We start from the raw sequence: 55,163 nt of genomic DNA on the forward strand, positions 1-55,163 counted from the left end.
GCCACCGGAGCCGCCAACCCCTGCGCTGGCGCCGCCGCCACCGGAGCCACCGCCCGAGCCGCCGCCGCCCACGCCGGAACCTCCACCGGAGCCCGAACCGCCGCCGCTACCGCCGGCTGAAGCGCCAGCGCCCACGCCAGCCCCAGCGCCGCCACCGGCTCCAGCGCCGCCGCCAGCACCTTGTGCATATGTCAGGCCGATAGCCCCTGCGAGCGCGAGCGCAAGAAGAGTCGGGGCGAATTTGTTGAGTCGCTTGGTCATGGTTACATCCTTGTTTGTGAAATCTGGGTTACCCGTCTCCGGGGTCGTGTTTCATGATGTGACCATGTGTGTGCGCCCCGGGTCGGTGCGGGCGCACACGTTTTGTGAGCCAACTCCGACTCAGCCGTTTTGGGCTGCACCGCGCACGGATGGGTCGCGAACGAGCGATCAACCTCGCCTGCTTTATCTGTGAGCGACGCCCATCACCCTTGCGGCATCAACTCGGAAAGTGCTTTCGATGTCGCCGCATCGGCGGGGAAGAATGTCTCCAGTGCCAGCTCCTGCAATGTGATGTCTGCAGGTGTACCGAACACGGTCGTCGTGCTGATGAAATTCAGCACACCGCCCGCACGGCTACGAAACTGAAAAGGCATCGCCACCCCCAGATGCTCGCCTTCGATGTGAATGTCCTGCACACCCCCCGGCAAGGGCAATGCGCGCAGTTCTTCCAGCAGCGCAGCCAGCGCCATGTCGCCAGTCGCCTGCACCTGCTGGCGCAGCCGCTCGAAGATGTGGTTTCGCCATTGCACGATGTTCACGATGCGCGGTGCGAGTCCCTTGGGATGCAGGCTCAGGCGCAACACGTTGATCTGCCCCTGGAGCAGTGACGGGTCCGCGCCTTCCAGCAAGTGAGGCACCACGCTGTTGGCTGCGAGCAGGTTCCAGTGCCGGTCCACTGCGAGTGCGGGATAGGGCTCGTGGCTCTTGAGGATCAGGTCAACCGCCTGCCTTGCTGAGGCGAGCGCCGGATCGTCCAGCGGGCGCTCGCGGTACATGGGTGCGTATCCCGCCGCCACCAGCAGCGCATTGCGTTCGCGCAGCGGCACATCGAGTCGCTCGGCAAGCCGCAGCACCATCTCGCGGCTGGGCACCGAGCGGCCCGTCTCGACAAAGCTCAGGTGACGCGTGGAGATCTCTGCTTCATGTGCGAGATCGAGCTGGCTCAGGCGCCGGTGCTGGCGCCAGTGCTTCAGGTGCTCGCCGAAGGGCCGGGGGGCGGACCGCTGTGCGGATGCGAACGGGGCAAGGGGTGGCGAAGTGTTCATGACGCCATCCTAGAGAGGTCCTTGCGCTTCTTGTATGCTGGCGCACACACAGCCTTGCAAGAGAAAGCCCCGAAAGCCCCTATGACCCGCGTCTTCAATTTCAGCCCCGGACCCGCCACCCTTCCCGAACCCGTGCTGCGCCAGGCAGCTGCCGAAATGCTCGACTGGAACGGCTCGGGCATGTCGGTGATGGAGATGAGCCACCGCGGCAAGGAATTCATCTCGATCTACGACGAAGCGCAGGCGCTGGTGCGCGAACTGCTCGGCGTGCCGGCCAACTACAAGGTGCTTTTCATGCAGGGCGGCGCCATCGGCGAAAACGCGATCGTGCCGATGAACCTGCTCGGCAAATCCGGCAAGGCCGATTACGTCGTTACCGGCGACTGGTCGAAGAAGTCGCTGAAAGAAGCCAGGCTGTACGGCACGATCAACACGGCGGCAACCGGCCCCGGCACATCGGTGCCCAGGCAATCCGAGTGGAAGCTCGATCCGCAAGCGTCTTACGTGCACATCTGCTCGAACGAAACCATTGGCGGGGTCGAGTTCCACTGGACACCCGACACCGGCGGCGTGCCGCTCGTCGCGGACATGTCGTCCAACATCATGTCGCGGCCGATGGACGTCAGCAAATACGGCCTGATCTACGCCGGTGCGCAAAAGAACATGGGGCCTTCGGGCCTGACCATCGTGATCGTTCGCGACGACCTGCTCGGGCATGCGCTGCCCATCACGCCGTCGGCTTTCAACTACCAGTTGCAGGCAGACAACGATTCGATGTTCAACACGCCGCCGACCTACGCGATCTACATCGCCGGCCTGGTGCTCAAGCACATCAAGGCGCTCGGCGGGCTCACTGCGATGGAAGCGCACAACAAGGCCAAGGCCGCGGTGCTCTACGACTTTCTAGACGAGAGCGCGTTCTATACCAACCCGGTGGCCAGGGAGGACCGGTCGCTGATGAATGTGCCGTTCTGGCTCAAGGACCCCTCGCTCGACGACGCCTTCCTCAAGGGCGCGCAGGCCAGGGGAATGATCCAGCTCAAGGGCCATCGTTCGGTGGGCGGCATGCGCGCCTCCATCTACAACGCGATGCCGATCGAAGGCGTCCGGGCACTCGTGCAGTACATGAAAGAGTTCGAGGCACAACATGCCTGAGCGGCCCGGCATGGCGGCCGCCCGTTTCAAGGTGCTGGTCCTGAACCAGATCGCTGCGAACGGGCTCGCGCGCCTGCCGGGCGATAGCTATTCGGTCGGCAAGGATGTGGCCGATCCTGATGCAGTGCTGGTGCGGTCTGCCGACATGCACGCGCTGCAGATTGCCACTAGCGTGCAGGCGATTGGCCGCTGCGGTGCGGGCACCAACAATATCCCCGTCAAGGCGATGAGCGCGCGCGGCGTGCCGGTGTTCAACGCACCCGGCGCCAATGCCAACGCGGTGAAAGAGCTGGTGCTGGCGGCGATGTTCATGGCTGCGCGCAACCTCGTGCCTGCACAGCGCTTCGTCGCATCGCTCGATCCTGCATCTGCGGACCTCGACAAGATCGTGGAAGACGGCAAGAAAAACTTCGCAGGCTTCGAGATTGCCGGGCAGACGCTGGGCATCGTGGGCCTGGGAAAGATCGGCTGCCTGGTTGCCGACGCAGCGATCAAGCTGGGCATGAACGTGCTGGGCTACGACCCCGAGATCACGGTCGATGCGGCCTGGAGTCTTCCTGCGCAGGTGAAGAAGGCAGCAAGCGTTGCCGAGGTGCTGCGAAACGCCAACTTCATCTCGCTGCATGTGCCGCTGGTCGATGCCACGCGTGACCTGGTCAATGCGCAAAACCTGTCGCTGGTGAAGCCGGGCACGGTGCTGCTGAATTTCTCGCGTGAAGGCGTCGTGAATGACGCGGCCGTGATCGCTGCGCTCGATGCAAGGCAGCTGGGCTGGTACATGTGCGATTTTCCGGGTGGCGCCATCCTGCATCACGACCGCATCGTCGCGCTGCCGCACCTGGGTGCCTCGACCCGCGAGGCCGAAGAGAACTGCGCGATCATGGTTGCTGATCAGCTGCGTGACTATCTGGAAAACGGCAACATCGTCAATGCCGTGAACTTCCCGAACGTGAGCATGGAGCGTGAGTCGCGATATCGCGTGGCGATCGCCAATGCCAACGTGCCCAACATGCTCGGGCAGATCTCCACTGCGATGGCCCATGCGGGCCTGAACATCCACACCATGGTCAACAAGTCGCGGGGTGACATGGCCTACACGCTGGTGGATGTGGACAGCGCCGTTGGCGAGGGCGTGTTGTCGGCGCTCAGGACCATAGAAGGCGTGCTCGCTGTCCGTTACCTGCCGCAAGCGCCCTGAACACAAAGGCAACCGCATCGACCCCGCGGACACTGCTGTCGCTGCACAATGGCAGCGAGAGTAATTAACCGGGGTCCACATGTCGCACGCGTTCGCCAATACGCTTAAAACCTTCAAGACCGCTTCCGGTAAATCCGGGCGTTTCTTCTCGCTACCGGCGCTGGCCCGGGAGTTTCCCAAGGTCAGCCGTCTCCCGGTGTGCATGCGCATCGTGCTGGAGTCGGTGCTTCGCAACTGCGACGGCAACAAGGTCCATGCGGACCATGTGCGCCAGGTTGCCAACTGGTTTCCCAATGCCGACCGCACCGATGAGATTCCGTTCGTCGTGGCGCGTGTGGTGCTGCAGGATTTCACCGGTGTGCCGCTCCTGGCCGACCTCGCGGCGATGCGCAGCGTTGCGGCCCGCCTGGGCCTGAAGGCCGGCGCGATCGAGCCGCTGGTGCCGGTCGACCTGGTGGTGGACCACTCCATCATGGTGGATCACTACGGCAAGAAGAACTCCATCGACCTGAACATGAAGCTCGAATTCCAGCGCAACCGTGAGCGCTATGAGTTCATGAAATGGGGCATGCAGGCCTTCGACACCTTCGGCGTGGTGCCTCCGGGTTTCGGCATCGTGCACCAGGTCAATCTGGAGTACCTCGCACGCGGCGTCTTCAAGGGCGCTGATGGCACCTACTACCCCGACACACTCGTGGGCACAGACAGCCACACGACCATGATCAACGGCATTGGCGTCGTCGGCTGGGGTGTTGGCGGTATCGAGGCCGAAGCGGCCATGCTGGGCCAGCCGGTCTACATGCTGACGCCGGACGTGGTGGGCTTTGAACTCACTGGCCGCTTGCGTGAAGGCTGTACGGCCACGGACCTGGTGCTCACCGTCACCGAAATCCTGCGCAAGGAAAAAGTCGTCGGCAAGTTTGTCGAGTTCTTCGGCCCCGGCACCCGCACACTCGCTTTGCCCGACCGCGCGACCATTGCCAACATGGCCCCGGAATACGGCGCGACGATGGGGTTCTTTCCTGTGGATGAGCGCACGATCGAGTACTTCCGTGGCACGGGCCGAACCACCGATGAGATCGAAGCGTTCGAAGCCTACTTCCGCGCGCAAGGCATGTTTGGCGTGCCGATGGCGGGCGACATCGAATACTCGCAAATCGTCAAGCTCGACCTGGGCCAGGTCACACCCAGTCTTGCAGGCCCCAAGCGCCCGCAGGATCGCATCGAGCTGGGCAAGGTCGCCAGCCAGTTTGCGACGCTGTTCTCACGGCCGTCGTCCGAGAACGGATTCAACCTGCCCGCCGATGTGCTGCTGACGCGGCATCTGGTGCGCCAAAGCGGCGAGACGCCCGATGCGAAGCTGCCTTCCAATCCACCGACACCGCCAGCGGCGCCGCGCTCGGTGATGGAGATGGAGGGCAACAAGCCCACTTTGGCCTCGGCCCACTCCGAAGCGCCGCCGCCAAGCGTCAAGGTGGAGGACATCACGATCGGCAATGGCGATGTGCTCATCGCGGCCATCACCAGCTGCACCAATACATCCAATCCGGGTGTGATGCTGGCGGCAGGGTTGCTGGCGAAGAAGGCCGTGGAAGCGGGGCTTCGCGTCCAGCCTCACGTCAAGACATCGCTCGCGCCCGGCTCGCGCATCGTCACCGAGTACCTCACCGAAACCGGCCTCTTGCCTTACCTTGAAAAGCTGGGTTTCGCGCTCGCAGGCTACGGTTGCACCACCTGCATCGGCAACGCGGGCGACCTGACGCCGGAGATCAACGAAGCCATCAGCAAGAGCGACCTGGTGTGCGCCGCCGTGCTGTCGGGCAACCGCAATTTCGAGGCGCGCATCCATCCCAACCTGAAGGCGAACTTTCTCGCGAGTCCGCCGCTGGTGGTCGCCTACGCGATTGCCGGGACCGTGCTGCGTGACCTGATGACAGAGCCGGTGGGCAAGGGGCACAAGGGACGTGACGTGTTCCTGGGCGACATCTGGCCCACCAGCGACGAGATTCATGCGCTGATGGGCACCGCGATGAAGGGCAAGGCGTTTCGCGAGAACTACGCCAAGGTCAAGACCGAACCCGGCGCGCTCTGGAAAAAGATTCGCGGCGTGACCGGCGAGGCGTACTCGTGGCCTGCCAGCACCTACATCGCCGAACCGCCGTTCTTCCAGGACTTCCGCATGGAGCCACCATCGGACACGGCGGCCGAGCCGGTGATGGGGGCGCGGATCATGGCGCTGTTCGGCGACTCGATCACCACCGACCACATCTCGCCGGCCGGCTCCATCAAGGAGAGTTCACCCGCTGGCAAATGGCTGCTTGCCCACGGCGTGGGCAAGGCTGACTTCAACAGCTACGGCGCAAGGCGCGGCAATCACGAGGTGATGATGCGCGGCACGTTTGCCAACGTGCGCATCAAGAACCTGATGATTCCGCAATTGCCTGACGGATCGCGCGAGGAGGGCGGCGTCACCTTGTTTCGGGATGCAGATGGCAGCGAGGAAAAGATGTTCATCTACGACGCCGCGATGAAGTACCAGGCGCAGGGCAGGCCGACGGTCGTTTTCGCGGGCGAGGAATACGGCACCGGGTCGTCGCGCGACTGGGCTGCCAAGGGCACGCAACTGCTGGGCATCAAGGCCGTGATTGCGCGCAGTTTCGAGCGCATTCACCGCAGCAACCTGGTGGGCATGGGCGTCTTGCCGCTGCAGTTTTTGGGCAGCGACACCTGGCAATCGCTCTGGCTGGACGGCAGCGAAACGGTGGACGTGATTCCTGCGCCGGACCTGAAGCCGCAAAGCATTGCCCGGGTGGTCATTCACCGCCGCGACGGCACGATCAAGGAGATCTCGTGCCGCCTGCGGATCGACACGCCTATCGAGGTGGATTACTACCGCCATGGCGGCATCCTGCCGTTTGTGTTGAGGCAGTTGCTGGCCTAGTGGACTGCGGCTTCAACTGGTAACTGCCTGTTCCTGCGCATCCTTGACCAGCGCCGCCAACTGCTTGATCGCGTGCAAAGCCAGCGGCGAATGGCTGCGTCCGTTCAACGCGACAACCCCGAGGTCGGTATAGGCGGGGGGGAAGTCGGCAATCGTGAGGCGCTTGATCGCCCCAGACGCAAGCTCGTCCACCAGGATGTCGTTCGAGGCCACCATGACGGTGTCGGTGGACATGACGACGCGGCGCACCAGGTGCGTGTCGTCGCATTCCAGGGCGACACGCAGTTGTCCATCGGCGGGCACGCCCAGGGCTTTCTGCAGGGCGCTGCGGACCTGGCGGGGCAGGCGGCCCGTTGCCAGGCCGAAGGACTCGATGTCGCGCATCTTCAGCCTGGGTTTTGCCAGCAGCGGGTGGCCGGCGCGAACATAAAAGCCTGCGCGTTGCCCGCCCAGGGCCGTGATGTCGAAGGTCCCGTCGCGTGGCACGTCGCGCGTTTCGCCCACGAAAAAATCCAGCTCCTCGCGTCGCACGCAATCGATCAGGACAGGCGGATTGTTCACCTGGACCTGCACTTCGGCCTCGGGGTAACGAAGGCGAATCCCGGTCAGCATGGCGGGCAGCAGCGACGCCGCCACAAAGGGGCCCGCGCCGATGCACACCGCGCCGATCATGCCGCTGCGAAACAGTTCGATATCGCGTTCGAGTGACCGGCTTTCGTGCAGGATGCGGCGCGCCCGATCGACCACGAATGCGCCCGACGGCGTGCACTTGACCTCGGTGCCGCCGCCACGCCCGAAGAGCTTCATTTCGAGTTCGGCCTCGGCGGCCTGGATGCTGCGGCTGAATGCCGGCTGGCTCAGATGCACTCGCTCGGCGGCTCGGACGAAGCTGCCCTGGTCGGCAAGGGCCACGATGTGCTGGAGGCGTTTGATATCCATGACCGGCTTTTAGGGTAGTTGCAGGAAACGCATGGACTTTATACAAAAAATGCAATTGACGCATTTACTTGAAACATAAACAATCTTGCTCTGAATAGTTCAGTTCGTTTTTATTTAAGGCCCCATGACGACCGACCGCAATCACGCAGCCGCTTTCGCCAGCCATGAGGCTCATGTTCACCGGGTGATGATTGCCAGCGTGACGCATGTGGCCGGTTCGGCCGTCGATGAGTTGCTGGCACTGCGGCCCTGGCTGGTGAAGTTCAATGGAGCGCGTGGACTGCGCTCGGCCATCCTGCACGCCGGCGGCTGGTTCGTGCAGTGGCACGAAGGCAGCGCTGAGGCGGTCGAGCAAGGCATCGCCCGGGCCGCAGCCCTCACCGGGCATCGCCACTCGCGCATCGTGCACCGCAGCGTCGGTGCCCCGGTGCTGTTGGAGACGCTGAACATCGCGGCCCTGAGCAACGGCGACAAGGCCACGACGATGGCGCGGCGCATCTACCGCATCGAGCGCGAGGAACTGCTCGGCCATGCGATGGAGCCCCTGGAAATCTGGCGCTCGCTGATGGCCCCCTGTCGCAAGGACGAAAGCAGTCCCCTTGCGCCTTCGTCTCGTCGTCATGTCCTGGCGGTCACTTCCGGGGCCAACGAGTCGACCGACCTCGTGCGCTCGCTCGCCCTGCGCTACGGCGTGCCCGTGAGCTACCAGCGCTTTGCAGCGGGCGACCGGCGCGCGGCCGATGCGGGCGCGGCCTTCACGGATCTCCCCGGCCCGGACGCGGGCACGCGGGTGCACTCGCTGTCGCGCGGAGCCCTGCTCAACACGATGTGCCGGCTGTCCTTTCCGCACATGCAGTCGCTGGTGCTGCTGCTGGGCGAGCGGCCCGGCGCCGCAGCGTCGCTTGCCGATGGCGTGGTCGAAATGCTGCGGGTCACCCGCCTGCGTCCATCGGTGCGGTTGATCGTCAAGTGCCGCCACACATCGCGCGTCGCGCAGGAGGCGCTAGCACGCCTGCCGGGGCTGGCGATCGATGTCCTTCCCGGAATGGGGGCGGCAGCCAACGCGTCGGTTTTCGCGCAACAATGCATCGGACGTTATTGACTCCCCCATCGACCTTTGGTGCCTGATATTGAATCTCCTGCTCCTGCGGAACCTGCCGCGGCAGTCGTGCGCCTGGTCCTGGCGAGCGAGTCGCGCATAGCGGGCTCGGTGATGGAGGAGCTCTTCGCCGTGCGGGCGCGTTTTCTGGCGGCCCAGGATTCGAAGGATGTGCATGCCGCCGTGCTGCACTCCAGCGGCTGGTTCGTGATCTGGATCGAGGGCCCAGAGCAGGGCGTGGAGGCCGTGATGCGCCGTTCCATGCGCGATCCGCGCCATGCCCAGCAGCGAATCATTCATCGCAGCCGTGGCCGCCGCAACCTGACCGACCGGCTCACGCTGGCGACGACCCATGGCGCAGACCGGCCGGTTGACTTTGCGCTGCGTATCCGCGCGGTCGAACTCGCCGCGCCGCAGCTGTCCGCCACCGAAATCTGGGAGCGGCTGAGTGCACCCTGGACGCTGGGCGCCGCCGATGCTTCGGTCGAGGGTGCATTCGGTGCCATCGCCCTGATGGGTTCGGACGAAAACAGCTCGATCGAGGTGCTGCGGCGTCTGGCCGACCGTTTTTCGAGCCGGGTGGTGTATCAGCGGTTTGCCAGCGACAAACCCAACAGCCGCGATGTGGGCGCCGCGTATGTGGACATCGCCATGATGGGCGGCCTGTCGACGCGGGTGCTCGCGCTGTCGCGCAAGGCGCTGGCGTACCGGATGGTGCGGGAGTCGCTGGCCCGCGTGCAAAGCGTGGTGCTGATGCTGGGCTCGCGTCCGGCCCCTGCGGTCGAGATGGCCAGCAGCGTGGTCGTGCTGGCCAACGCGGGCATGCCGCTGCGCTCGGTTCAGCTCGTCGCCGACGATTCGGTGGCTGTGGCGAGCGTCTGTGAGTACCTGCGCACAGGCTTGCGGCAACCGGTGCCGGTCGAAGCGGTCTCGATGCCGCAGCCCTTTCTGGTCGATTTCATCGCCGAAGTCGCGAGCCGGCACCAGGCCTGACCGACTTGCCCGTTCGGGCACGAGCCCGGCGGGGCACAATCGGCCGCGATGGCACAACAACTGTTCATTGCCGGGGGTGGCATCGGCGGCCTTGCCGCAGCGCTGGCCTGCGCCCGTGCAGGCTGGGAGCCGCTCGTGTTCGAGCAGGCCCATGAGCTGAGCGAAGTCGGCGCGGGCATACAGCTGGGCCCGAACGCGACCCGCCTGCTGCACGCGTGGGGCCTGGCCGATGCGCTGTCGAGCGTGGCATCTTTTCCGATGCGGCTCGATGTTCGCAGTGCGTCATCCGGCGCGCAGCTGGCGTCCATGGATCTGGCGGGTTTCAGCGCCCGCTACGGCGCGCCGTATGCCGCGATTCACCGCGCCGACCTGCAATCCATGCTGCTGCGGCAAGTCTCTGAATTGGGCGTGCAGCCCCAAACCGACATGCGAGTCACAGCTGCACACGACGGCGCCCATGCGGTCATGGCGAGCGTCAGGGGCATCGATGCGGTGGTGCGCAACATCGAGTGCGATGCATTGGTCGGCGCCGATGGACTCTGGAGCGCGGTACGCGGCGCGGTGAATGCCGACGGCCCGCCGCTTGCGACGGGCCATGTCGCCTGGCGCGCGCTTGCGGTGCAGTCGCAGCTGCCGGTGAAATTGCGGACTTCCGAGGTCAACGTGTGGCTGGGTCCGCGCCTGCACTTCGTGGCCTATCCCGTTCGGGGCGGCCAGATGCTCAATGCGGTGGCGATCGTGCATGGCCAGGGCAGCGGCGCGGCCAGCGACTGGGACCAGGCGGGCGCAGTGAGTGATTTGCACCGCGCGATGGGTTCGATGTGCGCGCCGCTCAATGAGCTGGTTCACGCGCTGGACAACTGGCGCCTTTGGACCTTGCATGACCGTGATCCCATGCGGGGGCCGCAGAGCATGGCGAAGGGGCGCATCGCGCTTGTGGGTGACGCTGCGCACCCGATGCGCCCTTACCTCGCACAAGGCGCGGCCATGGCGATAGAAGATGCGGCGGAGTTGGGCCGCTGCCTGGCGATGGTGGAGGGCGCCGATATCGAAGTGCCGCTGGCGCTTGCGCGCTACGCGCTGAACCGGTGGGAGCGCGCGGCGCGCGTGCAGTCCAGGGCGCGCCGCAATGGCCGCATTTTTCATGCGACGGGTGTTGTGCGTTGGGGGCGCGATCTGTCGATGCGCCTCCTGGGCGAGCGGCTGCTCGACCAGCCGTGGCTCTACGCGGGGTAGCCTTCGGCCGCGGGCCTACAGGCTGGTGCGCAGCCGCCAGATTTCGGGAAACAGCACCACGTCCAGCATCTTGCGCAGGTAGCTCACGCCGCCCGTGCCACCGGTGCCGCGCTTGAACCCGATGATGCGTTCCACCGTCGTGACATGGCGGAATCGCCACAGGCGAAACGCGTCTTCGAGGTCGGTGAGTTCTTCACCGAGCTGGTAGAGGTCCCAGTGGTGTTTCGGGTCGCGATAGACGACGAGCCAGGCCTGTTCGACTTCGTCATTAGCAACGTACGGCTGCGTCCAGTCGCGCTGCGTGTGCGAGGCGGGTACCGCAAGGCCGCGTGATGACAACAGGCGCAGTGCTTCGTCGTACAGCGATGGCGACTCATGCGCCTGCTGTACCTGCGCCAGCAATTCGGGGCGATGCGCGTGCGGCTTGAGCATCGCGGCATTCTTGTTGCCGAGCGCGAACTCGATGCATCGGTATTGCGCGCTCTGGAATCCGCTCGATGCGCCAAGATAAGGCCGGATCGCGCTGTACTCGGGCGGTGTCATGGTGGCCAGCACGTCCCAGGCATGCACCAGCTGCTCCATGATCCGCGAGACGCGCGCGAGCATCTTGAACGCCGAGCCGAGTTCGTCACGCGCGACGGCCGACATGGCGGCCTTCAGTTCGTGCAGCATCAGCTTCATCCACAGCTCGCTCGTCTGGTGCTGGATGATGAAGAGCATCTCGTTGTGGTCGGGCGACAGGGGCTTTTGCGCCGAGAGAATCGCATCGAGCTGCAGGTAGTCGCCATAACTCATCGACTGGCTGAAGTCGAGTTGCGCGCCCTCCTGGTGGACGATGGATTCTGGCGTGTCTGGTTTCGATTCCATGTTCAGGTCACCGCGTTGCGCTGGTTGAATTCGGGACGCTCCCATTCGCGCTCGACCAGCACCTGTCGCAGGTGCTCGACAGCGTGCCAGGTGTCTTCATAGCCGATGTACAGCGGCGTGAATCCGAAACGCAGGATGTCGCCCTTGATGCCGCTGGCCGTATCGGCCGCGCGGTAGTCGCCGATCACGCCGCGCGCGATGAGCGCCTGCACGATGGCGAATGCGCCGTCCTCGCGCGAGATGCAGACCTGCGAGCCGCGATGGGCGTGGTCCCGCGGCGTGACCAGCGACAGACCGTGGCCCGCGCAACGCTCTTCGACGAGCTTGATGAACAGGTCGGTGAGGGCGAGCGATTTGGTGCGCAGCGCTGCCATGCCGCCCATGGGTTCGGCAGCCAGCAGCGTGTCCAGGCCGCAATCGAGCGCCGTCATGCTCAGGATGGGCTGCGTGCCGCAGAGGTAGCGCGAGATGCCTGATGCAGGCCTGTAACCCGGCGTGAATTCGAATGGCGCAGCATGGCCCCACCAGCCCGAAAGCGGCTGCTCGAAACTGTCCACATGGCGTGGATGCACCCACGCAAACGCCGGCGCGCCAGGTCCGCCATTGAGGTATTTGTAGCCGCAACCGATCGCGAAATCGGCGTCCGCTTCATGCAGGTCGACGGGAACCGCGCCTGCGCTGTGCGCAAGGTCCCACACCGTGAGAATGCCGGCGGCATGTGCTGCCGATGTGATCGCTTTCATGTCGTGCATCGCGCCGGTGCGGTAGTTCACATGCGTGAGCATGAGCACCGCCACATCGCTTTGCAATGCGCTTGAGATCTCATCGGCGTCCACCAGGCGCAGCGTGAGTCCGCGCTCCTTGCAAAGTCCCTGCGCGATGTAGAGGTCGGTGGGGAAGTTGGTGCGTTCGCTCACCACGACCTTGCGTGAGCCGTCCCTGGCGGCCGCGATGGCGAGCGCCGCATGCAGCACCTTGTAGAGATTGACGGAGGTGCTGTCGGTGGCGACCACTTCTTCCGGTTGGGCGCCGACGATTCGTGCGATCTTGTCGCCGGCTCGCTGCGGCAGCGTGAACCATCCTGCCGAGTTCCAGGAGCGGATCAAGCCCTGGCCCCATTCTTCGGTCACGGCTTTTGCCACGCGCGCGGGCGTCGCGGCGGGCATCACGCCCAGCGAGTTGCCATCGAGGTAGATCAGGCCCTGGTCAATCGTGAACAGGCTGCGCAAGGATCGCAGCGGGTCTTGCGCATCGAGTGCGCGGCAGTCATGCAGTGTGGTCATAGTTCGCGCAGCACGGCTCGCACTGGCGAGGCGTCCGCAGTCATGAGTTTGAGGGGAAGGGCGATGAGTTCGTAGTCGCCCTCGGGTACGTCGTCGAGCACCAGGTTTTCCAGCACGCGCAGGCCCAGGCGGCGGATGACCTGGTGACTTTCGAGCGCCTTGCTGTCGGCCGGGTCGATGCTGGCGGTATCGATGCCGACGAGTTTCACGCCGCGCGCGGCCAGGGCTTCGATGGTGGAAGGCGCATACGCCGACAACTGCGAGTCCCAGTGCGTCACTGGCATTTTTGCGTAGGTGCGCAGCAGTACGCGCGGTGGCAGGTCTTGTACCGCGTGCGCAATGTGAGCCCATTCAACCAGCGGACCGCAGCCGATGGCGTGAATCACACGGCAAGGGCCGAGGTAAGCGGCGAGGTCTACTTCGCCGATAGCAGCGCCTTCGGGGTCGTAGTGCAGCGGCGCGTCAGCGTGCGCGCCGACATGGGGGGAGAGGTTGATGCGGCTGACGTTCACCGGGCAGCCCGGTGCAAGCGTTGCCGTCCACTCCTGCGAGTAGGGCGTGTCGCCGGGGAACACGGGCGAGGTGGCCGACACGGGCGGGGAAATATCCCAGAGGCGTTTCATGCCAAAAGTGTGCGCCGGGCCGCGCTTGCGTGGTGTCGGTTTATTCCAACGAAGCCCGAAATAGTTGAGGCTTAAAGCAAAAGGCGCGCAGGCCCTAGCGGACCGTGGCGAACTGCAGGTTGTTGTCGACAACCGTGACCTGCGCCAGGGTCGGGTCGTCCCTGTGGATCGCCAGCATGTTCATCCCCATCTGGAAGACCTTGTAGCCCATGGCCATCACCAGGGTCTCCAGCCCTGCCTTGTCGGACTTGATGACCTCCACCAGCAGGATGGGCCGGAGCTTGCGAAGCGTGTCGAGCGCGCCGTGCAGCACTTCGAGTTCCATGCCTTCCACATCGAGCTTGAAGAAGTCCAGGCGCTTGAATGGCAGCGAGTCGATGTTGACCATCGGCACGGTGGTGCCCGCGTCTGGCTGGTAGGAGATCTCTTGTCCGATGTACTCGGTGCCCGGTCGTTTCTTGAGTTCGAGGCTGCCGAAGCTGGCCGGCACGAACGGGTCGGCCCAGGGGATGGACAGCTCGCCCTGCGCCTTGCCCAGTGCCGCCATCCGGGCGTGTGCATTGAGGCAGTTGTTGATCGCGATGTTGCCGGCCAGCGCATAGAACACGGGCTCTTGCGCCTCGAACGACATGACCTCGCCCCAGCCGAACATGTGCCGCGCCCATTCGATGGTGTGCACGCCGATGTTGGCGCCGCCATCGATGGCCATCACGCCATCGCCAAAGTGCTTGCGGCGGCTGTCCAGCAGCGCGAGCGCCAGGTTCACTTCGCCTTCGTCGAAGGCAGACTTGGTGAGGATCTGGAAGCCGACGCCGTAACCGGAGTTGGCGTCGATCATCCGGTAGTCGTTGCGATTGACGATCATGCTGCCGTGGTTGCTGGCAGCCAGGACGAATGCGATTGGGCGCAGGGGATAGCTCATGGACCGCAGTCTAAACGCGGCCCAGCAGCAGGTACTCCATCAGCGCCTTCTGTGCGTGCATGCGGTTTTCGGCTTCTTCCCACACCACCGATTGCGGGCCGTCAATGACATCGGCCTCCACCTCCTCGCCGCGATGGGCGGGCAGGCAATGCATGAACAGCGCGTCAGGCCTGGCGACCGCCATCATCTCGGTGTCCACGCACCAGTCGACAAAGGCCTTGCGGCGCGCCTCGTTCTCGGCTTCATAGCCCATGCTGGTCCACACGTCGGTCGTGACGAGGTCGGCGCCGCGGCAGGCGTCCATCGGGTCGGCGAAGACCTTGTAGCTGTCGCTGCTGCGAAGCCCCGCGATGGCCTGGTCGACCTCGTAGCCGCTGGGTGTGCTCACGTGCACCTTGAAGCCCAGCAGCTCGGCTGCCTGCAGCCAGGTGTTGGCCATGTTGTTGCCGTCGCCCACCCACGCCACCGTCTTGCCGGCGATGGAGCCGCGCTGCTCGATGTAGGTGAAGATGTCCGCCAGGATCTGGCACGGATGGAATTCGTTGGTGAGGCCGTTGATCACCGGCACACGCGAATGCTCGGCAAACCGCACGATCTTGTCCTGCCCAAAGGTGCGGATCATCACCAGGTCCACCATGCGGCTGATGACCTTGGCGCTGTCTTCGATCGGCTCGGCGCGGCCCAGCTGGCTGTCGCCGGTTGTCAGGTGCACGACGCTTCCGCCCAGCTGGTACATACCTGCTTCAAAGCTCACACGCGTGCGAGTCGAGGCCTTCTCGAAGATCATCGCCAGCGTGCGGTCGGCCAGCGGGTGGTACTTTTCGTAGGCCTTGAACTTCTTCTTGATGATGGCCGCGCGCTCGAAAATCCACGCGTACTCATCGGCCGTGAGGTCGCTGAATTGCAGGTAGTGCTTGATGGAGGCGGTCATTGCGCAAGAAACTCCCGCACCAGCGGCGCCAGTATCGACACCAGTTCATCGGCTTCGGCCTCGGTCATGATGAGCGGCGGCACCAGCCGGATCACGCTGTCTGCGGTGACGCTGATGAGCAGGCCCTTGTCGGCTGCCCGCTGCGTGAGCACGCCGCAGGGCGTTGCGAGCTCGATGCCGATCATCAGGCCCTGGCCGCGGATTTCGGTCACACCCTTCAGGCCGCCAATCTCGCGGGCCAGCGCGCCCTTGAGGTGAGCGCCGACGCGCGCCGCGTTTTCCATCAGCCCGTCTTCTTCCATGATGGTGATGGTCTCGATGCCCGCGCGCATCGCCAGCGGATTGCCACCGAAGGTCGTGCCGTGATTGCCCGGCTGAAAGATGTTGGCGGCCTTGGGGCCAGCCACGACCGCACCGATGGGCACACCCGAACCCAGGCCCTTGGCCAGCGGCATGACATCAGGAACGATGCCGGCCCACTGGTGCGCAAACCATTTGCCGGTGCGGCCCATGCCGCACTGCACCTCGTCGATCATCAGCAGCCAGTCGCGGTCGTCGCACAGCTTGCGCACCTGCTGCAGATACTCGATGCGCATCGGGTTGACGCCGCCTTCGCCCTGGATGGTTTCGAAGAACACGGCCACCACGTTCTTGTTGCCTTCGGTCGCGGCCTTGAGTGCCTCGATGTCGTTGAGCGGCACCCGGATGAATCCCTCGACCAGCGGCCCGAAGCCCTGCTGCACCTTGGTGTTGCCCGTGGCCGACAGCGTGGCGATGCTGCGCCCATGAAACGCCTTTTCGTAGACAACGATTTCCGGACGCTCGATGCCCTTGTCATGGCCGAACTTGCGGGCGAGCTTGATGGCCGCCTCGTTCGCTTCCAGGCCGGTGCAGCAGAAAAACACGTTGGTCATGCCGGACAGTTCGACCAGCTTGGCGGCCAGCCTTTCCTGGTTGGGGACGTGGTAGTAGTTGCTGGAGTGGATGATCTTGGCGATCTGGTCCTGCAGGGCGGGCACCAGCTTGGGGTGGTTGTGCCCCAGGGTGTTGACGGCGATGCCGCCCAGCCCATCGAGGTAGGACTTGCCGTTCACATCCCAGACTCGCACGCCCTGGCCGTGCGACAGGGCGATCGGCACGCGGCCGTAGGTGTTCATGGTGTGGGGCGACGCTGCCTCGATGAATGCCATCTGTGTTCTCCGGATTTCTCATATCCCAAAATGAATCGGCTCAACGAATTGAGCCGCCCAGGTTCGATTTTAGGCACAGGGCTTGCTGCGAGTGGATGACAATTCCGCATCACAGCCATGCAGGCCGGGTTGTCCGCGGGCCCTTCAAGAGAAGTTCCAAGTCTTATATAAGATACAATACTTGTGCACTGCAGCAGAGGGCGATCCCCCGGCGCGGTCGCCACCCCCATCCGACCTTTACCCATGGTTTCGAGCAGCGCCAAAGAAGTCTTCATCATGGGCCGTACCCTTGACGGCAAGACATTCCGACCCAGTGACTGGGCCGAGCGTCTGGCCGGTGTGATGAGCTCGTTTCGCCCCGGCGGCGCGACGCCGGGCAGCCACCTGAGCTATTCCCCCTGGTGCATTCCCACATTGATTGGTGGCGTGAAGGCTGTGGTGGTCAACAGCGAACTGCGCAGCGTCGAACCCATGGCCTGGGACTTCGTGCTGAATTTCGCCAAGGACAACAATCTGGAAGTGAGCGAGGCCTGCCTGCTGCCGGACGTGCCACCGCGCCAATAGATCCGTTCGCCCTGAGCTTGTCGAAGGGCTGGTGTCCAAACGCAAAAAAGCCGTCTTTCGACGGCTTTTTGCTTTGCTGGCAGCGCACCCGTTTCAAACGGCAGAGTCCTGATGAGTTCAGGACTCCGGGCTGTTTACCTGAGGCGTCAGGCGGCGGCGGTGACCAGGGCCTTGACCCGGGCCGAGAGGCGGCTCTTGTCGCGAGCTGCCTTGTTTTTGTGGAAGATCTGCTTGTCGGCGACGATGTCAACGATGCTTTGCGCCTTGGCGAAAGCTTCGGTTGCCTTGGCCTTGTCACCAGAGGCGACGGCCTTTTCGACGTTCTTGACGGCAGTGCGGTATTTGGAACGCAGCGACGTGTTCGCTGCGTTGAGCTTCACGTCCTGGCGGGCGCGTTTACGGCCCGACGCGAGGCGGGGGTTCTTTTTCTTGGGTTTGGCTGATGCCATGATGAGTTTCCTTGGTGTCTGAGGATGTTGCCAGCAAAGCCCACCATTATAGTCCGGCAGCTTAAACTCGGAAGTTGCCCGCAGTTCCATGTCCCTTTTCAAAGCCGCTTCCACCGTCTCCGTCCTCACACTCGCCTCACGCGTGACGGGCCTCGTGCGCGACCTGCTCATGGCGGCGACCTTCGGTGCGAATGCGATGACCGACGCATTCAACGTCGCTTTCCGCATCCCCAACCTGTTCCGGCGCCTGTTTGCCGAAGGGGCGTTCAGCCAGGCTTTCGTGCCCGCGCTGGCTCAATCCAAGGAAGTCGACGGCGACGAAGTCACCCGCAAGCTCATCGATAGCGTGGCGACCGTGCTGGCGTGGGTGCTGCTCCTGACCTGCGTCATCGGCGTAGCGGCGGCGCCGTTGCTGGTGCTGGCGCTGGCCAGCGGTTTCAAGCAAAGCCCCCAAAGCTTCGAAGCGGCGGTTTTCATGACCCGCTGGATGTTCCCCTACATCGGGTTCATGTCGCTGGTTGCACTGTCCGCCGGCATCCTCAACACGTGGAAAAAGTTCGCCGTGCCTGCGGTGACGCCGGTGCTGCTGAACCTGGCCATGATCACGGCCGCCTGGCTGGGCGCCCCCTGGTTCAAGCGCATGGGCATCGAGCCGATCTACGCCATGGCCGCCGGTGTCATGGTGGGTGGTTTCCTGCAACTGGCCGTGCAGATCCCGGTGCTCAAGCGCCTGGGCCTGCTGCCGCGCATCGGCGTGGGCTGGAGCCGGCTGCGCGAAGCCTGGACCGACCCGGGCGTTCGAAAGGTCGCCGGCATGATGGCCCCGGCGCTGCTGGGCGTGGGCGTCGCCCAGATCTCGCTGATGATCAACACCCAGATCGCTTCCTGGCTCGGCCCCGGCAACGTCACCTGGCTGGACTACGCCGGTCGGCTGATGGAGTTTCCAACCGCGATGCTGGGTGTGGCGCTGGGCGTGGTGCTGATGCCCCAACTGGCAGGCGCCAAGGCCGCAGACGATCCGCAGCGGTATTCGGCCATGCTCGATTGGGGGCTGCGGCTGGTCGTTCTGCTCGCAGTGCCAAGCTCGGTGGCGTTGCTCCTGTTCAACGTGCCCCTGATCGCGACCTTGTTTCACTACGGCGCATTCAAGGTCAGCGATGTGCAGCAGGTCGCGCTTGCGCTGGCGGGATACGGTGTGGGCCTGGTGGGCCTGGTCGCGATCAAGGTGCTCGCGCCCGGCTTCTATGCCAGCCAGGACATGCGCACCCCGGTGCGAATCGCGATCGTGGTGCTCGTCGTGACCCAGCTGCTCAACATCGCGCTTGTGCCCTGGTTGCGACACACGGGCCTGGCCCTGTCGATCAGCATCGGTGCCCTGATCAATGCGACCTGGCTGCTGGCCGGATTGAAAAAGCGTGGCAGCTACACGCCGTCGCCCGGCTGGGTCAGGTTTACCTTGCAGGTGCTGGGCGCAACCGCACTGCTTGGTGTGTTTCTCTGGTGGGGTTCGGGGGCCTTCGCATGGACAGGTGAGGGTGTCAATCGCTGGTACCGCGCTGGACTGATGGCGGCCATGCTTGCGGGTTCGGCGGTGATTTATTTCGTCGCGCTTTGGGTGACCGGCCTGAAGCTCAGGCAATTCATCACCCGATAAGGGCAGCAACCTCGCTTGACGCGTGGTTGCCGGTCCATTACAAAGAAACATGCTTCTCAACCTGACTGCGCCAACGCCGCTCGAGTACTTCGGCGCGCTGGTGCAAAGCGATGAAGATTTTCCGCTGCTCGAAACGGCAGTGAGCCTTGCGCAGGACGAATATCCCGACCTCGACGTGCAACAGGTGCTGGGCGACGTCGACCAGTTGCTCGCACGGCTCAAGCGCCGCCTGCCGGCAGACGCCGCGCCCCTGCACCGCTTGCGCATGCTCAACCAGTTCTTCTTCCAGGACCTGAGTTTCGGCGGCAACGTCAACGACTATTGCGATCCGGACAACAGCTACATCAACGTGGTGCTGCGCACGCGCCGCGGTATCCAGATCTCGCTGGCCGTGCTCTGGATTGAACTGGCAACCGGGCTTGGCCTGAATGCGCGTGGTGTGTGCTTCCCCGGTCACTTCATGGTCAAGGTGAACCTGCCCAAGGGACAGGTGGTGATCGACCCGTTCAGCGGCCAGTCGCTTTCGCGCGAGGAACTGGCCGAGCGGCTGGAACCCTACCAGCGCCGCAGCGGCCTCGTCGACGAGTTCGAAGTGCCGCTGGGCCTGTACCTGCAGGCGGCACCGGCGCGCGACATCATCGCCCGCATGCTGCGCAACCTCAAGGAAATACACAAGGCGCAGGAAGACTGGCAGCGGCTCATCGCCGTGCAGGACCGCCTGCTCGTGCTGCTGCCGGATGCGTGGGCCGAGTTTCGCGACCGCGGCCTCGCACACGCTGAACAGGGCCATGCGGCGCTTGCAGTGACTGACCTGGAAACCTATCTCATCCATGCGCAGGATGCGCTTGATATCGATGTGGTGGCCGAGCGGGTTGCGCAGCTTCGGCGAGAAAAATACCAGTGACCCTAGCGCTTGAGGAACCGGGGCACGCCCAGGCTCTCAGCCACGCGGGTCAGCGTCGGAACGCCGGGGTTCGACTGCGTCGCCGCAGGCCTGCTCGCTGACAGCACGCTCAGGCGCGAGCCATGAATCAGTGACTCCTGCGCGGGCATCAGGCTGTCCGGCCGCGAGTTGCCAATGCGCGTGGCTGCGACGGCATCGGTGTCGCCATCGTTGGCCGCTTGCGCAGGCTGCAATATGGGACGCATCCAATCCAGAATCGGTTCCCATTGAGCCAGGTCTATTTGCGACTGGCCGGGCGGCAGGTCAAAGATCGTCAGGCCGCGTTCGAGGCTTCGCACATAGAGCTGAGTTTCGCGCAACGCGCCGGCAAACGGGATGCCAAGACCGGCGGACCAGTCGCGCAGAACCTCGGCTGCACGCGTGCGTCCATCGATTCGCATCCCCACGACAGCAAGACGGCAGCGTCCATTGGCGATACGCGGCAGGGCCATGAGTTCTGCGTGGCAGGCAGCGGCCGATTCACGATCGAACAGCGATGAACACACGGGCATCACGATCGCATCTGCAAACATCACGATGCGCGCGAGCTCGAAGCCGTGAATGCCGCCGGGTGTGTCCAGCACCACATGCGAGATGCCGGTAGGCACCCGCAGCATGTTCTTCTGGTCCAGCGCCCAAGGTGCGATGTGGGGAAGGTCAGCGTGGCGTCGACGAAGCCAGTTGCGGCTCGATTGCTGGCGGTCCACATCCCCCAGCATGACCTTGTGCCCCTGCAGCGCGCACCAGGCCGCCACATGCGCTGCAAAGGTGCTCTTGCCGCTGCCACCCTTGCGGTTGACGACTGCGATGACGGGCATGTGAACTGGCCTTCCAGGAGATTCCGGAAGACACAGTCTGGTACAGAAGCGCGCCGCCGTCCAGCCTTCAAGCGCTGGCGCGGGTCAGGCGCTAGGGGTTTTGTAGCAACTACGCGTCAGCGGCTTAAATGACTTCGACCGGGGCGCCTTGCCCGCGAGGCGCGATGACGCCGATCTCATACACCGTCTCGCCGCCATCGCGCAAGCTCGCTGCCACGGCGGATGCGTGCTGTGCGTCGACAACGACCACCATGCCGATGCCGTTGTTGAACGTGCGATTCATCTCGAAATCGGAAATCGCTGCCGTGCGTTGCAGCCACGCGAACAGTTCCGATTGGGGCCAGCTGCCTTTTTTCAGGTGAGCGGCCATGCCGTCCGGCAGCACGCGCGGGATGTTTTCGAGCAAGCCGCCACCGGTGATGTGCGCCAGCGCCTTGATGGGATGCTGGGCCATCGCAGCGAGCACGCTCTTGACGTAAAGGCGCGTGGGCTCCATCACGGCTTCCCGGAACGGACGTCCATCCAGCGTGGCCGGCAGGTCGGAGCCGCCGCGTTCGATGCACTTGCGTACGAGCGAAAAACCGTTGGAATGCACCCCGCTGGAGGCAAGACCCAGCACCACGTCGCCGGGTTTGACATCGTTGCCTGTCAGGATCTTGGACTTTTCAACAGCGCCGACGGCAAAGCCTGCGAGGTCGTACTCGCCTGCGGGATACATGCCGGGCATCTCGGCGGTCTCGCCGCCGATCAACGCACAGCCAGACAGTTCGCAACCCCGCGCGATGCCGCCGACCACTGCAGCAGCCGTGTCGACGTCCAGCTTGCCGCACGCGAAATAGTCAAGAAAAAAGAGCGGTTCGGCACCCTGCACGAGCACGTCGTTGACGCTCATGGCCACCAGGTCGATGCCCACGGTGTCATGCATGCTCCACTCGAAAGCGAGTTTGAGCTTGGTGCCGACGCCATCGGTGCCGCTGACCAGCACCGGCTCCTTGTAGCGCTTGGGTACTTCGAAAAGCGCACCGAAACCGCCGATGCCTGCCAGCACGCCGTCGCGCATGGTTTTTTTGGCCAGGGGCTTGATACGCTCGACGAGTGCATCGCCTGCGTCGATGTCCACGCCGGCGTCTTTGTACGAGAGGGGAGTTGCAGTCACGTGTAGCCCGATAGAATTTGCTTCACATTTTAGGGCCTCATGCAATTCACCCCCAGCCAGCAACGCGCCGCCGCCTGGGCCTCGATCGCGATCCTTGCGTTCGCGGCCCTGTACCTCCTGGGGCGTGTGCTGGCACCTTTTGTGGTGGCCGCCGTGCTGGCCTATGCGCTGACGCCGCTCGTGGACAGGCTCGACGACCTGGGCCACGGACGCATGCCGCGGGTCATTGCCGTGGTCATCGTGGAGCTGCTGCTGATCCTTGCGCTGTTTTGCCTGGTCCTGCTGGTCATTCCGATCGTCGTGAAGGAAGTGCCGCTGATGCGCGAGCAGTTGCCGCTGGTGTTCGACAAGCTCGACACATCGCTGCGCCCCTGGCTGCTGCAGTTCGGCATCAACGTGTCGCTGGACCTGGCCAGCCTGAAGGCGCTGGTGCTCAAGTACCTGAGCGCCAACTACGAGGACACGGTCGCATCGGTGTTTTCATCGCTTCGCCTGGGCGGCGGCGTTGCAGTGACTGTCATCGGTTACGCCGTGCTGATTCCGGTGGCGCTTTTCTACCTGCTCCTGGACTGGAAACAGTTTGTCGTTCGCCTGCTCGAGTTCGTGCCGCCGCGAGCCCGACCCGCCTACGACAGCTTCACGTCCGAGGCTGACGAGGTGCTGGGCCAGTACCTTCGCGGCCAGTTGCTGGTGATGATGACGATGGCCGTGTTCTACGGCTGCGGCCTGGCGCTCTTCGGCCTGGACCTGGCGCTGCCGATCGGCGTGTTCACGGGCCTGGCGATGTTTGTGCCTTATGTGGGCTTTGGCATAGGCCTGGTCCTGGCCGTGGTCGCGGGGCTGCTGCAATTCGCGTCGATCAAGGCGCTGGTGATGGTGGCTGCGGTCTACGGCACCGGCCAGATCTTCGAAGGCTTCTACCTGACGCCGCGCCTGGTGGGCGAGCGCATCGGCCTGCACCCGCTGGCCGTTATCTTTGCGCTGCTCGCGTTCGGGCAGGTGTTCGGCTTTGTCGGCGTGCTGGTTGCGCTGCCGGCCAGCGCAGTCCTGCTGGTGGCGATCCGCCGGCTGCGCGCCGGCTACCTGGCCAGCAAGCTCTATCACGGATGATGAAACAGATCGCCCTGGACATCGGCCTCGCGCGTGCGCCCACGCTCGAGAGCTTTTTTGCCGGACCGAATGACGCGGCGCTGCGGCATCTGCAGTTGTGGGTGGGCAGTCCCACCCGGTCACCCGTGCCGACCTACCTGTGGGGCGAAGCTGCCAGCGGCAAGACGCACTTGCTGCAGGCCGTGCAGGAGTCACTCAGGCAGCAGGGCGCTCGCGCCGGCTGGCTCGATCCTTCGATGCTGGAGCCGCCCGAGTTCGACGAGCGATGGGCCGTCGTGCTGATGGACGACGTCCATCTCTACACGGCCGTGCAGCAGCATGCGGCCTTCAACTGGTTCGTCAATGCGCAGTCCTTGCAGCGCGGCGTACTGGCCGCAGGTGCACTGCCGCCGGCTGACCTGAAGCTGCGCGAAGACTTGCGCACGCGATTGGGATGGGGCCATGTCTTCCAGCTGAGCGTGCTGAGCGAGCCCGAGCGACGCTCGGTGCTGAGGCAGGCGGCAGACGAGCGCGGCGTGTTCCTGGGCGACGAGGTGATGGACTTCATGCTCACGCGCTTTTCGCGTGACCTCGGCAGCCTGATGCAGCTGCTCGAGCAGCTCGATGGCTATGCCTTGCAGACCAAGCGCGCGATCACCATTCCCCTCATCAAGGCGATGCTGGAGAGCGAGTGAGCGCATGGACCAGCGCGATCAGCGCAGCCGGATCGACCGGCTTGTGCAGGACCGGATATCCGTAGACCCTGGCCTGGTCTGCGCACTCGGCTGACGTGTCGCCGGTCAGAAGCATTGCCGGCACCTTGCCGCCCGACTCGCGTGATGCGGCATGAATCGCATCCAGCCCTGACTCGCCATTGCGCAGCTGGTAGTCCGACACGATGAGCGCCAGGCCGCCAATGTCACGTGCGTTCGCCGCTGCCGTGCAGGCAGAGTCAACCGTGTCGGCGACCACGGCTGCAAAGCCCAGCTCCTGGAGCAGGCGCTGCGTGGCCTGCGTGAGCTGCGGGTCGTCGTCGATGACCAGCACCCGCCCCTGTGCGCGGGGGGCAATTTCCAGGGCGTTCGCATCAGGCTCCGGCGTGAGCGTCATCGCAACGGGCAAGGTCACCGAAAAAACCGATCCACGCCCTGGCGACGACCGTACGGCGATCGAGGTGCCCAGCAGGTGCGCCGACCTTTGCGCGATCGCCAGGCCCAGCCCCATGCCGCGCTCGCGTTCACGCCTCACATTGGCTACCTGGTAGAACTCACCGAAGATGCGGTCCTGCTCGTCCGGCGCGATGCCGATGCCGGTGTCGAGCACCTGGATTTCCACCAGGGCGCCCCTGCGCCGGCGGCACCCGATGAGAATGCGCCCCTTGTTCGTGTATCGCAGTGCGTTGGCCACCAGGTTGGAAAGCACCCGCGCAAGGATGACCGGATCGACATGCAGCCAAAGGCCCTGGGGGGTGCGCGGCAGGCGCACCGTCAATCCCAGGCCCTTTTGCTGTGCGGGGCCGGCGAATGCGCTGTGCAGCTCGGCGAGCAACACCGACACGTCCACCGGGCGAGGCTCGACGCTGACCGTGCCGCTGTCCAGGCCCGACAGGTCGAACAGGCCATTGAGCAGGCGCCCCAGGCCTTGCAGGGCCAGCTGCAGGCGGCTTGCAACCTGGGCCACTTCTTCGCCTGACAGCTGGGGCTTGCGCGCCATCGCCTGCAGCGTTGCGGTGAACAGGCCCAGCGCCTGCACCGGCTGGCGCAAGTCGTGGCTGGCGGCCGCCAGGAACTGCGATTTGGCGCGGCTGGCCGCCTCGGCCTTGTCGCGCGCCGAGCGCAGTTGCGCGTCTCCAATCAGCCTTCGCATGCGGCGGCGCAGGACAGCCCACGAAAACAAGGCGAGCAGGACACTGGCTGCGGCACCGACGCCTGCGACGAGTTGCAGCTTGCTGGTCGCGATCGGTGTGGTGAAGTTCGGAAGCGATTGGGCCGTCACGATCCACGAGTAGCCACCCACCTGCACGCGCTGCGAAGAGAACAGCAGCTTCACAGCCGATTCGCCACCGACGCGATCGGCCAGTGAGTCCTGCACGCCTTCATCGCCCTGACCGACGCCGGCGTCATACACCTCGATGGCGATGTTGGGACGCTCGCCCAGGATGTTGCTCAGCAGGCCGTCCATGCTGAAGGCCGCGTAGATCCAGCCCGTGATCGCGCGCCTGCGCTCCTCGACGGTTGCCGGTGGCTTGCCTGCGCCATAGACCGGCAGGTACATGCGATAGCCGGCCTGGACCTGCTCGGCGTTTTCTTCGGGCAGCTTGATCTTGTTGGAGATGGCGATGCTGGCGCTGTCGCGTGCCGCATCCATCGCGTGCTTGCGCGAGGGCTCGGCGTAGTAGTCGGTTCCCAGCGTGCTGAGCAGGCTGGAGCCTGAAGGCTCGAAGTAGAGCGCGGACGTGACTTCGGGCCTGTCGCCCGCCGGTGAAATCGAATAGGCCGGATAACCCTGTGTGCGGACGTTGCGCTCGTGCCGCGCGCGCTCGCCGGCCGGTATCCGCAGCGAGTAGCCCATGCCCTGCAGGCCGGTATGCGTCTGGATTCGAAGGCTCGCGACAAACGCCTGGAAGTCGCCGCGCTCGACCCGTGGCGATGAGGCAAAGAGGCCGTGCGTTGCATGCAGTGCCTGCTCGTACGCCAGCATGCGTTCGCGAAAAAGCCCGACGGTCTCACGCACGCGCGTGTCGAATTCGTCCTTGAGCGCGCGTTCGATTTCGCGTCGTTCGCGGTCCCAGAGGTGGTAGGACACGGCGCCTGCGGCCACCAGCACCAGCACCGGCAGCACAAGACTGGCGAGCCGCGCCCGTCGCCATTGGGTGGGTGAAAACGTCATCAGCGCTGGTAGGGCAACAGGATTCGCATGGCTTCCACCTGTGCATCTCGCATCGCCTGCTGCGGCGTCTTGGCGCCCGTGAGCGCCGCGGCCAGGCCCGCATTCAAGGCGTGGGTGACACGCTGGTTTTCGTGCGTGGAGAGCTCGGCCACTGCGTGCGTCAACTGGTCACGCGCGACAGCCGCCTGGGGAAACGAGGCGAGGTGCTCCTTCATCTGCGAGGTCTCCCACGCCTTCGGGCTGACAGCGATGTAGCCTGAATCGATGCTCCAGGACGCGGTGCGTTCCGGTGCCACCATCCAGCGAATGAACGTGAGCGCGGCCTGCCGCTGCGCAGGCGGGCTCTTCTTGAACAGGTAGAAGTTGCCTCCACCCGTGGGCGAGCCGCGCCGGCGGTGGGCCGGAAGCATGCCGACGCCCATCTCGAAGTCCGCCGTGTCGCGCAGGTTGGCCAGGTTGCCACTGGAAGTCCAGATCATTGCGGCCTTGCCGTCGACAAACTGGGCCGGCGTGGCGCCCCATTCGACGACGCCTGCAGGGTTGACCTTGTGCTGGCGCGACAGGTCCACCCAGTACGCCAGCGCATCGACCACCGCCGGACTGTCGAAGTACGTCCTCGTGCCATTGGCATTCATCAGCTCGCCGCCGTTGGCCGTGACGAGGCCCTGGAACATCCAGTACGAAAAACCCGACGACGGAATCTGCAGGCCCCATCGCCTGACCTTGCCCGACGCGTCGCGCTGGGTGAGCTGCTGCGCGAACCGGGTCATCTCGCTCCAGGATTGCGGGGGCCTGTCGGGGTCCAGGCCGGCTTCGCGAAACATCTCCTTGTTCCAGTACAGCAAGATCGTGGACCGCTGGAACGGAATGCCCCATGTCTTGCCGGCTGCACGGCTGTTGGCCATGAGGGCGGGATAGAAGTCCTGCAGCCAGGACCTGTCGGCAGGCGCCAGCAGGTCATCGAAAGGCACGATCGCGTCGGCGTCGATCAGCGTGTACATGTCCACCGCGAAAAGCACCGCCAGGTCCGGCGGGTTGCCGCTTTTGTGGGCGGTGAGCGTCTTGGCAATCGAGTCGCGATAGGTGCCGGTGTAGATGGGTTTGACCTTGATGCCGGGATGCTCGCGCTCGAATTCCTGGACCAGCCTTGCCAGCGTTTTGGTGACGGGGCCACCCACCGCAATCGGGTAATAGAACGAGATGGTCGTTGCTTGCGCCTGCACGGCCGCAGAGGCGAGCATCGCGATTGCAATGAGGCAAGCCTGAAAGAAGGCCCGGAAATAAACCGCCATGAACCGGAATCAGCCAGCAGATGAGTTGGCGCTAGTATGCACAGACGCCGTTATGCAAGTCACCACCCGTATCGTCCTGGCAGAAGACCACGTGCTCGTGCGCGAGGGCCTGAAGATGCTGCTGTCCACCCAGCCAGGGCTGGAGGTCGTGGCAGAGACGGGCGATGGCCGCGAGGTCCAGGCGCTGGTTGGTTCGACCGGCGCGGGGCTTCTTGTGCTCGACCTGGGCCTGCCGGGACTGCATGGCGTTGAAGTGGCCGGTGCGGTGAAGGCCGCCTTCGGTGATGCCGTGAAGGTGCTGGTGCTGACCGGTGACCTGACGCCCGGCTCGGTGCGCCAGGCGCTGGCTGCCGGCGCACACGGTTATGTTCACAAGAGCGAAGACACGGCTGACCTGGTCGCTGCGGTCGAGGCCGTGCTGGCAGGGCGGCAATACGTGAGCCGCCGCATCGCGCAGGTGTTTCGGCCCGCGCGAGCCGCGGGCGGGCATCAGGCGACGCCGCGCGAGCAGGAAATCATGTCGCTGGTGGCGCGTGGGCTTTCCAATCGCGAGATCGCCGAGTTGCTGGACCTGAGCGTGGCCACGGTGCGAACCCATCGCCAGAACTTCATGGAAAAGTTCGAACTGCGCAATGCAGCGGAGATCACCGCTTACGCGGTCCAGCAGGGTTACTACAGCCCGGGCTAGCGTCGAATCGATTGCCTGCCTGATGCGGCCCGACTTTGGCGGGCCCGTGCATGCCTTGGGCGGGCAATGGCGCCAGCCTCCTAGAATCGGGGGCCATGGGCCTTCCAAAAACAAGAGTTTCCCTTTTCGACCTCGACCACACGCTGCTGCCCATCGACTCGGACTATTCCTGGGGCGTCTTCACCCAGACCATCGGCTGGACCGACCCGGTGGAGTTCAAGCGCCGCAACGACGAGTTCTTCGAGCAGTACAAGGCCGGAACGCTCGACATCCACGACTACGTGCGCTTTGCCGTTGAAGCGGTGCGCCTGCGCGGCCCTGAGCAGGCGCAGGCGGCGCATGCGCAATTCATGGCGACCGTGATCGGGCCCGAGATCCGCGAGGAAGCTGTTTCACTGGTTCGCCAGCACCAGCAGGCCGGCGATCATGTGGTGATCGTCACTGCCACCAATGAATTCGTCACGCGGCCCATTGCAAATGCCCTGGGCGTGCAGGAACTCATCGCCGTTGAACTGGCGCGTGGCGACGACGGCTGGATCAACGGCGAAATCCTGGGCATTCCATCGGCGCGCGAAGGCAAGGTCGCCCGGGTGGAACAATGGCTGGCCGGACATGGATGGGCGTGGGACAGCGCGCAGACCACGTTTTATTCGGACTCCTTCAACGATATCGCGCTTCTGGAGAAGGTGGACCACCCGGTGGCCACCAACCCGGATGAGCGGTTGCGCCGCGTTGCCACTGAGCGTGGCTGGCGCATACTGGACCTCTTTCACAAAAAATGATCAAGAAATTCATCGACAAACTGCTCGGCAAGACACCGGGTGGCAAGGCCGGCAGGCCGAACTTCGGCAAGCGGCAGGAGGTGGGTCCCCAGGAGCACGGTATCGACCCCTCGCTGGTCGACGATCGCGCGCTGAACGTGGTGCACACCCTGAAAGAAGCGGGCTTCGAGGCCTACATCGTCGGCGGCGCTGTGCGCGACCTGCTGGTGGGTCTGCGGCCCAAGGACTTCGACGTCGCCACCAGCGCGACACCCGAGCAGGTCAAGGGCCTGTTCCGGCGCGCTTTCATCATCGGCCGGCGCTTTCGCATCGTGCACGTGGTGTACGGGCGGGGGCGCGAGCATGAGGTGATCGAAGTTTCGACCTTCCGCGCCTATATGGACAACGCCGCTGCCGAGCAGGTGGCCGGCAACGAAAAGACCAGCAAGAGCGAGCTGGCGGGCATGAAGCACGCCGTCGATTCCACCGGCCGCGTGCTGCGCGACAACGTCTGGGGTCCGCAGGAAGAAGACGCAACGCGCCGCGACTTCACCATCAACGCGATGTACTACGACCCGGAAACACAGACGGTCGTGGACTATCACGATGGCATCAAGGACGCCAAGAAGCGCACGATCCGCATGATCGGCGATCCGCTCACGCGCTACCGCGAAGACCCGGTGCGCATCATTCGCGCCGTGCGATTTGCCGCCAAGCTCCGTCCGCTCGGCTTCACGCTCGACAAGAAGACGGCGCAGCCGCTGATCGAGTGCCAGACGCTGCTGGCCGACGTGCCGCAGAGCCGACTCTTCGACGAGATGCTCAAGCTGCTGCAGACGGGGCACTCGCTTGCCACCATCGAGCAGCTCAAGGAACTGGGCATGTCGCGCGGCATCTATCCGTTGCTTGACCTGGTCGTGGAGCGTGCCGAGCAGCCGTTCGTCAAGGCGGCCCTGCAAGACACCGATCGCCGCGTGGGCGAGAGCAAGCCCGTTGCGCCGAGCTTCCTGCTGGCCTGCGTGCTGTGGGCCGACGTGCGCGACGGCTGGGCCGCGAGGCTTGCTGCCAGGCAGAACCCGTTTCCTGCGCTGCAGGATGCAATCGACGATGTCTTCAATTCGAAGATCGGCGATGTGTCGGGGCGCGGCAAGTTGGGCGCCGACATGCGCGAGATCTGGATGATGCAGCCGCGTTTCGACAAGCGCACCGGATCGACTCCTTTCAGCCTGGTCGAGCAACCGCGTTTTCGCGCCGCGTTCGACTTCATGCGCTTGCGCGCCGACACCGGCGAAGTCGATGTGCTGCTGGCCGACTGGTGGCAGGAGTTCAGCCAGGCCAGCGATGCGGTACGCGAGGACCTGGTTGCGCAACTGCGCGACGAACAGCACAAGGGCCAGCGCCGGGTGCGTGTGGCGCGGCCGGTCGAACGGGCAGAAGGCGCTGAACCTGCAGCTCGTTCGAATCCGCCGGCGCGCGCGGCAGAGCGCGCCGAACCTGCTGAGCGCACCGATTACGGCCACGGCGGTCCCATCAGCGAGGGCGGCGAGGGTGCTGACGGCGGATCGGGCGATGCGCCCAAAAAGCGCAGGCGTCGTCGGCGCAAGCCCGGTGGCGGTGCTGCGACCGGCGGCGGCGACGACTCGACGGGTTCAGCCGGGTAACCCATAGCCGCGAAGGACGACGGCCGATGCGCGATCCGGTCATCGCCTATGTGGCGCTCGGCGCCAATCTCGGCGATGCCGCGCGAGCGGTTCGCCAGGCGTTCGCGCAGCTCGCGCAGATACCTCTGACGACCCTGGTGGCACAGTCGCCCCTGCACCAGACTGCACCGGTGGATTCGAGCGGACCGGACTACATCAACGCAGTGGCCGCGATCTCGACGCGACTGACCGCACCCGACTTGCTCGTTCAATTGCAGCGCATTGAAAACGAAGCCGGCCGTGAGCGCCCGTATCGCAATGCGCCGCGCACGCTGGACCTCGATCTGCTGCTGTATGGCGGTGGGCGTATCGACAGCCCGCAGCTCACGGTTCCGCATCCACGCATGTTCGAACGCGCCTTCGTGATGGTGCCGTTGGCGCAGGTTGCTCCTTCTGATGTGATTGCGGGCATGGCCCCATTACCTGCGACGTCATTGCCCCGATGACCTGCTGCCCGCACGATCAGGGCAGCAGAAGTTCATTGACTACCGGAGGTAAATCATCATGAGTGACAACGGCCTGATTGCCATTGCGTGCGGTCTCATCGTGGGGCTTGGCGCCATCGGCGCGTGTATCGGCATCGGCACCATGGGTGGGCGATTCATCGAGGGGGCCGTGCGGCAACCGGAAATGATGGAGCCGCTGCAGGTGAAGATGTTCCTGCTGGCCGGGCTCATCGACGCCAATTTCCTCATCGGCGTCGGCGTGGCGATGCTGTTCGTTTTCGGCAAGCCTTTCGCGTAGCCAATCCCGATCAGAACTGCTCCACCAGCCCCGACTGCAGCGCGTTCTCGGGGTTGGAGCCCGCCTCGCGAATTCGCTGCAACGAGTCCTGCGTGTCGACCCCCAGGGCCTTCAATATGCACGCCGCCGTGCTGCCGGTGCGCCCGATGCCCGCTGCGCAGTGGAGCATCACCGAGTCACCCCGGCGCAGGGCCTGCGCGATCTGCTGCACTTCGCGCCTGAACAGCGGCACATCTTCGGGCAGCCCGAAATTTCGCATCGGCAGGTTGAGCCAGCGAAACGGCAACTCGCCCTGGCCGACGGCCTGCGCATACGCGGGTGCCAGCTGCGCCATCTCGTTGCGCGGCGTCAGGCACACGACCAGCGACAGGCGATGCCCTTGCGCCTCGTTCTGGAAAGCGGGCCAGGCCTGGAACCGGCCCGGCATCGCGCCCAGCCACAGCTTGCCCGGCACTTCCGGTGGAAGGACAACGCTGCGCAGGGCCGCGGTCATGGCCCCACCGTGCTGCGCTGCTGCGTCACCGAGAGCTCACTCACCGCGCCCGACGCGTTGCCCCACGATGTGCGGATGTGACTCAGCACTGCGGCGATGTCGGCGTCGCTCAGGGCCGTGGCAAAAGGCGGCATGCCGTACGGCCGCGGGTTGCCCTCGGTCGCAGGCGCAAAGCCGCCGCCCAGCACCACCTGCACGAGATTGGCCGTCACCTTCATCGTCACGGCCCGGTTGCCCGCGAGCGGCGGATAGGCGCCTGGGATGCCCTCGCCGCGCGCACCGTGGCATTGCACGCAGTTGTCTTCGTAGAGCTTTGCGCCGCGCGCGGCGACCGTGGCTGTGATCGGCGGTCCGGGGGAATCGTCAGCGCGTGCAGCCTGCGGCAATGACTTGAGGTACATCGCCATCGCGCGCAGGTCCTCTGCCTCCAGGTGCTGCGTGCTCTTCATCACGACTTCGGCCATCGGGCCCACAACAGTGCCCCGATCCGACACGCCGGTCTGCAGCAACTTCGCGATCTGCATCGGCTCCCAGTCGGCCACGCCGGCTTCCGCGGGCGATGTGAGGGAAGGCGCGTACCAGTTCTGCATCGGGATCAGGCCACCCGACAGGCTGGCCTTTTCGTCGCTCGCGCCCAGCGCATTGCGAGACGAGTGGCATGCGCTGCAGTGGCCCAGGCCCCGGACCAGGTATGCGCCGCGATTCCACTGCGCCGTCTGCGTGGTGTCGTCCCGATGGACGGCCGGTGAGAAGTACATCGCGCGCCACAGGGCAAGCGCGGGTTGTGTGCTGTAGGGCCAGCGCAGGCGATGTTCCTTGTTCGCGCGCGAGACGGCCGGCACTGTTTGCAAGTACGCGTAGATCGCATCGGAATCCGCGCGCGTGACCGCCGTGTAGTTCGGATAAGGGAAGGCCGGGTAAAGAAGACGCCCATCCTTGCTCCTGCCGTTGTGCATGGCGCGCCAGAACTCGCCCGCGTTCCAGCTGCCGATGCCTGTCGCCTTGTCAGACGTGATGTTGCTTGCGAACACCGAGCCGAAGGGCGTTTCGATGGCCGCGCCGCCGGCAAACGGCGCACCGCCCCGTTCGGTATGGCACGCCATGCAGTTGCCGGCCTTGACCAGGTAGGCGCCTCGCGCAACCGTCTCTCCAGTGGGTGGCACGAGAGGGGGCACGTCGTGAATGGAATCCTCGCCGCGCAGGTTCAGCCAGAGCACAAGCGCTGCAATCGCCAGCAGCGCAGCGACGATGGTGGCCAGCAGCTTCCTCATGGCTTCTGGCTCCCCGCGGAGAGCAGCGCGCTGCCGCACTGGATGGAAGATGGTCTGGGCAATGCAGCGACCGGTTTGGGATCGGCGGGCAAGGGCTGCGCGGCCAGCCAGCTCGCAACAGCATTGACGTCTTCGGGCCGCAGCTGGCGGGCGATCTCGCCCATGCAATCGGGTGCGTGCGCGCGGCGCTGGCCGGTCTTCCAGGCGCCGAGCTGCGCGCTGAGGTAGTCACGGGGCAGGCCGAGCAGGCCGGGCGTGTTCGGCGAAACGCCGGTGAGTGCTTCGCCGTGACATTGCACGCAGGCGGGAAGTCTGGCCCCCGCATCGCCCTGCATGGCAATAGCCTGGCCGCGTTGCAGAACTGCTTGCGGTGCGTCGGATGTCGCAGGCGGTGAATAGGGCAGGTCGAGCGCGCTGAAGTACTGCGATATTTCCAGGATGTACTTGTCGGACAGCGGATCGAGCAGTCGCGCCATCAGGCCGTAGTGGCGGCGGCCGTCGCGAAAGTTGAGCAGCTGGTTGTAGAGGTAACCAGCGGGTTTGCCTGCAATGCGCGGGTAGAACCCATCGGGCGCAGCTCGCCCGTCCTTGCCGTGGCACGCCGTGCAGGCCATCGTGCGCTGGGCGATGGAATCCTCGAACACGGGTGGCGCGCCGGCTGCAACAAGCGGCGCTGCCAGGGCAATGGCGGCAATCAATGTCTTCACGATGTAGCCGACTATGCCACCAGTCCTACAGGGCGGCGCTCGCTGTGCGGATAACCTGATCAGCTAGCAAGGAGTCACGCATGAGCAAATTACCCGATCCGAAATCCACAGAGCCTGCCGTGCCCGATTCAGGGCGGCCGGCGGGCGAGGACCCGGGCACCAACCGGATCGAGCACGAGCCCAATCCCAAGGCGGACCCGATCGAGGGTGTGGACCACAAGTACATCCGGCGAAGCCCCTACACGGCGGGTAACGATTAAGGCGATTCGTGCCGCGCAGGCCGTCGGGACGGCGCGCGGCATGATAATCATCGCCTTCATTTCACTGCATCTCTCATGACAAGTTACAAGGTCCGCACTGCGGACGACAAGGACGCCGAAACCATCGCAGCCGTGCACGCGAGTTCATCGCATGCTGCATACGAGGCTGTCGCCCCCGACGCGCAGAGTCTGCCGATGCCCAAGCGCATCGCATTCTGGCGCGATGCAATCGAATACGGAGAGCCGCTTGTGCATGTCGTCATGGACGACGCGCGCCTGGTCGGCTTCGTCGGCTATGACCGCTCGCGCGACCCCAAATCCAAGCCCACCACCGGCGAGATATGGGCGCTTTATGTCGAGCCGGATGCGTGGGGCACGGGCGCCGGCCTGGCCCTGTGGGACGCCGCGCGCGAAGGCCTGATGGAAGAAGGCTGCATCGAAGTGACGATGTGGATTCCGCTGCGCAATGAACGTGCGCTGCGATTTGCAGAACTCGCCGGCTTCAAGCGCGAACTCAACACCGCCCGTACGGCGGTGCTGGGCGGCGTGAAGCTCGAAGAAATCCGCCTCAAGCGGCCGCTGAACTAGACCTGTAAGGACGCAACTGCCCATGGCCTCCAGCCTGCTCGCGCTACTCGACGACATCACCACCATCCTGGACGACGTCGCCGTCCTGTCGAAGGTGGCGGCCAAGAAGACCGCGGGTGTCCTGGGCGATGACCTCGCCCTGAACGCGCAGCAGGTCGCGGGGGTCACGGCCGACCGCGAACTGCCTGTGGTGTGGGCCGTGGCCAAGGGCTCGTTCATCAACAAGGCGATCCTGGTTCCGGCAGCCATTGCGATCAGCGCTTTCGCGCCGTGGGCGGTCACGCCCCTGCTGATGATCGGTGGCGCCTTTCTTTGCTACGAGGGCTTCGAGAAGATCGCGCACCGCATCATGCACAGCAAGGCCGAAGACGATGCGCATCACGAAGAGCTGACCAAGGCGCTGTCCGACCCCTCGGTCGATCTCGCGCAGGTCGAAAAGGACAAGATCAAGGGTGCGATCCGCACTGACTTCATTTTGTCGGCCGAGATCATCGCCATCACGCTGGGCACCGTCGCGCAAAGCGAGTTCTCGGTGCGGGTCGGCGTGCTGGTGGGCATCGCGCTCATCATGACCATTGGCGTTTATGGACTGGTGGCTGCGATCGTCAAGCTCGATGACTTCGGTCTTGCCCTGACGCGTCGGGCCGGCAGCGGCGCACAGGCCATCGGCCGCGCCATCGTGAAGGCCGCGCCCTGGCTCATGAAGTTCCTGTCGATCGCAGGTACGGCAGCCATGTTCCTGGTGGGAGGCGGCATCCTCGTGCACGGCGTTCCTGCGGTGGCGCACACCATCGAGGCCTGGGCGCAGGGCCTGCCGTCTATCAGCTGGCTTGTTGAAAACCTGCTCAACGCCGTGATCGGCGTCATTGCCGGAGCGATCGTGCTGGGCGTTGTCACCGTGGTCCAGAAGACGATGCGTCGTGACAAAGCACTGGCGTGAGCGATTCGCCCACCGTCCAGTGGAAGGACTCGCGCGGCGCGTTGCAGACCGCGCGCTGGCGGTCCGAAGGCGGCTTGCCGCCGCCCAAACGCATCGCACTGGCTGACGACACGCTCAAGGCAGATGCTGCGGTGCGGCTGGCCAGCGAAGGCACCCAGCTGCTGTGGCAAGGCGATTTCCAGAATGCGCGCAACCTCGTGCAGGCGATGAGCCGGCGCGCGGACAGGAAGCCGCGCAACAAGGCCGCTCCCGCGTCGATGCGCGATGCGTTCAACGTGCATCGACAGGCCCAGGGTCATCGCTCCCGCCTGCTGGCCAGCGTGCTGGTTCCCCTGTCCGCCGATTATTCGATCCCGCTGAATCGGGCGCCCGATCTGCGTCAGGCGTGCAGGGAGGCCTGGGGTCCATCCGACGGCCAGCCCTGTGTAACTTCGCTGCGAGAACTGCTCGGCCTGGTGGGCGCTCACGAATGGCGAAAGCGCGGGGTGGAGGTGCCCTCGCTGGGCGAGCCACCCCTCAATCGGATCCATGCGCACTACGGCGTTTTTTCGCCGGTGCGCGGCGAATACCTCGACCTGGTTGCACAGGCGCCGCTGCCGTCTCTCGAACTGGCGTTCGACATCGGCACGGGTACGGGGGTGCTGGCGGCGATTCTGGCTAGGCGTGGAGTCAAGCGCGTGGTCGCGACCGAACTCGCGCCGCGTGCACTGGCCTGCGCGCGCGAGAACGTGAAGCGGCTGGGCCTGACAAACACCGTGGAGGTGGTCGAGGCGGATCTTTTTCCCGACGGCCATGCGCCCCTGGTCGTGTGCAATCCGCCGTGGTTGCCGGCAAGGCCCACCTCACCGCTGGAGCATGCGGTGTATGACGAAGACAGCCGCATGCTGCGCGGGTTCATCGATGGCCTGGCGGCGCACCTGTCCCCCGGCGGCGAGGGCTGGCTGGTGATGTCGGATCTGGCGGAACTCCTGGGCCTGCGCGCGCCCGGCGAGCTGGCCTCGTGGATTGCGGGCGCTGGCCTGGTCGTGGTCGGCAGGCTCGATGCGCGTGCGCTGCATCCGAAGGCGGCGGACGCGGCGGACCCGCTTCATGCGGCGCGCAGCCGTGAAGTCACGACGCTCTGGCGGCTCGCCGCTGCCAGCGCAAAGTAGTAGGCACCTTCCTACGCGTTATCGGGCGGTCCGCCGAACGCGCTGCCGAACTGGTCCGCAGAAGATGGCTCCTGTGCCGATTGAGCACTTCTGGAGGGTTCCATGACCAATTCTGAGCCGACGACCGCCGCCATCACGATGTCCAACATGGACGTCGCCTACCTGCCCACGTTCAGCGTCGACGATGACGACTGCGCGATCGGCTGGGAATGCGCCAATCCTGCCTTGCAGATCGAACGCTGGGGCCAGGACGAAGCGGCTGGCGCGCGGCAATAAGGCCCGATGAAGGACAAGCCCGTGGCAAGCGACAAGCAGATTCCGACGCCGGTCCCGGCAAGAAAGCCGCGTTCCGAATTCCTGGATTCGCTGTGGAAGGGCGCGTTGCTCGGCGGTCTGGTGCTGGTCATTGCACTGCCCTGGCTGAGGCCGCGGCCGCCTGCGAACGCGGTGCCCGCCACGCCCACAGTCGCCGTTGCACCAGCACCGGCGCTTGCCCCGGCAGTGGCGCCGCTAGTTCAGGGCCAAGTTCAGCCGGCAGACCCGGCACCGCCGGCTGCATCCGACTCCGCAGTTGCTGCTGCACCCGAGCCGCAAGCCCCACCCGTTGACAGTGCCAAGGTCATTGCAGCCGATTTCGGCTCGCACCAGCCTTCCAGCGACACCCGCCGCATGGCGAACTGGATCGTGCAGGCGTCCGATAACAAGCAGCACTCTTTTGTCATCGTGGACAAAAAGGATGCACGGGTTTACGTGTTCGACGGCAAGGGCCGCCTGAAGAACAATACGCCTGCCCTGATGGGTTCGGCGCATGGTGACGACTCGGCCCCCGGAATCGGCGACAAGCCGCTCTCGCAGGTCAAGCCTGAAGAAAAGACCACGCCGGCGGGGCGCTATGTAGCCGAGCTGGGGGTCAACACCAACGGCGAAGACATCGTCTGGGTCGACTACAACGCGGCAGTGTCCATGCACCGGGTCCGCGCCAACAACAAGGCAGAGCGCCGCATGGAGCGTCTAGCCTCGCCGACCTCCCAGGACAACCGCATTTCGTTCGGCTGCATCAACCTGCCCAAGCCGTTCTACGAAAAGGTCTTGCAGCCGACTGTGAAGGCGGGGCAAACCATCGTTTATGTGCTGCCGGAGACGCGTCCGCTGGAGAAAACGTTCGCATCCTTCCGCGACACATCTACAGCCGTTGCGCAGCGCTGAGGCGCCGACCGATTCTTTCGAGGGGATGGCTCAGGCCTCAACCGATCCTGCTCGACTGACAGTGTCCGACAGACGCCGGGGAAGCGGGCCGACGCAGGGGTCCTGGTGCCCTGATTAATTTGGGTGAGTGGTGGCTTCCCGCCATTTCTTCAACTCACGCCAAGGACTTTTTCAATATGAGCACAGGTTTCAAGAGCATCGTTTGCACGGCAGCCGTCGTCATCGCAGGTTCGGCATTCGCACAGGGCACGCCCCCGAACGCCGCGATCAAGGACCCGGCTGTGGGCGCCGGCCAGCAAAGTACCCAGTCAACCCCGATGGGCACGACCGGCACGCCGGGCGGCAACACGACGGGCAATACAACCGGCAGGGCGACGACACCGATGACGGGTTCCAGCACCACCACCACGGGAACGGCATCATCGACGGCCGACACCACCATGGCGTCCGCCAGGCCCATGAAGAAGGCTCGCGCCGATCGCAACTGATAGCAACCGCTCAACAAAAAAACCGGGCTTGTGCCCGGTTTTTTTTGTTGCCATTTCATTGACGGCAAGGAACGTGAAAAGGACGCGGCCGGGCTCGCTGGACAATGTTCCTGCAGCTCGCTTGCAAAGGCGAGTGCCCGACACCTGTCGTTGTAGCGCGAGGCCCGGCAGCTGGATTTCAGTGTGCACGACACCTTGCACAAGGGGTGAAATCCGGTATCTCGACCCCACGTAGGCCAGCGCCGCGTCGACTAATCCAGGAACTCCTGAAAACCGCTCGCAGGCTCGAATCGCTTGCCGCGGTAGTGAAGGCGGGTAGGACCGGGAAGGGCACGCTCACGAATGGAATGCTCGCTGTCTCCCGGATAGCAGATGACGCGTTCGCCGGGTACCAGGGCCGCCAGCGGCTCTGGATGGATGAGCGGTGGCGGTCGTTGCCGTGCGTCATGCATCGCAGCTTCCACGCTGCCATACCGCGCCAGGTGGGCCAGGCTCATGATCTGCGGCGGCGCCAGCTCTATCGCGCGATCCCAGTACTGCCTGAGGGCATCGTGCGGTGTGAGCCAGGTGCTATCGATCGCTTCATGGTTGTCGTGCCGGGCGATTTGGCCCTCTGGCATGCGTGCAAGAAAAAAGCGTGTGTCGAAACGTTTGCGTATCACGCCGCCGACGGCGGGGGTGATCCAGCGGGACCAGGGCCGGATCGCCGACGCCTGCAGCTTCAGCCGCATCAGCGCGATCACTTCCTCGAAGCCGCGACCTTCACGCAGCAATGCCCACGCCTGCTGCTGGGTTGGCGCATCGGCCCCATGGGCGAACAGCACGCCGGTCTCCTCGAACGCTTCGCGCAGCGCCGCGAAGTAAAGCGCTGCGGCCTCGTGCATATCCAGCTGCGCTTCGTTCAATGTGTCATGCAGTTCGCCTGCGGGCGTGTCCAGCAGTGCTTGCGCGTCGGCGTGCGAGTCGTCCCTGTCGACCTTGCCACCTGGAAATACGTGGGCGCCGCCCAATACTTCCGAGAGGCCGTGACGTTTGACCAGGAACACTTCGAGCCCGCTTGCGCCATCGCGCACCATCACCACGGTGGCTGCTGCTCGCAGGGGCTCCAGAGACTGTTCGAGATTGATTTCCATTGGGCAAAGGCTAACAGCCCCAACGCGCAATCGCCAGCACGCGCGCGACTGACGCCCACTATTGCGTGAAAGCCCAGCGTACAGGGCGTAAGCCTGTACGCGTCACGGAGCGCAGCCATCGTCCGACAAGCGATGAGGCAACGACCTGACGCCCGAAAAACGACCAGCCACTATTCTGAATACAGCTGGCACGAGCTGGCCCTCACTAACTGTTAACCAACTTGAAACCAAATCGAAGGAGCTAATCATGAGCAAATTTTCCAAACTGGCGGGCCTGATTGCCGGCGTGTCCACCGTCGCTGTTTTCGGTGTTGCAATCGCGCAGGGCCAGCCGCCCAACCCCCTGATTCCGCACCATGCCATCGCAGCAGGCCAGCAAAGCAGCCACATCACCCCCATGGGTGAGACCGGTGTGCTGACCCAGATCGGCGAGGTCCGCACGGCCACGATCCAGCGCGAAGCTGAAGTTGCTTATGTCGCTCCGGCAGCTGAGCCCGTCCAGCAAGTCGCCGTGGTCGAAACCACGACGATGGGCGCTGCACCCGAGCCGGCACCTGCCGCTCCTGCACCTATGCCCAAGGCCGACCGCAACTAAAAGCGCGCAACGGGTTGCTGCGAAAGCGGCACCAGTGAAAAGCCGGGAGCTTGCCTATTGGCGGCTGCCGGCTTTTTGTCGTTGGGCATCCATGCGCTCGACGATCATCTGGCGGGTCGATCGCACATCGGATGCAAAGGGGCCCGGGTTCGGTATCGCAACGGCCTTGTCGATCTGCGTGAGGGCCTCGGCATGACGCCCTTCATCGGACAGCGCCTGAGCGAGGTTGTTCAGCACGATCACCGACTCGGGGTGGCGTTGATGCGCGACCCTCAATGCCGTGACAGCCAGGCCATAGGAGCCTGCTGCGTGATACTGATTGGCAAGCCCGATGGCGGCCGTGAGGTTGTTCGGCCAGCGAGCCAGCGCAGTGGCATAAGCGGTCGTCGCCGATTCGGGCGTCGAGACCCGCGACATCGCCAGCACCGCCTGCATCCATGCATCCTCGGTGGCCGTCGCTGGAATCCTGTCGGGCGGCATTGCCACCATGGCCCAGCGATTGCTGGCCATCCACTCGCGCTCGAAAGCTGTAAAGGGCATCTCCAGCCGCCGCTTGTCCCCGGAACGCAGGTAAAGCGTTCCCGATGGGTAGTCAAAGCCGTTGAGCACTGCGTAGTGCCACTGCGTGAACATCGGGTTGACGTCCTGGAGCACGATCACCGGATTGCCGGCAGCAACCTCACTCAGCACATCAGCATATTGCGGGCGCAACTGGTAGGAAATGCGACCGTGCCGCCGTGGCGCTGCAAGCATCTCGACCTGCAGGCTTCCCTGGCGCGAAGGCAGGTAAACGTTTTTGGCGAGCTCTTCAGGTGTGAGGGTCAGGCCGGTGTAATTGAGCACGGTTGCGAGCGCCGCCGGGCCGCATTGAAATTCGTCCTGTGGGAAGAACGGAACCTGTGTGAGTTCGACCGTGCGCGCAACGCCCTGCGGCCAATCGGTTCGAAGCGCGACCGTCTGGGGCACCATCTGGGCGCAGCCCGACAGCACCACAAATGCAGCGCAGTAGAAAAAGCCCGCGCAGAGGCGGGCTGTGTGCTGCAAACCGCCTGTGGGGCGGTCGTGCGATTTACTTGCGGAAGGCAAAGTACCAGACCAGACCGATGATGACGACTGCGGCGATCCATCCGTTCGCAGCGCCGGCAGGGGCCGTGTGAATGTCTTGCGCCAGGGTCTGCACTTCCTGGTCGGTCATGGCGGCGACGCGTTCGCGAGCCATCTGCGGATCGATGCCCTGCGATTGCAACTGCGAGGCGGTCTCGGCGCGGCTGAGCACGCTCAGGACCGTCGCGCGGTCAGACTGGGCGGCCGCCTTGTCGGCGCCGATCATGCCGGCGCTTGCACCCGTCTGGAAGGACAGTGCAAGCAGCGAGACGACCAGTGCGCGGCAGGTTGCTTTCTTCATTGAACTCATCTTCAGGCTCCTTGGAATTAGGTTGAGTCATTGGAACGCCGCAGTGGGACCCACCATGGCGCCGATCCAATATACGCGCCCGCAAGAGGGTTGTGTGAGTTTGTCGCGCTCCCGCCACGCCTTTGTTGCAGCGGGTTGGGGTCAGCCCAGCGGGGTCTCGGGAGCCGGTTCCTTGCGAATCGTTTCGCGGTCGCGGTGCTGGTGCCGGTCCAGCTTGCCCAGCGCGTGGTCGAGTGCGTGTATCAGGCGCTGGGCCGCACCGCGGATTGCCTCGTCCTGCGTGGACGCGTGGTGGCTCACAGCCAGGGGGTCGTGTCCGTTGAGGCGGGCCTCCATCATGCAGCGGATGTCGGTGCCGCCCTTTGCGTTTTCACGGCTGATCTGAACCTCGACGCGGGTGATTTCCTGCTTGAAGCGAGCCAGCGTTCCCTGGAGGTATTCGTCCGCCCAGCGATCCAGCGTTTCCGTGTTTTCGATCCCGTTACTGGTGTTTACCTGAACCTGCATTGCTGATCCTTTTCTGTAGTTGCTGGATGCCAGTGTGCGGGGCGGCCATGAAGTTGCCTGTAGGACAGCAGGCCACCTGTTTTGTCAGACGTCTCGGGCCGACGATGCGACCTTGTATAAACCTTGGTTGTTGTCGACACGAAAGCCATAAATGGATGCACTGGAAATCATCGAGCAAGAAACCGGGCCTGCCCCTTGCGCCACGGTCATCATCTTGCACGGTCTGGGGGCCGATGGAAACGACTTTGTTCCGATTGCCCGTGAACTCGACCTGTCGGCAGTCGGCCCTGTGCGATTTGTCTTTCCGCACGCGCCGGTCATACCGGTGACGATCAACAACGGCATGCGCATGCGGGCCTGGTACGACATCCTGGGCACGGATCTCGTCAAACGCGAAGACGAGGCCGGTCTCAGGAATTCGGTGGCCCAGGTCGAGGCCCTGCTGGAGGCCGAGAAAGCGCGCGGCATGCCCGCCAACCGCATCGTGCTGGCCGGGTTCTCGCAAGGGTGTGCGATGGCCCTGCTTGCGGGCCTGCGTCACAAGGAGCGGCTGGCAGGGATTGTGGGGATGTCGGGCTACCTGCCGCTTGCGTCATCGACCGCGGCCGAGCGCAGCGATGCGAATGCCATCACGCCGATATTTCTCGCACACGGCCAATACGACAACGTGGTGGTCCCGGAGCGGGGCCGTGCTTCGCGCGACATGCTCAAGGCCCTGGGCTACCCGGTGGAGTGGCACGAGTACCCGATGGCGCACTCGGTGTGCATGGAAGAAGTGCAGCAGTTGAACGACTGGCTGGTCAAGCTGCTGGCAAAGGACTGACGGCTTTCAGGCCGCTAGACCTCGCCGCCGAAGGCCTTGATGAGGTTGGCGATGTACTTGTCGACGAGTTTCTCGAACTCACCCTCGACCACCGGCGCCACCACCATCTTCATGAGGCCGGGCAGCGGGAGCTCGATTTCGCCTTCGATCTTCAGTTCGATCGCGGTGGACTTCTTGTTGTCCCTGATCTTCCAGTGACCGCCGACCAGGGCATTGCCGATGCCCTTCACGGGCGTCCAGATGACGGTGCCCTTGGCCTTGTCGCTCTTGTACTTGCTCGCGTAGATGGTCTGGATGTTGACCTGCGCCGTGCCGACCTTTTCCATCTCCCACTTGTACACGCCGTCGCCCATGTCGGTGAGCTTGTCCACCTTGGGAAAGTGCGAAACAGAGGTGGGGACGTCCGACAGGACTGCGAACACGTCGGCGGCCTTGGCCTTCACCTCGAATTCGTAGCCCAGGTCGATCTTGACAGTCACGGCCATGGTGAAGCTCCTCGTTGTGGTTATTGGCAGGTGGAAGGGTGGACAGATTCTGCCACCCGTTCGGTCACGCCGACTTCTGCCCGTACGCCTGCTTCAAGGTTGCTGCGAGGTCGATCGCGGTGATCGCCCCGCCGACCAGCGTGTCGATCACGACTACCGCGCCATCGGCCGACAATGCCAGGCCGCGCGAGTAGTAGCTGCCGATCACTTCCTGCGCATGGGCGGCGTTCTTGCGCGTTTCTGCGGAGAGCTTGGGGCTTGCGTCCTTGAAGGCCGCGTCCCAGCGCTTGCCCATGACGGTTGCCAGGCGCTTGCCACCCTTGCGATACAGGCCCACGCCCTGATGGGCGGTGTTGCCGACGTTGGCAATGACGGTCTTGGCAGTGGCGGTGATTTTTTCGGTGGTCATGTGAGTCGCTCCAGGAGTTTCGAAAACAAGAAAAGGTACGCTTTCATTTTGCGCACGCCCCCCTAGTAGCCACGACCTAATTGGGGTCCAATTCGTAGAGCCTGCTGCCTAGCAGAAACGCCATGTCCTGCGCCGCAGCACAAATTTGCTGGCCGTGCTACCTTCCGGGCCGTAACCAAAAGACATAAACATATTCCCGCCATGAACACCCTGCAGGCGCGTCTCGCCGTCCTTCCGTCCGATCGGCTCCAAGGCATCCGGCGCGGTATTGAAAAGGAAAGCCTGCGCGCGGCGTCCGATGGCTCGCTGGCCATGACCCCGCACCCGCAAGCGCTGGGCTCGGCTCTCACGCATCCGCACATCACCACCGATTACAGCGAGGCCCAGCTCGAGCTGATTACCGGCGTTCATGCAACACCCGAGACCTGTCTCGAAGAGCTGATGCAGGTCCACCAGTTCACCTACCGGTCACTCGGCGACGAGATGATGTGGGTGTCGAGCATGCCTTGCATCCTGCCGGCCGACGAGACCATCCCCATCGGACGCTACGGATCGTCCAACGTCGGGCGGGCCAAGAGCGTGTACCGCATGGGACTGGCGCACCGCTACGGCCGGCGCATGCAGACGATTTCGGGCATTCACTACAACTGGTCGATGCCGGATGTGACGAGCGAACAGTATTTCGCGCTTATTCGCAATTTCCGCCGCCACGCGTTCTTGCTGCTCTATCTGTTCGGCGCGTCGCCCGCTGTCTGCTCCAGCTTTGTCGCGGGGCGCAATCACGAGCTGCAGGAGCTGTCGGCTGGCACGATGTACATGCCGCACGGCACGTCACTTCGGATGGGCCGCCTGGGCTACCAGAGCGAGGCGCAGGCCAGCCTCGCAGTGAGCTACAACGGACTTGATGGGTATGCAGCGTCACTCCATGAGGCCCTGACCCGGCCTTACCCGGCGTACGAAGCCGTGGGCATCGTGAACCCGGGCGGTGACTACAACCAGCTCGCCACCAGCCTGCTGCAAATTGAAAACGAGTTCTACGGAACGATCCGGCCCAAGCGCGTGATTTTTCCGGGTGAGCGTCCGCTGCACGCCTTGCGCGAGCGCGGCGTCGAGTACGTCGAAGTGCGCCTGCTGGACCTCAATCCGTTCGTGCCGGTTGGCATCACCGGCCAGCAGATCCGGTTGCTGGACATCTTTCTCTTGCACTGCCTGCTTTCGGACAGTCCACCCGATACGCCCGAAGAAATCGCTGCACTCGGACGCAACCAGCATCGCACGGCGGCGTTCGGCCGTGAGCCGGGACTCAAGCTCGAGCGTGGTGACGGTGAAATTGAGCTGGCACAGTGGGCTGCGCAGTTGTTGCAGGCGTTCGCACCGGTGGCGGCCTCGCTGGATGCTGCGCATCGCACGACGGATTACACCGACGCATTGCGCGCTGCGAATGCGCTGGTGAACGACCCCGACCTGCTTCCTTCGGCGCGCGTGCTCGCGGTGATGAAGGACGAGTTCGACAACTCGTTCACCGGCTTTGCCCGTGCGCAGTCCCTGTCGACCAAGGCCAAGCTGCTGGCCCTGCCATTCAGCGGTACCCAGCAAGCCCGTTTTGCGGCGATGAGCGCGCAGTCGATCCAGGACCAGAAGGCGATCGAAGCAGGCGACTCCATGCCGTTCGAGATTTACCGGCAGCAATATGTATCACCCGACCGGCTGGGTCTGGGCAAGACGGCCATCGCTCCTGCGCTTGCGGCAGTTTGAGGCGCTGCGAGCCCCGCGCTGCGCGAGTACAATAGACGCTACGATTGCGCAGGCGATCGAACTCGCGAAAGACGTTTCGCGCTCGCGTCTCCCAGGCATCCCAAAGCCCTATTCCGGTCTGCCAAGCCGGTTTTCTCCCAGACGCCGTCCCGGCCCGCCACGAAACGGGGGCCACGCAAGGGGATCAGCTGCGCTCACAACCGAATCAGGAGATACCAGATGGCCAAGGAAGAATTGATCGAGATGAAGGGGCACGTGAACGAAGTGCTGCCCGACTCCCGTTTTCGCGTGACGCTTGAAAACGGTCACCAGGTGATTGCATACACCGGCGGCAAGATGCGAAAGCACCATATCCGCATCATTGCAGGCGATAACGTCTCACTGGAAATGTCGCCCTACGACCTGACCAAGGGTCGTATCACGTTCCGTCACATCGCCGGCCGCAGCGGCCCGCCGCAGCGTTAAAAACAAAGGTCGCGCCAAGCTGAGCCGTAGATCGCGGTCCAGTCCTACATTGGCGCGTCGGCGGGGGCGCGAGGGTAAGCGTTGAGTACACACAACGCAACCCCGGAGCTTCAAATGTCCCCTCGCGCATCCCTCATCTCACGTCGATCCATCGCGATCGCACTCACTTCCCTGGTGCTTTCTGTCCCTGCTTTCGCCAAGGACCAGGGCGAAGGTCACGGCAACGGCAAGGGCAGGGGCAACGACCAGTCGCAAAAGCACGAAGCCAAAGCCGACAAGCGCGAAGCCAAGGCCGACAAGCACGCTCGCAAGGACTACGAGAAGGCCCAGAAGCAGGCCGTCAAGCGTCAGCGTGAAGAAATCAAGCAGGGTGCTTACTTCAACGACGTCCAGCGCGATAACGCTCGCCGTTACTACACGCAGCAGTACGGTGACGGTCGCCGTTGCCCTCCGGGCCTGGCCAAGAAGAACAATGGCTGCATGCCTCCCGGCCAGGTGCGTAACTGGCAAGTGGGTCAGCCGATTCCGCGTGGCGTCACGATCTATTCGGTGCCGCAACCGGTTGTCATGCAGCTTGCACCCGCCCCATACGGCTACCGCTATGCACGCATCGGCAACGACATCGTGCTGGTGCAGACGCAAAACAACCTGATCGTGGACATCATCCAGGGTCTGCTGCGCTAATCGCAGCGCGGGGGCGTGACAAAAATCTCGCTCCCGCCGGACCTGCAGAAACAGCGGGCGGACATGAGGGGCCAAGTCCTACAGGGCGCACGCCGCGAGCAGTAGACAGTGAATGGGTTGACACATCAATGCGGAGTCCCATTCCATGCAGTCCACTCTCAGGAAATCCAAAGTAATCGCCTTTGCGGCGTCGGTCCTCGTGACTGGCGCTGCTTTTGCGCAGGCGCCATCTGCACCGGCAGCCACAGCTCAAGCCGGGTACGGTGTGAAGATCGGAAAGTTCTTCAGCGAACAGGAGAAAAAGGCCGCTCGCAAGGTGTTTTCGCAGAAGTACGCCAAGGCGGCGCAGTGCCCAGAGGGCCTCACCCAAAAGGGCAAGACATGCGCATCGCCCTGGGACCAGCGCTACTGGGCCGTTGGCCAGGCGTTACAGCCGGCCGTGAAGGTGTATGCCCTGCCCGAACCGGTGGTCGCGACCTTGCCAGCGGCGCCCAAGGGCTATGAATACGTTCGCGCAGCCGACGACATTTTGCTGATTGCCAGCGGTAGCAAGCTCGTTGTGGACATGATCGAGCACATCGCGAGCTGACGCCCGCAGGCAGACTGTCCGCGTCCTGCGCGGCGGGCTATTTGGTCTTGGGCTTGCCGCGTGGAATCACGGCCGTGACCGGCGGCATGGGGCGGTCCGATGTTGCGGGTTTGGGTGCCGAATTGTCTTTCTTCGGCTTCTTGGACATCTTCTCGCTACGTTGGTCGCCTTTGGCCATATTCGCCTCCTCGTGTTCAATGGATGGGGTGCAAGGCGCGATGTTAATGCAGGCGCTACGATCCGGTGAACATCAACCGGAGCGACAGTGAGCCTGCCACCACCCACATTCGAAGTATTGCCCCGCGACCTGGGCGCCTACCGTAGCGGCAATGTCGGCGTTGACTACGTGCATCGCTTTGAGTCCGGCAAGCCCGGACCGCACGTCCTCATCAATGCGTTGACGCACGGCAACGAGTTCTGCGGCATGGTTGCTGCCACATACCTTCTCGACAACGCCGTGCGACCGAAGCGCGGGACGCTCACGGTGAGCTTTGCCAATGTCGATGCCTACAACTCGTTCGACCAGGCCAACCCGTTCGCCAGCCGGATGCTGGTTCACAACCTGAACCGGATCTGGTCGAAAGAGTGGATGGACGGAGACCTGGACAGCCCGGAAATCCGGCGTGCGCGCGCGATGCGGCCGGTGGTCGACGCAGCCGATCACGTGCTGGACATTCATTCAACCGCGAGCGTCGTGGAGCCGTTCTGGGTTTACCCCGGATTCGAGCGCAATGCCAGCGTGGCGGCGGCAGTCGGCGCGCCCGCCATTCACCTGGTGATGCCAGCCGGTATGACAACGGGAGTGCCGCTCATCCAGCAGGGCCGTCACGGCGACCCTGCTGACCCTGGCGCTGCGCTGGTGGTCGAGTGCGGGCAGCACTTCCTGAAGGCCTCGGCGGATACGGCGGTCGACGTGACCTTGCGCTTCCTCGCGCACTTCGGGTTGATCGACGTTGATCCGGCGTGGCCTCAAGTGCCGCAGCCGCGCCGGTTCGAGTTGCTCCAGACGCCAGTCATCAAGACCGAGACGATGACGTTCGTGCGGCCACTGGTTGGCATGGAAACATTTGCAAACGGCGAACTGATCGCCACCGACGGCGCCGACGAGGTGCGCGCGCCCTGCGACAACTGCACCGTGTTCATGCCAGCCCGCGCCCCTATCGTGGGTCGCGAGCTGGCGTTTCTCACCCGACCGCTATAAGGCGCCGGTTCAATAGCCGTTGAGCAGCAGGTTGGCGATGAGGCCGGTGGCCAGCGCCATCAGGAGGAAATCGCCGGAATCGGTCTGCACCCACTGGTAACCGTAGGGCGGGGCGTACAGGTTGTACGCATTCCAGTCGTTCACGTAGTAGCGTGCCTGGCGATATTCGTACGGGACATAGCCACCACGATAGAACCGCGCCTGCGGGCGATCCCAGCGGTAGTTGTTCTGCGCGTAGCTGCGGTCATAAGAGCGATCGTAGGCACGCTCATGGGTGCGGCCGTCGCGGCGACCATCGCTGCGATAGTCCCAGCGCTGGTCGGTGCGGCCGTCAAAGCGCTGCGTGCCGTCGTAGCGTTGGCTCCGCTGGGCCTGCTGCTGGGGCTGGTACTGCTGCTGCTGCTGCTGCGGCACGGCCTGCACCTGGGACTGCTGGGGCTGGACCTGGGTGCGGGTATCGCGTTGAACGCGATCGGTGCGATCTGCACGCCGGGCTTCGCGAGCGGCATCGCGGGTTGTATCGCGCGTTCCATCGCGTTGGGTGGCCTGGCGATCACCGCGATCACCGCGGCCGATGCTGTCCTGCGCCTGGGCCAGTGAACCGAACGTCATGGACGCGGCGGCGATGGCGCAAACAAAAGCTGTGGATTTCATGGTGAACCCCTTTCAAGGTTGTGAGCCCTGATCGTGCGCCCACCGCATGAACCCCCGGTAAAGCCAGCGTTCACCCCATGCAAAGTCTGGCCGCAATGGCTCAGATTGACGCGGGCAATACCTTTAAGCCGATCCAGCAGGCGGCAATCACCGCGTTGCCCGGAACAACCAGCGCGCCGGGTACGTAAAACAGCATTGAAAGGCCGGGCGAATTCAGTGCCAGCTCTGCAAGGCTGCCGAGTCCGTAGCAGGCAAGTCCGCACCAGGTCCAGCGCCTGAAATAGGTTAGCAACCAGTTGGCGTTGTCGCGGTTGTGTCGCCATGCCGCAGCACGTTCAAAGACGCTGCCGCGGCTGACGTCCTTGTAGAGCCAGCCGAAGAAGAAGTATCGGTAGAGCAGCGTGCGAAAGGCAAGGGCTTGCATGGGAACTCCTGGGGGCATGGTAGTCACCGGCACACCCCTCCAATGTAGGACGGCGTTGGAGGGGTGCGCAATATCCACAGATACGAACGGTTAAGGACTCCGTTTCCCTATCGCCACATGAGGCGAACCCTCGTAGTCTTCGCGCAAGGGAGTCGGTTCTGCGCTGATGTCATGGCGCCAGGAGATGACTATGTCCGGACAACCGGATTCGTCGGTTTTGTCGCTCGTTTCAGCGTTGTCGGAGGCCATTGGGCAGCCGCTGCAGCTGGATGCGCGTGGCGAATGCGCGATGGAGTTCAATGGCCCGGGTGATCCGGCCACGACGGCTCCCATCGAGATCGTCCTTGCGCAAGCGGCCGACCCGGAAATCCTGAGCATCCGCAGCGAGCTCACGCAACCGGGGCAGGCTCTGGACACGCAGTTGCTTGAATGGGCCCTGGGCCTGAACTACACGCGCGTCCCACCTGGCTCTTGCGTCGCCCTGGACCCGGCCAGTCGCCAGCTGATGCTGATTTCACTCATCGATGTCCCGCGCGTATCGCCGGATGTATTCCTGCGCGCCATCGCTGGGTTCCTTGATTTGATTCCGCAGTTGCGCGAGGAGTGCGCGGCTGCGCATCAGGCGCAAGCGGCTCACGAAATGATTGCAATGGGAGTGCTGGCATGAAAGTGACGACAGTCATCGGCGGTTCAGGCTTGTTTTCAACGCTGAGACAGCGCGTCACCCCGAAGCCGCGCACGGGCTCGCAGGCGACTGGCCGCAGCGACGATAGATCGCGCATCTCCAACGCTTTCCGGGCGTTGTGCCGTCGCGGCGCGAGCACATCGACGCCGGGCCAGTGCGTGCGCAAGTCCCTGCAGGGCGGCGGCCAGGGGCTGGTCGGCCTGACAGCCAGCGCCCCGCAGGCCGCGGCCACGCAGCCCAACAGGCAGCAAGGATCCGATGGTTCACCGCAAGAGCGCGTGCACGCTGCCGTCGCGCTTGCGCTTGCCGACCTGCCAAAACCAGGTGAGGCCCTGTATCACGAGCTGCCTGACGGCCTGGTGGAAGGTCTGCTGGAGCTGCAAAGACGCCTTGCGGGAGCCGATGCAGACGACGAAAGCTTCGCAAGGCTGGTCGCTGTGCTGTGCGATCACGCGCGCATTCGTGACTATGCCGCGCACAAGCCCGGATTGGCGCTTGAAGGCCTCAAGGCGATGGTTGACGTGATGTGCGAATCGATCAGGCACGACCGTGACGGCCTCGCACTCAACGCATTGGTGGGGCTGGACAACAAGCTGGACGGCGCGATCATCAAGCTGCGCACGCGCTGTGTGCGGGACCTGATGCTGAGCCAATCGGACAGGCAGTCCCAGGCCACTTACGGCGCTGTGCAGTCCGCCATCGAGGATGCAACGCAGCTCGTCGAACTGGAAGCCGACCTCGCCAGGGCCCGCGTCCAGATGCTGCAGGCATTCGAGGCCGCAGGCATTGCGCGAACGATGGGTGGAATCGCGGGCCAGAAGATGACCGCGAATCTCGTGCGGGGATTGCGCAAAAGCCTGGGCGAAAAGAAATCCAGCCAGGTGGGCCTGGCGATTGCGCATGTGTATTTGCTTGAACGCAGGATCGCCGGGTCGGCCTGCGGCAAGCGCATGCTCGATGACGTCCATCTCATGCGGCTGAAGCTTTGGGAGCAGTCCAACGAAGTCGATCGGAGCACGCCGGCAGGAAGAGCCAAAGTGCGCGACCTCCACGCAGAGATTCGCTACCTGGAGCAGCGCGCCGAAAGCCTGGAGCAGGAAGCAGCCGCATGTGGTGTCGGCGGGCTGACCGACGACGAACTCAAGCGCCTGGGCCTGCCACCGGCCCTGCAGGATTTTGTCGGTCCGCAAACCGAGGCAGCCAGGCAGGCCCGGGAGGCGGCAGAACTGCAAACGCAAAACGCGATTTGCAAACTCGCCAGCCAGGGCCTGTCCAGCGCTGCCCAGACCCACAACGCAGTCACGACGATCAATGCCGTCATGCAGGCATGGCTGGGTGCGAGAGGGCTTGAAAAGCTGGCTGAAGGCGGTGGAATCGACATGCTTTGCGGCGGCAAGGGTGAAGACCGGGCCAGGCGGTTCGGGCAGCGGCTTGCGTTGCAGACTGCCGGCCCGAAGGCGGCAGAGCTGCGCAAGCTCACATCCATCGTCGAACAAGAGATCGCGCCCGCACTGAAACTCATCGCAGTCCAGGACCCATCGGTATTGCTGGCAACCCGCCGCAAGCTGCTGGGACCGGCAGTTTCGGCAGCGCTGCGCGATGCGATTCGCGGCGCCGCGTTGCAGCAGGTCGGCGCCACGCCGCTGCACAGGTTCACACCCGCCGAACACACTTCTGCGGTGTGGCACACCTTGAAATCGTGGGGCATCCCTGCGCATCTGGTGGGGCCGGAGATCGATGCGTGCCTGGGTGAACCATTCGATGAAGACGCGCTGCAGCGCTGGGTTGCGGACGCCGATCTGCCGCCCGAACAGGTGGACACGCCAACCGCGCGCGATGCGCTGTTCAAGGGCATCGACGAGATGAAGCTCGGGACCCGGCTCAAGCTGGTTGCCGGCAAGCGTGTGGAAGTGCAGACCGGGTACATCCCGCTCGATCCTTCGATGATCACCGAAACCAACATCAGGGCCGCAGGCGGCACCTCGACCGCACTGGAGATCGCGCACATCTCGGACGCCGGAGCCAGTGTGTTTGAACTCACGTTCCGCGCCGGATTCGATCTGAAGATTGGAGCGGAAATCTGGGCCAACATCGCAGGCTCCAAGCAACTGGGCGTCGATTTCGATGTCATGGGCACATCGGAAGGCGCCTACCAGCGGCTGAACGGCGTCTCGCTTCGCTTTGCCAGCAGGCAGGCGCTGAGCGAGGCGCTGGAAATGCTGCTTGCCAGCACGCCTGAAGCCCCTGTCAGTGCCTCGTCGCTCCACGGCGCAAGAAGCATCTTGCCGCTGGTGGACAACAAGGTCAGCTCCAAGGCCGGGGTTGGCGCCAAGGTGGGCATCGACATCGGAACCCAGCAGGTGGGGGGCGATCCCAGGGCGCGGCACGTCGGGGCAACAGCCAGCTTGCGCGCCATGCTGCAGACGGGAGCCGGTGCGAGCAGGTCCCGCAGTCTCAACACGCTGGAGTCCATCGAGAAGTCGGAGCATGAGACGGTAGTCGAAGGCTCGCTGAGCGCAATGGCCGGGGCCGAATTCAAGGCGGGCCCTTCAGTCGATCGAACCTCATGGTCTGCAACCGTGCCGGTGGTCCAGGCCGGCATTTCGATATCGTCGGTCGTCAAGCGCAAGCTGAAAATACTCAGGGGACGCGACGGGCTGGTGCAGCAGGGCACTGAGAGGATGTCGCAGGCCTATCTTGGAAAAGGCAATGGGCTTGCAGCGGCAGCACGGGTGGGCGGCCCGGCATTCACGCGCCTCATGCAGGAGCTCGCGATTCACGACAAGCCGGCGGCCGATGCCGTCCTTGCATTGATTGGCGACGTGCAGCAAAACGAATTGTTCAGCGTCGCCTACACGCTGGACCCGAAAATTTCCGACGAGATCAACGCGCTCTACAAACAGGCCCGCAACCATCGCACCGGCAGGGCCGGTGGCGGCACGCCACGTGAAGCAGCGCGCAGGGCCGACAAACTCGAGCAGCAGGCCAGGGCCCTGCTCGACGATGAACACAGCTACCTCATCGAGCGCATTGCAATCATCCCGTCGGCAGAGCGGCTCGAAACCCTGACGCAACTGAACCTGGTGCTGTTGCAAAAGAACACTTACACCGAAGAGCGGTCCGAGTACGTTGCCATGCAGGTCAAGCCTGACCTGGCCATCTCGGCCCGGGTGCGCGACGAGTTGCGCGCTGCGAAGCTGGTTCGCGAAAGAGCAAAGGCATTTCGCACCTGAGTCGATTTCCCCTGGCTCCCCCGGCTCGCAGGCCCGTTTCGGGGCATGATGGCGAGGCCACGGGAAAGGAAGATCGATGGTGTTGTTCGGGAAGCGGAAGGCCTATGAGCAAACGGCATTTCCACTCAAGCCCGCAGACGCAGCTGCCGAGTTCCCATGGGTTCGCGCGGCGTGGGCAACCACGGCCGTCTCGGGGCTGCTGGTCGCGCTCGCGCTCGTCTGGCTGAGGTCGGAGGCCCTGCGCGCGGGCGAGCGATTGACGCAGTCCCTCACCCAAGTCATTGGCGAGCAGACCAGCCGCACGCTGCAGGCCGTCGACGGACGCCTGCAGCGCACGGCCGACCAGCTGGAGATGCTGGACAAGTCAGGGACCCTGAACGAGAGCGCATCCCGCGCCATGCTGCGCGAGCAACTGCAGGGACTTCCGTTTGTGCGGGCCATATGGGTGCTGGATACGCAGGGCCGCATCGTGCATGACTCCGACGTCGGCAACATGGGCGTGTCGCTGGCCGACCGCGAATACTTCAAGGTCTATCTCCAAAAGCCTTCGACCGAGCTCTTCATAGGCGCGGTGGTGCGCAGTCGCACGACCGGCACCTGGCTCATCAGCATTTCCCGCCCCTTGCGCGATGCTGCCGGTGCTGTGAAGTACGTGCTGGTGGCGGCCGTGGAGCCGCGCTACTTCGAGGAGATGTGGCGCAGCATCGACCTGGGCGATGACGGCGCGATCGCCGTGTTCCGGCGCGACGGCATCCTGATGATTCGCAGTCCTGCCGACGACGCTGCGCTGGGCCGCAACTATTCGTCGATGCCGCTTTTCACCAAGCACCTGGGTATCAGCACCCAGGGCGTCCTGACCACCAGCAGTGCGATCGACTCCCATGAGCGCGTGGTGGCCTACCGCGTTCTGCCGGCCTATCCGGAACTCATCGTGGCGGTGGGATCGAGCTCTGCCGGCGTCCTGGCAGCATGGCAACGCTTCGCGCTGCTGACAGGCCTGGTGTGGCTTGCAGCGGTTGCCGGTGCCGCTTTTCTGGTGCGCCAGGTGCTGCGGCAGTCGGCCAGGCGGCGCAATCACGACATGCGCTTTCGTCAGCTCGCGCAGGCCATGCCGCAGATCGTTTTCATCACCGACCCGCGAGGCTCGGTGCAGTTCGTCAACGACCGCTGGGCCGAGGCCACAGGACACCCGGTCGAAGAAGCCTTGCACGGCGGATGGTCCGAGATGGTTCACCCGGATGACCGCAAGCCATCGATCGAGATCATGTCCCACATGATGCGGACCGGCCAGGAGCTCCAGCGCGAGCAGCGCATCAAGTATGGCGATGGTTCGTACCGATGGCGGCTGCTGCGGGCGGTGCCGATTCGCGACGACGCAGGCAAGATCGTCTCGTGGTACGGCACGTCGACCGACATCGACGAGCTCAAGCAGGCGCAAGAGCGACTGCGCGCGCAGGCGGACCTCCTGAGCATGGCCGGACGGCTCGCGCTGCTGGGCGGCTGGCGCATCGATGTGCGCACGCAGGTCATCACCTGGTCGGACGAGGCCTCCGCCATTCTCGACATGCCGTC

At 64.2% G+C, this 55,163-nt stretch carries 59 protein-coding genes (1 of these 59 running past the window's edge); 33 read left to right on the plus strand and 26 right to left on the minus strand.

Translation table 11 applies throughout. The features are described from left to right. Together AQ12_RS23220 and AQ12_RS20400 are read right to left on the minus strand one after the other, a co-directional pair. The coding region (locus tag AQ12_RS23220) for a hypothetical protein (protein ID WP_193388011.1) at positions 1–261 on the minus strand (261 nt) is incomplete at its 3' end. Between the two features lie 203 nt (positions 262–464). Continuing rightward, complete coding sequence (locus AQ12_RS20400; protein ID WP_048441819.1) at positions 465–1,307, minus strand: helix-turn-helix domain-containing protein; 843 nt, start codon at positions 1,305–1,307, stop codon at positions 465–467. An 81-nt stretch (positions 1,308–1,388) separates the two neighbouring features. Here AQ12_RS20400 and serC point away from each other — a divergent pair, with 81 nt between their 5' ends. The 3 genes from serC to AQ12_RS20415 all read left to right on the plus strand — a co-directional run bounded on the left by serC (position 1,389) and on the right by AQ12_RS20415 (position 6,601). Then, positions 1,389–2,462: a 3-phosphoserine/phosphohydroxythreonine transaminase gene (gene serC, locus AQ12_RS20405; RefSeq protein WP_048441820.1), complete on the plus strand. Its 1,074-nt coding sequence runs from the start codon at positions 1,389–1,391 to the stop codon at positions 2,460–2,462. After that, complete coding sequence (locus tag AQ12_RS20410; protein WP_238587785.1) at positions 2,455–3,660, plus strand: phosphoglycerate dehydrogenase; 1,206 nt, start codon at positions 2,455–2,457, stop codon at positions 3,658–3,660. Before serC ends, AQ12_RS20410 begins: the two co-directional genes overlap by 8 nt. A gap of 79 nt (positions 3,661–3,739) precedes the next feature. Further along, positions 3,740–6,601, plus strand: coding sequence for an aconitate hydratase (locus tag AQ12_RS20415; RefSeq protein WP_048441821.1), 2,862 nt, complete (start codon positions 3,740–3,742; stop codon positions 6,599–6,601). Between the two features lie 12 nt (positions 6,602–6,613). Here AQ12_RS20415 and AQ12_RS20420 read toward each other — a convergent pair whose 3' ends face one another. Next, positions 6,614–7,540: a LysR family transcriptional regulator gene (locus tag AQ12_RS20420; protein WP_048441822.1), complete on the minus strand. Its 927-nt coding sequence runs from the start codon at positions 7,538–7,540 to the stop codon at positions 6,614–6,616. Between the two features lie 124 nt (positions 7,541–7,664). On the opposite strand from AQ12_RS20420, the gene AQ12_RS20425 reads away from it, so the two are divergent. The 3 genes from AQ12_RS20425 to AQ12_RS20435 are packed head-to-tail and all read left to right on the plus strand — an operon-like array spanning position 7,665 to position 10,868. Next, on the plus strand, positions 7,665–8,642 hold the full coding sequence (locus tag AQ12_RS20425) for a hypothetical protein (protein WP_048441823.1): 978 nt from the start codon (positions 7,665–7,667) through the stop codon (positions 8,640–8,642). 18 nt (positions 8,643–8,660) lie between these two features. Continuing rightward, complete coding sequence (locus AQ12_RS20430; RefSeq protein WP_152682883.1) at positions 8,661–9,632, plus strand: BLUF domain-containing protein; 972 nt, start codon at positions 8,661–8,663, stop codon at positions 9,630–9,632. Positions 9,633–9,680: 48 nt separating this feature from the next. Further along, positions 9,681–10,868 carry an FAD-dependent monooxygenase gene (locus AQ12_RS20435; RefSeq protein WP_048441825.1) on the plus strand — a complete coding sequence of 396 codons (1,188 nt, stop codon included), beginning with the start codon at positions 9,681–9,683 and terminating at the stop codon, positions 10,866–10,868. Positions 10,869–10,883: 15 nt separating this feature from the next. Here the strand turns inward: AQ12_RS20435 and kynA are convergent, their stop codons facing one another. From kynA to AQ12_RS20465, 6 genes are all read right to left on the minus strand, one after another. Beyond that, positions 10,884–11,735, minus strand: coding sequence for a tryptophan 2,3-dioxygenase (gene kynA, locus AQ12_RS20440; RefSeq protein ID WP_048441826.1), 852 nt, complete (start codon positions 11,733–11,735; stop codon positions 10,884–10,886). Between the two features lie 2 nt (positions 11,736–11,737). Then, on the minus strand, positions 11,738–13,018 hold the full coding sequence (kynU, locus tag AQ12_RS20445; protein WP_048441827.1) for a kynureninase: 1,281 nt from the start codon (positions 13,016–13,018) through the stop codon (positions 11,738–11,740). Continuing rightward, positions 13,015–13,641 (minus strand): arylformamidase, encoded by a 627-nt coding sequence (gene kynB / locus AQ12_RS20450; RefSeq protein ID WP_048441828.1) that lies wholly within the window; start codon positions 13,639–13,641, stop codon positions 13,015–13,017. Before kynB ends, kynU begins: the two co-directional genes overlap by 4 nt. Before the next feature lie 94 nt (positions 13,642–13,735). Beyond that, positions 13,736–14,563 (minus strand): FkbM family methyltransferase, encoded by an 828-nt coding sequence (locus AQ12_RS20455; protein ID WP_048441829.1) that lies wholly within the window; start codon positions 14,561–14,563, stop codon positions 13,736–13,738. Between the two features lie 10 nt (positions 14,564–14,573). Continuing rightward, the gene (gene argF / locus AQ12_RS20460; RefSeq protein WP_048441830.1) at positions 14,574–15,494 is read right to left on the minus strand and encodes an ornithine carbamoyltransferase; all 921 of its coding nucleotides are present in this window, start codon (positions 15,492–15,494) and stop codon (positions 14,574–14,576) included. Beyond that, on the minus strand, positions 15,491–16,684 hold the full coding sequence (locus tag AQ12_RS20465) for an aspartate aminotransferase family protein (RefSeq protein WP_048441831.1): 1,194 nt from the start codon (positions 16,682–16,684) through the stop codon (positions 15,491–15,493). The genes argF and AQ12_RS20465 overlap by 4 nt, the downstream gene beginning before the upstream one ends. Positions 16,685–16,927: 243 nt before the next feature. Between AQ12_RS20465 and AQ12_RS20470 the strand changes: the two genes are divergently transcribed. Further along, positions 16,928–17,248, plus strand: a complete 321-nt coding sequence (locus AQ12_RS20470; protein WP_048441832.1) for a DUF3579 domain-containing protein — start codon at positions 16,928–16,930, stop codon at positions 17,246–17,248. Positions 17,249–17,394: 146 nt separating this feature from the next. Here the strand turns inward: AQ12_RS20470 and rpsT are convergent, their stop codons facing one another. Next, complete coding sequence (gene rpsT, locus AQ12_RS20475; RefSeq protein ID WP_048441833.1) at positions 17,395–17,697, minus strand: 30S ribosomal protein S20; 303 nt, start codon at positions 17,695–17,697, stop codon at positions 17,395–17,397. A gap of 88 nt (positions 17,698–17,785) precedes the next feature. On the opposite strand from rpsT, the gene murJ reads away from it, so the two are divergent. Then, positions 17,786–19,351: a murein biosynthesis integral membrane protein MurJ gene (gene murJ / locus AQ12_RS20480; RefSeq protein ID WP_048441834.1), complete on the plus strand. Its 1,566-nt coding sequence runs from the start codon at positions 17,786–17,788 to the stop codon at positions 19,349–19,351. A gap of 49 nt (positions 19,352–19,400) precedes the next feature. After that, positions 19,401–20,255, plus strand: coding sequence for a SirB1 family protein (locus AQ12_RS20485; protein WP_048441835.1), 855 nt, complete (start codon positions 19,401–19,403; stop codon positions 20,253–20,255). Between the two features lie 2 nt (positions 20,256–20,257). Here AQ12_RS20485 and AQ12_RS20490 read toward each other — a convergent pair whose 3' ends face one another. After that, a complete protein-coding gene (locus AQ12_RS20490) occupies positions 20,258–21,112 on the minus strand; it encodes a ParA family protein (protein ID WP_053076827.1) in 855 nt (284 codons plus the stop codon). A gap of 124 nt (positions 21,113–21,236) precedes the next feature. Next, complete coding sequence (gene purM / locus AQ12_RS20495) at positions 21,237–22,268, minus strand: phosphoribosylformylglycinamidine cyclo-ligase (RefSeq protein WP_082151710.1); 1,032 nt, start codon at positions 22,266–22,268, stop codon at positions 21,237–21,239. A gap of 39 nt (positions 22,269–22,307) precedes the next feature. Between purM and AQ12_RS20500 the strand changes: the two genes are divergently transcribed. Together AQ12_RS20500 and hda are read left to right on the plus strand one after the other, a co-directional pair. Next, on the plus strand, positions 22,308–23,378 hold the full coding sequence (locus tag AQ12_RS20500; RefSeq protein WP_048441836.1) for an AI-2E family transporter: 1,071 nt from the start codon (positions 22,308–22,310) through the stop codon (positions 23,376–23,378). Further along, positions 23,378–24,052: a DnaA regulatory inactivator Hda gene (gene hda, locus AQ12_RS20505; RefSeq protein ID WP_048441889.1), complete on the plus strand. Its 675-nt coding sequence runs from the start codon at positions 23,378–23,380 to the stop codon at positions 24,050–24,052. The genes AQ12_RS20500 and hda overlap by 1 nt, the downstream gene beginning before the upstream one ends. Here the strand turns inward: hda and AQ12_RS22305 are convergent. Both AQ12_RS22305 and AQ12_RS20515 read right to left on the minus strand, forming a co-directional pair. After that, complete coding sequence (locus AQ12_RS22305) at positions 24,027–26,246, minus strand: CHASE domain-containing protein (RefSeq protein WP_053076828.1); 2,220 nt, start codon at positions 26,244–26,246, stop codon at positions 24,027–24,029. The genes hda and AQ12_RS22305 overlap by 26 nt on opposite strands. Next, positions 26,246–27,487 (minus strand): ABC transporter substrate-binding protein, encoded by a 1,242-nt coding sequence (locus AQ12_RS20515; RefSeq protein WP_202967527.1) that lies wholly within the window; start codon positions 27,485–27,487, stop codon positions 26,246–26,248. Before AQ12_RS20515 ends, AQ12_RS22305 begins: the two co-directional genes overlap by 1 nt. A 103-nt stretch (positions 27,488–27,590) precedes the next feature. Here AQ12_RS20515 and AQ12_RS20520 point away from each other — a divergent pair, with 103 nt between their 5' ends. The 5 genes from AQ12_RS20520 to atpE all read left to right on the plus strand — a co-directional run bounded on the left by AQ12_RS20520 (position 27,591) and on the right by atpE (position 31,431). After that, a complete protein-coding gene (locus AQ12_RS20520; protein WP_048441838.1) occupies positions 27,591–28,226 on the plus strand; it encodes a response regulator transcription factor in 636 nt (211 codons plus the stop codon). A gap of 95 nt (positions 28,227–28,321) precedes the next feature. Continuing rightward, on the plus strand, positions 28,322–29,008 hold the full coding sequence (locus AQ12_RS20525; protein ID WP_048441839.1) for an HAD family phosphatase: 687 nt from the start codon (positions 28,322–28,324) through the stop codon (positions 29,006–29,008). After that, positions 29,005–30,648: a polynucleotide adenylyltransferase PcnB gene (gene pcnB / locus AQ12_RS20530; protein ID WP_048441840.1), complete on the plus strand. Its 1,644-nt coding sequence runs from the start codon at positions 29,005–29,007 to the stop codon at positions 30,646–30,648. Before AQ12_RS20525 ends, pcnB begins: the two co-directional genes overlap by 4 nt. 26 nt (positions 30,649–30,674) lie before the next feature. Next, positions 30,675–31,133 (plus strand): 2-amino-4-hydroxy-6-hydroxymethyldihydropteridine diphosphokinase, encoded by a 459-nt coding sequence (folK, locus tag AQ12_RS20535; RefSeq protein ID WP_048441841.1) that lies wholly within the window; start codon positions 30,675–30,677, stop codon positions 31,131–31,133. A gap of 58 nt (positions 31,134–31,191) precedes the next feature. Next, positions 31,192–31,431 (plus strand): F0F1 ATP synthase subunit C, encoded by a 240-nt coding sequence (gene atpE / locus AQ12_RS20540; RefSeq protein WP_048441842.1) that lies wholly within the window; start codon positions 31,192–31,194, stop codon positions 31,429–31,431. A gap of 10 nt (positions 31,432–31,441) precedes the next feature. On the opposite strand, the gene AQ12_RS20545 is transcribed toward atpE, so the two are convergent. From AQ12_RS20545 to AQ12_RS20555, 3 genes are read right to left on the minus strand one after another with little or no spacing between them, the layout of a single operon-like run. Beyond that, positions 31,442–31,924 carry a tyrosine-protein phosphatase gene (locus tag AQ12_RS20545; RefSeq protein WP_048441843.1) on the minus strand — a complete coding sequence of 161 codons (483 nt, stop codon included), beginning with the start codon at positions 31,922–31,924 and terminating at the stop codon, positions 31,442–31,444. Continuing rightward, positions 31,921–33,195 carry a cytochrome c gene (locus AQ12_RS20550; protein ID WP_048441891.1) on the minus strand — a complete coding sequence of 425 codons (1,275 nt, stop codon included), beginning with the start codon at positions 33,193–33,195 and terminating at the stop codon, positions 31,921–31,923. Before AQ12_RS20550 ends, AQ12_RS20545 begins: the two co-directional genes overlap by 4 nt. Beyond that, positions 33,192–33,905 carry a cytochrome c gene (locus tag AQ12_RS20555; RefSeq protein ID WP_369799043.1) on the minus strand — a complete coding sequence of 238 codons (714 nt, stop codon included), beginning with the start codon at positions 33,903–33,905 and terminating at the stop codon, positions 33,192–33,194. Before AQ12_RS20555 ends, AQ12_RS20550 begins: the two co-directional genes overlap by 4 nt. Before the next feature lie 77 nt (positions 33,906–33,982). On the opposite strand from AQ12_RS20555, the gene AQ12_RS22865 reads away from it, so the two are divergent. From AQ12_RS22865 to AQ12_RS20580, 7 genes are all read left to right on the plus strand, one after another. Beyond that, a complete protein-coding gene (locus AQ12_RS22865; RefSeq protein ID WP_152682884.1) occupies positions 33,983–34,162 on the plus strand; it encodes a hypothetical protein in 180 nt (59 codons plus the stop codon). A 75-nt stretch (positions 34,163–34,237) separates the two neighbouring features. Beyond that, on the plus strand, positions 34,238–34,750 hold the full coding sequence (locus AQ12_RS20560; protein WP_048441845.1) for a GNAT family N-acetyltransferase: 513 nt from the start codon (positions 34,238–34,240) through the stop codon (positions 34,748–34,750). 22 nt (positions 34,751–34,772) lie between these two features. Continuing rightward, entirely contained in the window at positions 34,773–35,690 is a 918-nt protein-coding gene (locus AQ12_RS20565) for a DUF808 domain-containing protein (protein ID WP_048441846.1), read from the plus strand. Continuing rightward, the gene (locus AQ12_RS20570; RefSeq protein ID WP_048441847.1) at positions 35,687–36,841 is read left to right on the plus strand and encodes a class I SAM-dependent methyltransferase; all 1,155 of its coding nucleotides are present in this window, start codon (positions 35,687–35,689) and stop codon (positions 36,839–36,841) included. Before AQ12_RS20565 ends, AQ12_RS20570 begins: the two co-directional genes overlap by 4 nt. 102 nt (positions 36,842–36,943) lie before the next feature. Further along, positions 36,944–37,117, plus strand: a complete 174-nt coding sequence (locus AQ12_RS23060; RefSeq protein ID WP_161799052.1) for a hypothetical protein — start codon at positions 36,944–36,946, stop codon at positions 37,115–37,117. Between the two features lie 6 nt (positions 37,118–37,123). Further along, positions 37,124–38,047, plus strand: coding sequence for a hypothetical protein (locus AQ12_RS20575; protein WP_152682885.1), 924 nt, complete (start codon positions 37,124–37,126; stop codon positions 38,045–38,047). A 176-nt stretch (positions 38,048–38,223) separates the two neighbouring features. Further along, positions 38,224–38,535 carry a hypothetical protein gene (locus tag AQ12_RS20580; protein ID WP_048441848.1) on the plus strand — a complete coding sequence of 104 codons (312 nt, stop codon included), beginning with the start codon at positions 38,224–38,226 and terminating at the stop codon, positions 38,533–38,535. Between the two features lie 251 nt (positions 38,536–38,786). On the opposite strand, the gene AQ12_RS20585 is transcribed toward AQ12_RS20580, so the two are convergent. Next, positions 38,787–39,668, minus strand: a complete 882-nt coding sequence (locus AQ12_RS20585; protein ID WP_048441849.1) for an NUDIX hydrolase — start codon at positions 39,666–39,668, stop codon at positions 38,787–38,789. 247 nt (positions 39,669–39,915) lie between these two features. Between AQ12_RS20585 and AQ12_RS20590 the strand changes: the two genes are divergently transcribed. Next, entirely contained in the window at positions 39,916–40,263 is a 348-nt protein-coding gene (locus AQ12_RS20590; protein ID WP_048441850.1) for a hypothetical protein, read from the plus strand. A gap of 54 nt (positions 40,264–40,317) precedes the next feature. Here AQ12_RS20590 and AQ12_RS20595 read toward each other — a convergent pair whose 3' ends face one another. The 3 genes from AQ12_RS20595 to AQ12_RS20605 form a co-directional block, all read right to left on the minus strand. Next, a complete protein-coding gene (locus AQ12_RS20595; protein WP_048441851.1) occupies positions 40,318–41,307 on the minus strand; it encodes a PA2778 family cysteine peptidase in 990 nt (329 codons plus the stop codon). A 25-nt stretch (positions 41,308–41,332) separates the two neighbouring features. Then, a complete protein-coding gene (locus AQ12_RS20600) occupies positions 41,333–41,668 on the minus strand; it encodes a PA2779 family protein (RefSeq protein ID WP_053076829.1) in 336 nt (111 codons plus the stop codon). Between the two features lie 150 nt (positions 41,669–41,818). Continuing rightward, positions 41,819–42,184: an HPF/RaiA family ribosome-associated protein gene (locus tag AQ12_RS20605; protein WP_048441852.1), complete on the minus strand. Its 366-nt coding sequence runs from the start codon at positions 42,182–42,184 to the stop codon at positions 41,819–41,821. 151 nt (positions 42,185–42,335) lie between these two features. Between AQ12_RS20605 and AQ12_RS20610 the strand changes: the two genes are divergently transcribed. Further along, a complete protein-coding gene (locus AQ12_RS20610) occupies positions 42,336–43,007 on the plus strand; it encodes an alpha/beta hydrolase (RefSeq protein WP_048441853.1) in 672 nt (223 codons plus the stop codon). Positions 43,008–43,021: 14 nt separating this feature from the next. Here AQ12_RS20610 and AQ12_RS20615 read toward each other — a convergent pair whose 3' ends face one another. Next, on the minus strand, positions 43,022–43,492 hold the full coding sequence (locus tag AQ12_RS20615) for an SRPBCC family protein (RefSeq protein WP_048441854.1): 471 nt from the start codon (positions 43,490–43,492) through the stop codon (positions 43,022–43,024). Between the two features lie 64 nt (positions 43,493–43,556). Further along, entirely contained in the window at positions 43,557–43,901 is a 345-nt protein-coding gene (locus AQ12_RS20620) for a hypothetical protein (RefSeq protein ID WP_048441855.1), read from the minus strand. 201 nt (positions 43,902–44,102) lie between these two features. Between AQ12_RS20620 and gshA the strand changes: the two genes are divergently transcribed. The 4 genes from gshA to AQ12_RS20640 all read left to right on the plus strand — a co-directional run bounded on the left by gshA (position 44,103) and on the right by AQ12_RS20640 (position 47,394). Continuing rightward, on the plus strand, positions 44,103–45,656 hold the full coding sequence (gene gshA, locus AQ12_RS20625) for a glutamate--cysteine ligase (RefSeq protein WP_048441856.1): 1,554 nt from the start codon (positions 44,103–44,105) through the stop codon (positions 45,654–45,656). Positions 45,657–45,875: 219 nt separating this feature from the next. Further along, positions 45,876–46,121 (plus strand): translation initiation factor IF-1, encoded by a 246-nt coding sequence (gene infA / locus AQ12_RS20630; RefSeq protein ID WP_048441857.1) that lies wholly within the window; start codon positions 45,876–45,878, stop codon positions 46,119–46,121. 114 nt (positions 46,122–46,235) lie between these two features. After that, positions 46,236–46,805: an RcnB family protein gene (locus AQ12_RS20635; RefSeq protein WP_048441858.1), complete on the plus strand. Its 570-nt coding sequence runs from the start codon at positions 46,236–46,238 to the stop codon at positions 46,803–46,805. Positions 46,806–46,950: 145 nt separating this feature from the next. Then, the gene (locus AQ12_RS20640) at positions 46,951–47,394 is read left to right on the plus strand and encodes a hypothetical protein (RefSeq protein WP_152682887.1); all 444 of its coding nucleotides are present in this window, start codon (positions 46,951–46,953) and stop codon (positions 47,392–47,394) included. 37 nt (positions 47,395–47,431) lie between these two features. Here the strand turns inward: AQ12_RS20640 and AQ12_RS23225 are convergent, their stop codons facing one another. Continuing rightward, complete coding sequence (locus AQ12_RS23225; RefSeq protein WP_193388012.1) at positions 47,432–47,572, minus strand: hypothetical protein; 141 nt, start codon at positions 47,570–47,572, stop codon at positions 47,432–47,434. An 87-nt stretch (positions 47,573–47,659) separates the two neighbouring features. Between AQ12_RS23225 and AQ12_RS20645 the strand changes: the two genes are divergently transcribed. Further along, complete coding sequence (locus AQ12_RS20645; protein WP_048441859.1) at positions 47,660–48,595, plus strand: succinylglutamate desuccinylase/aspartoacylase family protein; 936 nt, start codon at positions 47,660–47,662, stop codon at positions 48,593–48,595. Positions 48,596–48,604: 9 nt separating this feature from the next. Here AQ12_RS20645 and AQ12_RS22870 read toward each other — a convergent pair whose 3' ends face one another. After that, on the minus strand, positions 48,605–49,249 hold the full coding sequence (locus AQ12_RS22870; RefSeq protein ID WP_053076831.1) for an RcnB family protein: 645 nt from the start codon (positions 49,247–49,249) through the stop codon (positions 48,605–48,607). Between the two features lie 100 nt (positions 49,250–49,349). After that, positions 49,350–49,673 (minus strand): hypothetical protein, encoded by a 324-nt coding sequence (locus AQ12_RS20655; protein ID WP_048441860.1) that lies wholly within the window; start codon positions 49,671–49,673, stop codon positions 49,350–49,352. A 190-nt stretch (positions 49,674–49,863) separates the two neighbouring features. Between AQ12_RS20655 and AQ12_RS20660 the strand changes: the two genes are divergently transcribed. From AQ12_RS20660 to AQ12_RS22315, 3 genes are all read left to right on the plus strand, one after another. Then, the gene (locus AQ12_RS20660; RefSeq protein WP_161799053.1) at positions 49,864–50,340 is read left to right on the plus strand and encodes a CesT family type III secretion system chaperone; all 477 of its coding nucleotides are present in this window, start codon (positions 49,864–49,866) and stop codon (positions 50,338–50,340) included. Next, positions 50,337–53,591 (plus strand): hypothetical protein, encoded by a 3,255-nt coding sequence (locus AQ12_RS20665; RefSeq protein WP_048441862.1) that lies wholly within the window; start codon positions 50,337–50,339, stop codon positions 53,589–53,591. Before AQ12_RS20660 ends, AQ12_RS20665 begins: the two co-directional genes overlap by 4 nt. Positions 53,592–53,667: 76 nt before the next feature. Further along, a protein-coding gene (locus AQ12_RS22315; protein ID WP_053076832.1) for a PAS domain-containing protein crosses the window boundary here: on the plus strand, positions 53,668–55,163 show its 5' portion. 1,378 nt of this gene lie beyond the right edge of the window; 1,496 of the gene's 2,874 nt are visible here — the first part of the coding sequence; its start codon is at positions 53,668–53,670; its stop codon lies beyond the right edge, outside the window.

This window comes from Caenimonas sp. SL110, assembly GCF_001044395.1.
GTDB lineage: Bacteria > Pseudomonadota > Gammaproteobacteria > Burkholderiales > Burkholderiaceae_C > Ramlibacter.

Coding starts and splice junctions, on each gene's coding strand:
- AQ12_RS20400 (WP_048441819.1), bottom strand. CDS start 1,307: ATGAACACTTCGCCACCCCTTGCCCCGTTCGCATCCGCACAGCGGTCC.
- serC (WP_048441820.1), top strand. CDS start 1,389: ATGACCCGCGTCTTCAATTTCAGCCCCGGACCCGCCACCCTTCCCGAA.
- AQ12_RS20410 (WP_238587785.1), top strand. CDS start 2,455: ATGCCTGAGCGGCCCGGCATGGCGGCCGCCCGTTTCAAGGTGCTGGTC.
- AQ12_RS20415 (WP_048441821.1), top strand. CDS start 3,740: ATGTCGCACGCGTTCGCCAATACGCTTAAAACCTTCAAGACCGCTTCC.
- AQ12_RS20420 (WP_048441822.1), bottom strand. CDS start 7,540: ATGGATATCAAACGCCTCCAGCACATCGTGGCCCTTGCCGACCAGGGC.
- AQ12_RS20425 (WP_048441823.1), top strand. CDS start 7,665: ATGACGACCGACCGCAATCACGCAGCCGCTTTCGCCAGCCATGAGGCT.
- AQ12_RS20435 (WP_048441825.1), top strand. CDS start 9,681: ATGGCACAACAACTGTTCATTGCCGGGGGTGGCATCGGCGGCCTTGCC.
- kynA (WP_048441826.1), bottom strand. CDS start 11,735: ATGGAATCGAAACCAGACACGCCAGAATCCATCGTCCACCAGGAGGGC.
- kynU (WP_048441827.1), bottom strand. CDS start 13,018: ATGACCACACTGCATGACTGCCGCGCACTCGATGCGCAAGACCCGCTG.
- kynB (WP_048441828.1), bottom strand. CDS start 13,641: ATGAAACGCCTCTGGGATATTTCCCCGCCCGTGTCGGCCACCTCGCCC.
- AQ12_RS20455 (WP_048441829.1), bottom strand. CDS start 14,563: ATGAGCTATCCCCTGCGCCCAATCGCATTCGTCCTGGCTGCCAGCAAC.
- argF (WP_048441830.1), bottom strand. CDS start 15,494: ATGACCGCCTCCATCAAGCACTACCTGCAATTCAGCGACCTCACGGCC.
- AQ12_RS20465 (WP_048441831.1), bottom strand. CDS start 16,684: ATGGCATTCATCGAGGCAGCGTCGCCCCACACCATGAACACCTACGGC.
- AQ12_RS20470 (WP_048441832.1), top strand. CDS start 16,928: ATGGTTTCGAGCAGCGCCAAAGAAGTCTTCATCATGGGCCGTACCCTT.
- rpsT (WP_048441833.1), bottom strand. CDS start 17,697: ATGGCATCAGCCAAACCCAAGAAAAAGAACCCCCGCCTCGCGTCGGGC.
- murJ (WP_048441834.1), top strand. CDS start 17,786: ATGTCCCTTTTCAAAGCCGCTTCCACCGTCTCCGTCCTCACACTCGCC.
- AQ12_RS20485 (WP_048441835.1), top strand. CDS start 19,401: ATGCTTCTCAACCTGACTGCGCCAACGCCGCTCGAGTACTTCGGCGCG.
- AQ12_RS20490 (WP_053076827.1), bottom strand. CDS start 21,112: ATGCCCGTCATCGCAGTCGTCAACCGCAAGGGTGGCAGCGGCAAGAGC.
- AQ12_RS20500 (WP_048441836.1), top strand. CDS start 22,308: ATGCAATTCACCCCCAGCCAGCAACGCGCCGCCGCCTGGGCCTCGATC.
- hda (WP_048441889.1), top strand. CDS start 23,378: ATGAAACAGATCGCCCTGGACATCGGCCTCGCGCGTGCGCCCACGCTC.
- AQ12_RS22305 (WP_053076828.1), bottom strand. CDS start 26,246: ATGACGTTTTCACCCACCCAATGGCGACGGGCGCGGCTCGCCAGTCTT.
- AQ12_RS20515 (WP_202967527.1), bottom strand. CDS start 27,487: ATGCTCGCCTCTGCGGCCGTGCAGGCGCAAGCAACGACCATCTCGTTC.
- AQ12_RS20520 (WP_048441838.1), top strand. CDS start 27,591: ATGCAAGTCACCACCCGTATCGTCCTGGCAGAAGACCACGTGCTCGTG.
- AQ12_RS20525 (WP_048441839.1), top strand. CDS start 28,322: ATGGGCCTTCCAAAAACAAGAGTTTCCCTTTTCGACCTCGACCACACG.
- pcnB (WP_048441840.1), top strand. CDS start 29,005: ATGATCAAGAAATTCATCGACAAACTGCTCGGCAAGACACCGGGTGGC.
- folK (WP_048441841.1), top strand. CDS start 30,675: ATGCGCGATCCGGTCATCGCCTATGTGGCGCTCGGCGCCAATCTCGGC.
- atpE (WP_048441842.1), top strand. CDS start 31,192: ATGAGTGACAACGGCCTGATTGCCATTGCGTGCGGTCTCATCGTGGGG.
- AQ12_RS20545 (WP_048441843.1), bottom strand. CDS start 31,924: ATGACCGCGGCCCTGCGCAGCGTTGTCCTTCCACCGGAAGTGCCGGGC.
- AQ12_RS20550 (WP_048441891.1), bottom strand. CDS start 33,195: ATGAGGAAGCTGCTGGCCACCATCGTCGCTGCGCTGCTGGCGATTGCA.
- AQ12_RS22865 (WP_152682884.1), top strand. CDS start 33,983: ATGAGCAAATTACCCGATCCGAAATCCACAGAGCCTGCCGTGCCCGAT.
- AQ12_RS20560 (WP_048441845.1), top strand. CDS start 34,238: ATGACAAGTTACAAGGTCCGCACTGCGGACGACAAGGACGCCGAAACC.
- AQ12_RS20565 (WP_048441846.1), top strand. CDS start 34,773: ATGGCCTCCAGCCTGCTCGCGCTACTCGACGACATCACCACCATCCTG.
- AQ12_RS23060 (WP_161799052.1), top strand. CDS start 36,944: ATGACCAATTCTGAGCCGACGACCGCCGCCATCACGATGTCCAACATG.
- AQ12_RS20575 (WP_152682885.1), top strand. CDS start 37,124: ATGAAGGACAAGCCCGTGGCAAGCGACAAGCAGATTCCGACGCCGGTC.
- AQ12_RS20580 (WP_048441848.1), top strand. CDS start 38,224: ATGAGCACAGGTTTCAAGAGCATCGTTTGCACGGCAGCCGTCGTCATC.
- AQ12_RS20585 (WP_048441849.1), bottom strand. CDS start 39,668: ATGGAAATCAATCTCGAACAGTCTCTGGAGCCCCTGCGAGCAGCAGCC.
- AQ12_RS20590 (WP_048441850.1), top strand. CDS start 39,916: ATGAGCAAATTTTCCAAACTGGCGGGCCTGATTGCCGGCGTGTCCACC.
- AQ12_RS20600 (WP_053076829.1), bottom strand. CDS start 41,668: ATGAAGAAAGCAACCTGCCGCGCACTGGTCGTCTCGCTGCTTGCACTG.
- AQ12_RS20605 (WP_048441852.1), bottom strand. CDS start 42,184: ATGCAGGTTCAGGTAAACACCAGTAACGGGATCGAAAACACGGAAACG.
- AQ12_RS20610 (WP_048441853.1), top strand. CDS start 42,336: ATGGATGCACTGGAAATCATCGAGCAAGAAACCGGGCCTGCCCCTTGC.
- AQ12_RS20615 (WP_048441854.1), bottom strand. CDS start 43,492: ATGGCCGTGACTGTCAAGATCGACCTGGGCTACGAATTCGAGGTGAAG.
- AQ12_RS20620 (WP_048441855.1), bottom strand. CDS start 43,901: ATGACCACCGAAAAAATCACCGCCACTGCCAAGACCGTCATTGCCAAC.
- gshA (WP_048441856.1), top strand. CDS start 44,103: ATGAACACCCTGCAGGCGCGTCTCGCCGTCCTTCCGTCCGATCGGCTC.
- infA (WP_048441857.1), top strand. CDS start 45,876: ATGGCCAAGGAAGAATTGATCGAGATGAAGGGGCACGTGAACGAAGTG.
- AQ12_RS20635 (WP_048441858.1), top strand. CDS start 46,236: ATGTCCCCTCGCGCATCCCTCATCTCACGTCGATCCATCGCGATCGCA.
- AQ12_RS20640 (WP_152682887.1), top strand. CDS start 46,951: ATGCAGTCCACTCTCAGGAAATCCAAAGTAATCGCCTTTGCGGCGTCG.
- AQ12_RS23225 (WP_193388012.1), bottom strand. CDS start 47,572: ATGGCCAAAGGCGACCAACGTAGCGAGAAGATGTCCAAGAAGCCGAAG.
- AQ12_RS22870 (WP_053076831.1), bottom strand. CDS start 49,249: ATGAAATCCACAGCTTTTGTTTGCGCCATCGCCGCCGCGTCCATGACG.
- AQ12_RS20655 (WP_048441860.1), bottom strand. CDS start 49,673: ATGCAAGCCCTTGCCTTTCGCACGCTGCTCTACCGATACTTCTTCTTC.
- AQ12_RS20660 (WP_161799053.1), top strand. CDS start 49,864: ATGTCCGGACAACCGGATTCGTCGGTTTTGTCGCTCGTTTCAGCGTTG.
- AQ12_RS20665 (WP_048441862.1), top strand. CDS start 50,337: ATGAAAGTGACGACAGTCATCGGCGGTTCAGGCTTGTTTTCAACGCTG.